Annotated in this window: 54 protein-coding genes, 1 tRNA gene and 3 pseudogenes (2 of these 58 cut by a window edge); 24 read left to right on the forward strand and 34 right to left on the reverse strand. The window is 56.9% G+C overall.

Annotation, left to right across the window (positions count from 1 at the left end):
* The 6 genes and pseudogenes from E5Q11_RS18170 to cobA all read left to right on the forward strand — a co-directional run.
* A pseudogene (locus E5Q11_RS18170) lies at positions 1-563 on the forward strand (DNA translocase FtsK 4TM domain-containing protein) (its annotated part extends 29 nt beyond the left edge of the window); the annotation flags it as partial.
* A 440-nt stretch (positions 564-1003) separates the two neighbouring features.
* Positions 1004-2548 (forward strand): annotated as a pseudogene (locus E5Q11_RS18175) (DNA translocase FtsK); the annotation flags it as partial.
* Positions 2549-2570: 22 nt separating this feature from the next.
* A complete protein-coding gene (gene lolA / locus E5Q11_RS03445; protein WP_135802420.1) occupies positions 2571-3224 on the forward strand; it encodes an outer membrane lipoprotein chaperone LolA in 654 nt (217 codons plus the stop codon).
* Positions 3224-4567 carry a replication-associated recombination protein A gene (locus tag E5Q11_RS03450; protein ID WP_135801984.1) on the forward strand — a complete coding sequence of 448 codons (1344 nt, stop codon included), beginning with the start codon at positions 3224-3226 and terminating at the stop codon, positions 4565-4567. Before lolA ends, E5Q11_RS03450 begins: the two co-directional genes overlap by 1 nt.
* Positions 4568-4695: 128 nt before the next feature.
* Positions 4696-5970: a serine--tRNA ligase gene (serS, locus tag E5Q11_RS03455; RefSeq protein ID WP_135801985.1), complete on the forward strand. Its 1275-nt coding sequence runs from the start codon at positions 4696-4698 to the stop codon at positions 5968-5970.
* Between the two features lie 101 nt (positions 5971-6071).
* Positions 6072-6830 (forward strand): annotated as a pseudogene (cobA, locus tag E5Q11_RS03460) (uroporphyrinogen-III C-methyltransferase); the annotation flags it as partial.
* Positions 6831-6860: 30 nt separating this feature from the next.
* On the opposite strand, the gene E5Q11_RS03465 reads toward cobA, so the two are convergent.
* Positions 6861-7940 carry a 3-deoxy-7-phosphoheptulonate synthase gene (locus tag E5Q11_RS03465; protein ID WP_135801987.1) on the reverse strand — a complete coding sequence of 360 codons (1080 nt, stop codon included), beginning with the start codon at positions 7938-7940 and terminating at the stop codon, positions 6861-6863.
* 195 nt (positions 7941-8135) lie between these two features.
* Here E5Q11_RS03465 and E5Q11_RS03470 point away from each other — a divergent pair, with 195 nt between their 5' ends.
* Both E5Q11_RS03470 and E5Q11_RS03475 read left to right on the forward strand, forming a co-directional pair.
* The gene (locus E5Q11_RS03470; RefSeq protein WP_135801988.1) at positions 8136-9947 is read left to right on the forward strand and encodes a DUF1631 family protein; all 1812 of its coding nucleotides are present in this window, start codon (positions 8136-8138) and stop codon (positions 9945-9947) included.
* Positions 9948-9973: 26 nt separating this feature from the next.
* On the forward strand, positions 9974-10384 hold the full coding sequence (locus E5Q11_RS03475) for a PilZ domain-containing protein (RefSeq protein WP_225314951.1): 411 nt from the start codon (positions 9974-9976) through the stop codon (positions 10382-10384).
* 27 nt (positions 10385-10411) lie between these two features.
* Here E5Q11_RS03475 and E5Q11_RS03480 read toward each other — a convergent pair whose 3' ends face one another.
* The 7 genes from E5Q11_RS03480 to gloB all read right to left on the reverse strand — a co-directional run bounded on the left by E5Q11_RS03480 (position 10412) and on the right by gloB (position 19602).
* Entirely contained in the window at positions 10412-11197 is a 786-nt protein-coding gene (locus E5Q11_RS03480) for an enoyl-ACP reductase FabI (RefSeq protein ID WP_135801990.1), read from the reverse strand.
* A 112-nt stretch (positions 11198-11309) separates the two neighbouring features.
* The gene (locus E5Q11_RS03485; RefSeq protein ID WP_135801991.1) at positions 11310-12896 is read right to left on the reverse strand and encodes an ABC transporter ATP-binding protein; all 1587 of its coding nucleotides are present in this window, start codon (positions 12894-12896) and stop codon (positions 11310-11312) included.
* A 1-nt stretch (position 12897) separates the two neighbouring features.
* A complete protein-coding gene (locus tag E5Q11_RS03490) occupies positions 12898-13917 on the reverse strand; it encodes an ABC transporter permease (RefSeq protein WP_135801992.1) in 1020 nt (339 codons plus the stop codon).
* Positions 13914-14996 (reverse strand): microcin C ABC transporter permease YejB, encoded by a 1083-nt coding sequence (locus E5Q11_RS03495; RefSeq protein ID WP_135801993.1) that lies wholly within the window; start codon positions 14994-14996, stop codon positions 13914-13916. The genes E5Q11_RS03490 and E5Q11_RS03495 overlap by 4 nt, the downstream gene beginning before the upstream one ends.
* 45 nt (positions 14997-15041) lie before the next feature.
* A complete protein-coding gene (locus E5Q11_RS03500) occupies positions 15042-16868 on the reverse strand; it encodes an extracellular solute-binding protein (RefSeq protein ID WP_404802763.1) in 1827 nt (608 codons plus the stop codon).
* Between the two features lie 28 nt (positions 16869-16896).
* Positions 16897-18663 (reverse strand): LysM peptidoglycan-binding domain-containing protein, encoded by a 1767-nt coding sequence (locus E5Q11_RS03505; protein ID WP_135801994.1) that lies wholly within the window; start codon positions 18661-18663, stop codon positions 16897-16899.
* A 144-nt stretch (positions 18664-18807) separates the two neighbouring features.
* Positions 18808-19602 (reverse strand): hydroxyacylglutathione hydrolase, encoded by a 795-nt coding sequence (gloB, locus tag E5Q11_RS03510; RefSeq protein WP_135801995.1) that lies wholly within the window; start codon positions 19600-19602, stop codon positions 18808-18810.
* Positions 19603-19724: 122 nt separating this feature from the next.
* Between gloB and E5Q11_RS03515 the strand changes: the two genes are divergently transcribed.
* From E5Q11_RS03515 to E5Q11_RS03530, 4 genes are all read left to right on the forward strand, one after another.
* The gene (locus E5Q11_RS03515; RefSeq protein WP_135801996.1) at positions 19725-20510 is read left to right on the forward strand and encodes a class I SAM-dependent methyltransferase; all 786 of its coding nucleotides are present in this window, start codon (positions 19725-19727) and stop codon (positions 20508-20510) included.
* Between the two features lie 65 nt (positions 20511-20575).
* Positions 20576-21019 carry a ribonuclease HI gene (rnhA, locus tag E5Q11_RS03520; RefSeq protein WP_135801997.1) on the forward strand — a complete coding sequence of 148 codons (444 nt, stop codon included), beginning with the start codon at positions 20576-20578 and terminating at the stop codon, positions 21017-21019.
* 36 nt (positions 21020-21055) lie between these two features.
* Positions 21056-21766: a DNA polymerase III subunit epsilon gene (gene dnaQ / locus E5Q11_RS03525; protein ID WP_135801998.1), complete on the forward strand. Its 711-nt coding sequence runs from the start codon at positions 21056-21058 to the stop codon at positions 21764-21766.
* A 119-nt stretch (positions 21767-21885) separates the two neighbouring features.
* Positions 21886-23592: a chemotaxis protein gene (locus tag E5Q11_RS03530; RefSeq protein ID WP_135801999.1), complete on the forward strand. Its 1707-nt coding sequence runs from the start codon at positions 21886-21888 to the stop codon at positions 23590-23592.
* A gap of 77 nt (positions 23593-23669) precedes the next feature.
* Here the strand turns inward: E5Q11_RS03530 and E5Q11_RS03535 are convergent, their stop codons facing one another.
* Positions 23670-23984, reverse strand: a complete 315-nt coding sequence (locus E5Q11_RS03535) for an SCP2 sterol-binding domain-containing protein (RefSeq protein WP_135802000.1) — start codon at positions 23982-23984, stop codon at positions 23670-23672.
* 178 nt (positions 23985-24162) lie between these two features.
* Between E5Q11_RS03535 and sohB the strand changes: the two genes are divergently transcribed.
* Both sohB and E5Q11_RS03545 read left to right on the forward strand, forming a co-directional pair.
* Positions 24163-25230, forward strand: coding sequence for a protease SohB (sohB, locus tag E5Q11_RS03540; RefSeq protein ID WP_135802001.1), 1068 nt, complete (start codon positions 24163-24165; stop codon positions 25228-25230).
* 23 nt (positions 25231-25253) lie between these two features.
* Positions 25254-26252 carry a YhdH/YhfP family quinone oxidoreductase gene (locus E5Q11_RS03545; protein WP_135802002.1) on the forward strand — a complete coding sequence of 333 codons (999 nt, stop codon included), beginning with the start codon at positions 25254-25256 and terminating at the stop codon, positions 26250-26252.
* 39 nt (positions 26253-26291) lie between these two features.
* Here the strand turns inward: E5Q11_RS03545 and E5Q11_RS03550 are convergent, their stop codons facing one another.
* The 4 genes from E5Q11_RS03550 to metH form a co-directional block, all read right to left on the reverse strand.
* The gene (locus E5Q11_RS03550; protein ID WP_135802003.1) at positions 26292-26795 is read right to left on the reverse strand and encodes a DUF934 domain-containing protein; all 504 of its coding nucleotides are present in this window, start codon (positions 26793-26795) and stop codon (positions 26292-26294) included.
* Positions 26788-28440 (reverse strand): nitrite/sulfite reductase, encoded by a 1653-nt coding sequence (locus E5Q11_RS03555; RefSeq protein WP_135802004.1) that lies wholly within the window; start codon positions 28438-28440, stop codon positions 26788-26790. Before E5Q11_RS03555 ends, E5Q11_RS03550 begins: the two co-directional genes overlap by 8 nt.
* A gap of 328 nt (positions 28441-28768) precedes the next feature.
* Positions 28769-28999, reverse strand: a complete 231-nt coding sequence (locus E5Q11_RS03560; protein ID WP_135802005.1) for a DUF2970 domain-containing protein — start codon at positions 28997-28999, stop codon at positions 28769-28771.
* A gap of 14 nt (positions 29000-29013) precedes the next feature.
* The gene (gene metH, locus E5Q11_RS03565; RefSeq protein ID WP_135802006.1) at positions 29014-32712 is read right to left on the reverse strand and encodes a methionine synthase; all 3699 of its coding nucleotides are present in this window, start codon (positions 32710-32712) and stop codon (positions 29014-29016) included.
* A 225-nt stretch (positions 32713-32937) separates the two neighbouring features.
* Between metH and nfuA the strand changes: the two genes are divergently transcribed.
* The 3 genes from nfuA to E5Q11_RS03580 all read left to right on the forward strand — a co-directional run bounded on the left by nfuA (position 32938) and on the right by E5Q11_RS03580 (position 35191).
* Complete coding sequence (nfuA, locus tag E5Q11_RS03570; protein WP_135802007.1) at positions 32938-33525, forward strand: Fe-S biogenesis protein NfuA; 588 nt, start codon at positions 32938-32940, stop codon at positions 33523-33525.
* A gap of 135 nt (positions 33526-33660) precedes the next feature.
* Entirely contained in the window at positions 33661-34854 is a 1194-nt protein-coding gene (locus E5Q11_RS03575; RefSeq protein ID WP_191964452.1) for a DUF445 family protein, read from the forward strand.
* A gap of 10 nt (positions 34855-34864) precedes the next feature.
* Positions 34865-35191, forward strand: coding sequence for a hypothetical protein (locus E5Q11_RS03580; protein WP_135802008.1), 327 nt, complete (start codon positions 34865-34867; stop codon positions 35189-35191).
* A gap of 16 nt (positions 35192-35207) precedes the next feature.
* Here the strand turns inward: E5Q11_RS03580 and E5Q11_RS03585 are convergent, their stop codons facing one another.
* The 5 genes from E5Q11_RS03585 to E5Q11_RS03605 are packed head-to-tail and all read right to left on the reverse strand — an operon-like array spanning position 35208 to position 37336.
* Positions 35208-35534 carry a TusE/DsrC/DsvC family sulfur relay protein gene (locus tag E5Q11_RS03585; protein ID WP_135802009.1) on the reverse strand — a complete coding sequence of 109 codons (327 nt, stop codon included), beginning with the start codon at positions 35532-35534 and terminating at the stop codon, positions 35208-35210.
* A 3-nt stretch (positions 35535-35537) separates the two neighbouring features.
* Positions 35538-35816 carry a sulfurtransferase complex subunit TusB gene (gene tusB, locus E5Q11_RS03590; protein WP_225314950.1) on the reverse strand — a complete coding sequence of 93 codons (279 nt, stop codon included), beginning with the start codon at positions 35814-35816 and terminating at the stop codon, positions 35538-35540.
* A gap of 14 nt (positions 35817-35830) precedes the next feature.
* Positions 35831-36181: a DsrE family protein gene (locus E5Q11_RS03595; protein ID WP_135802010.1), complete on the reverse strand. Its 351-nt coding sequence runs from the start codon at positions 36179-36181 to the stop codon at positions 35831-35833.
* A gap of 1 nt (position 36182) precedes the next feature.
* Positions 36183-36626: a sulfurtransferase complex subunit TusD gene (tusD, locus tag E5Q11_RS03600; RefSeq protein ID WP_135802011.1), complete on the reverse strand. Its 444-nt coding sequence runs from the start codon at positions 36624-36626 to the stop codon at positions 36183-36185.
* Positions 36623-37336, reverse strand: a complete 714-nt coding sequence (locus tag E5Q11_RS03605; protein WP_135802012.1) for a Bax inhibitor-1/YccA family protein — start codon at positions 37334-37336, stop codon at positions 36623-36625. The genes tusD and E5Q11_RS03605 overlap by 4 nt, the downstream gene beginning before the upstream one ends.
* A 288-nt stretch (positions 37337-37624) precedes the next feature.
* On the opposite strand from E5Q11_RS03605, the gene E5Q11_RS03610 reads away from it, so the two are divergent.
* Positions 37625-37715: transfer RNA gene (locus E5Q11_RS03610), tRNA-Ser, on the forward strand.
* Between the two features lie 45 nt (positions 37716-37760).
* Here E5Q11_RS03610 and E5Q11_RS03615 read toward each other — a convergent pair.
* The 5 genes from E5Q11_RS03615 to E5Q11_RS03635 all read right to left on the reverse strand — a co-directional run bounded on the left by E5Q11_RS03615 (position 37761) and on the right by E5Q11_RS03635 (position 41053).
* Positions 37761-38498 (reverse strand): 5-oxoprolinase subunit PxpA, encoded by a 738-nt coding sequence (locus E5Q11_RS03615; protein ID WP_135802013.1) that lies wholly within the window; start codon positions 38496-38498, stop codon positions 37761-37763.
* Positions 38498-39607, reverse strand: a complete 1110-nt coding sequence (gene hemH / locus E5Q11_RS03620) for a ferrochelatase (protein WP_135802014.1) — start codon at positions 39605-39607, stop codon at positions 38498-38500. The genes E5Q11_RS03615 and hemH overlap by 1 nt, the downstream gene beginning before the upstream one ends.
* Positions 39608-39651: 44 nt before the next feature.
* Complete coding sequence (locus tag E5Q11_RS03625) at positions 39652-40077, reverse strand: protein tyrosine phosphatase family protein (RefSeq protein ID WP_135802015.1); 426 nt, start codon at positions 40075-40077, stop codon at positions 39652-39654.
* A gap of 106 nt (positions 40078-40183) precedes the next feature.
* Entirely contained in the window at positions 40184-40609 is a 426-nt protein-coding gene (locus E5Q11_RS03630) for a DUF6691 family protein (RefSeq protein ID WP_135802016.1), read from the reverse strand.
* Positions 40610-40612: 3 nt separating this feature from the next.
* Entirely contained in the window at positions 40613-41053 is a 441-nt protein-coding gene (locus E5Q11_RS03635) for a YeeE/YedE family protein (RefSeq protein WP_135802017.1), read from the reverse strand.
* 385 nt (positions 41054-41438) lie between these two features.
* Between E5Q11_RS03635 and E5Q11_RS03640 the strand changes: the two genes are divergently transcribed.
* Entirely contained in the window at positions 41439-41858 is a 420-nt protein-coding gene (locus tag E5Q11_RS03640) for a phasin family protein (RefSeq protein ID WP_135802018.1), read from the forward strand.
* Here the strand turns inward: E5Q11_RS03640 and E5Q11_RS03645 are convergent, their stop codons facing one another.
* From E5Q11_RS03645 to E5Q11_RS03690, 10 genes are all read right to left on the reverse strand, one after another.
* Positions 41859-42491 carry a TetR/AcrR family transcriptional regulator gene (locus E5Q11_RS03645; protein ID WP_135802019.1) on the reverse strand — a complete coding sequence of 211 codons (633 nt, stop codon included), beginning with the start codon at positions 42489-42491 and terminating at the stop codon, positions 41859-41861.
* Positions 42492-42512: 21 nt separating this feature from the next.
* Positions 42513-43325 (reverse strand): exodeoxyribonuclease III, encoded by an 813-nt coding sequence (gene xthA, locus E5Q11_RS03650; RefSeq protein ID WP_135802020.1) that lies wholly within the window; start codon positions 43323-43325, stop codon positions 42513-42515.
* Positions 43326-43432: 107 nt separating this feature from the next.
* Entirely contained in the window at positions 43433-44167 is a 735-nt protein-coding gene (locus tag E5Q11_RS03655) for a hypothetical protein (RefSeq protein WP_135802021.1), read from the reverse strand.
* A complete protein-coding gene (locus tag E5Q11_RS03660) occupies positions 44164-44685 on the reverse strand; it encodes a DUF2878 domain-containing protein (protein ID WP_135802022.1) in 522 nt (173 codons plus the stop codon). The genes E5Q11_RS03655 and E5Q11_RS03660 overlap by 4 nt, the downstream gene beginning before the upstream one ends.
* On the reverse strand, positions 44682-45953 hold the full coding sequence (locus E5Q11_RS03665) for an SAM-dependent methyltransferase (RefSeq protein WP_135802023.1): 1272 nt from the start codon (positions 45951-45953) through the stop codon (positions 44682-44684). Before E5Q11_RS03665 ends, E5Q11_RS03660 begins: the two co-directional genes overlap by 4 nt.
* A complete protein-coding gene (locus tag E5Q11_RS03670; protein WP_135802024.1) occupies positions 45941-46888 on the reverse strand; it encodes a DUF1365 domain-containing protein in 948 nt (315 codons plus the stop codon). The genes E5Q11_RS03665 and E5Q11_RS03670 overlap by 13 nt, the downstream gene beginning before the upstream one ends.
* 2 nt (positions 46889-46890) lie before the next feature.
* The gene (locus E5Q11_RS03675; RefSeq protein WP_135802025.1) at positions 46891-48156 is read right to left on the reverse strand and encodes an NAD(P)/FAD-dependent oxidoreductase; all 1266 of its coding nucleotides are present in this window, start codon (positions 48154-48156) and stop codon (positions 46891-46893) included.
* 35 nt (positions 48157-48191) lie between these two features.
* Positions 48192-48971 carry an SDR family NAD(P)-dependent oxidoreductase gene (locus tag E5Q11_RS03680; RefSeq protein WP_135802026.1) on the reverse strand — a complete coding sequence of 260 codons (780 nt, stop codon included), beginning with the start codon at positions 48969-48971 and terminating at the stop codon, positions 48192-48194.
* Positions 48968-49435: a nuclear transport factor 2 family protein gene (locus tag E5Q11_RS03685; protein WP_135802027.1), complete on the reverse strand. Its 468-nt coding sequence runs from the start codon at positions 49433-49435 to the stop codon at positions 48968-48970. Before E5Q11_RS03685 ends, E5Q11_RS03680 begins: the two co-directional genes overlap by 4 nt.
* Positions 49432-50388: an acyl-CoA desaturase gene (locus tag E5Q11_RS03690; RefSeq protein ID WP_135802028.1), complete on the reverse strand. Its 957-nt coding sequence runs from the start codon at positions 50386-50388 to the stop codon at positions 49432-49434. Before E5Q11_RS03690 ends, E5Q11_RS03685 begins: the two co-directional genes overlap by 4 nt.
* Before the next feature lie 124 nt (positions 50389-50512).
* On the opposite strand from E5Q11_RS03690, the gene E5Q11_RS03695 reads away from it, so the two are divergent.
* On the forward strand, positions 50513-51559 hold the full coding sequence (locus E5Q11_RS03695; protein WP_135802029.1) for an NAD(P)/FAD-dependent oxidoreductase: 1047 nt from the start codon (positions 50513-50515) through the stop codon (positions 51557-51559).
* Between the two features lie 32 nt (positions 51560-51591).
* Here E5Q11_RS03695 and E5Q11_RS03700 read toward each other — a convergent pair whose 3' ends face one another.
* Positions 51592-53055, reverse strand: a complete 1464-nt coding sequence (locus E5Q11_RS03700; protein ID WP_135802030.1) for an HD domain-containing protein — start codon at positions 53053-53055, stop codon at positions 51592-51594.
* A 113-nt stretch (positions 53056-53168) separates the two neighbouring features.
* Between E5Q11_RS03700 and E5Q11_RS03705 the strand changes: the two genes are divergently transcribed.
* The 4 genes in view from E5Q11_RS03705 to E5Q11_RS03720 are tightly spaced (at most 40 nt apart) and all read left to right on the forward strand, a layout consistent with a single transcriptional unit that may run on beyond the window.
* Positions 53169-54377, forward strand: a complete 1209-nt coding sequence (locus tag E5Q11_RS03705; protein WP_135802031.1) for a PP2C family protein-serine/threonine phosphatase — start codon at positions 53169-53171, stop codon at positions 54375-54377.
* A 14-nt stretch (positions 54378-54391) separates the two neighbouring features.
* Positions 54392-54883 carry an STAS domain-containing protein gene (locus tag E5Q11_RS03710; RefSeq protein WP_135802032.1) on the forward strand — a complete coding sequence of 164 codons (492 nt, stop codon included), beginning with the start codon at positions 54392-54394 and terminating at the stop codon, positions 54881-54883.
* Between the two features lie 32 nt (positions 54884-54915).
* Positions 54916-55983 carry an NAD(P)H-dependent glycerol-3-phosphate dehydrogenase gene (locus tag E5Q11_RS03715; protein WP_135802033.1) on the forward strand — a complete coding sequence of 356 codons (1068 nt, stop codon included), beginning with the start codon at positions 54916-54918 and terminating at the stop codon, positions 55981-55983.
* 40 nt (positions 55984-56023) lie between these two features.
* Positions 56024-56086, forward strand: partial view of a SixA phosphatase family protein gene (locus tag E5Q11_RS03720; RefSeq protein ID WP_135802034.1) — the beginning only. 387 nt of this gene lie beyond the right edge of the window; the window shows 63 of its 450 coding nt (coding positions 1-63); its start codon is at positions 56024-56026; its stop codon lies off the right edge, out of view.

Here is a 56086-nt window from a genome sequence, read left to right on the forward strand (position 1 = left end):
TCAGGAGCTTTCACCCAAACAGGTAAAGTTCCGTCGGTTTGTCTCCCAGGGTGCGAGGGAAGGCGCCGTGATTGCGCTGATTGCGCTGTGTATCTATCTGGGCATGGCGCTGGTGACCTTCAGCCCGGCTGATCCGGGTTGGGCGTCCATTGGCCACGAAACCGCGGTGCAGAATCATGCCGGCCGCACCGGCGCCTGGCTGGCCAGCCTGCTGCGTGACTTTTTTGGCGATGTCGCTTTCCTTTTCCCGGTCATGGTGGCCGGCTACGCGCTGATGCTTATACGGCTTCGCAACAAGCCGATTGACCCCCATATACCGCTCTTTATGGTCCGTTTCGGCGGCTTTCTGTTGATCCTGCTGTCTGCCACCAGCCTGCTGTCGCTCTATTCCGTATTTGGTTTGGGCGAGTCCTCTGGTGGTGTGCTGGGGGCCGCCGCATCGGAATCCATGGTCCGTTTCTTCAACCTACCAGCAACCACACTGCTGTTGATCGCAATATTCCTGTTTGCACTGACGGTCAGCACCGGGCTGTCATGGTTCTGGCTGATGGACCGCATTGGAGCGGCCACAATCAGGCTCGGTAACAGCATCGCAACGCTCTTCAGTCGGTCAGCAAAAACCAGGTCCACTGACAAGAAAACGCCTGAACACAGGCCTGCCCCCAAGACACCGGCAAAGCCGGAGCCCCCGTTGGTGAATGACGAAGTAACCCGCTACCCGGCGGCACGGAAAACACCCTGGTGGAAGAGGCTGATTCCCGGTTGGGGCAAGCGGGCAAAGGCCAAACCGGCTCCCAGAGAGCGGGTGGAGCCTGCCTTTGATGGTATGCCGGTTGCAGATGGAGGGGATGACCAGCCACGGCTGGAAAGTTTCAGCTCCCGGGATGCCAGTTCCGCACCCAGGCAGGATGCCGGGGCTGGCGCCGTCAATGCCGGCAAACCCTCAAAATCACTGAAAATCTCGCCTTTCAAGCGTGATGAGCAGCCAAAGGGCAAAAAGGGCTCTGAAAAGCAGGGGTCTCTGCTGGAAGATATTGAGAGTCCGATTCCGCCAATATCTCTTCTGGACCCGCCCGAGGAGCGTAAGGAGCGGGGCTATTCGGAAGAGTCGCTGGAGCATATGTCCCGCCTGCTGGAAGAGAAACTGGCGGATTTTGGCGTTACCGTGGAAGTGGTTGAGGTTAACCCGGGCCCGGTGATCACCCGTTTCGAAATCAAACCCGCCGCAGGGGTCAAGGTCAGCAAGATCTCCAACCTGGCCAAGGATCTGGCCCGGTCACTGGCGGTTCTGAGTGTCCGCGTGGTGGAAGTGATTCCCGGCAAGTCCGTGGTTGGCATCGAGATACCCAATGAAGAGCGGGAAATGGTCCGGCTCAGCGAAGTGCTGACCTCAAAGGTGTTCCAGGAATCTTCGTCGGCGCTGACGCTGGCCCTGGGCAATGACATCGGTGGCAATCCGATGGTGGCCAACCTGTCCAAGATGCCACACTTGCTGGTCGCTGGTACCACAGGTTCCGGTAAGTCGGTGGGTGTGAACGCGATGATTCTGAGTGTGTTGCTCAAGGCGACGCCGGAGGAGGTCCGTTTCATCATGGTGGACCCGAAAATGCTCGAGCTGAGCATTTACGATGGCATACCGCATCTGCTGGCGCCGGTGGTGACAGACATGAAAGATGCCGCTAACGCCCTGCGCTGGTGTGTTGCCGAGATGGAACGGCGTTACCGTCTGCTGGCCAGCCTGGGTGTGCGTAACCTGGCCGGTTATAACCGCAAGATCAGGGATGCTGCAGCGGCGGGCGAACCGATTCTGGACCCTTTGTGGAAACCTGATGAATATCTGGCCAATGATGAGCAGGAGCGCCCGGAACTGGAAACCCTGCCGTTCATTGTGGTGGTGATTGATGAGTTCGCCGACATGATGATGATCGTCGGCAAGAAGGTTGAAGAACTGATTGCGCGTATTGCCCAGAAAGCCCGCGCCGCTGGTATTCACCTGATTCTGGCCACCCAGCGCCCGTCTGTGGACGTGATTACCGGCCTGATCAAGGCCAATATTCCGACCCGGATGTCGTTCCAGGTGTCATCCAAGATTGACTCGCGCACGGTCCTGGATCAGGGCGGGGCAGAGCAGCTGCTGGGCCATGGTGACATGCTCTACCTGCCACCGGGCTCTGGCCTTCCCGTCAGGGTTCACGGTGCCTTTGTGGACGACGACGAGGTGCATCGCGTGGTTAAAGCGTGGAAAGCTCGTGGCGAGCCGGTCTACGTGGATGACGTCCTCAACGGTGCCGAAGGTGAAAACCTGCCGGGCGTGCCGACATTAAGTGAGGGCGGCGGTGACAGTGAGGGCGATGCCCTGTTTGATGAAGCAGTGGCCTTTGTCACCGAGGGCCGGCGGGTATCGATTTCATCGGTGCAGCGTAAATTCAAGATCGGTTACAACCGGGCTGCCAACCTGGTAGATGCCATGGAGGCTTCCGGTGTTGTCAGCGCCGCTGGCAACAATGGCGCCCGCGAAGTACTCGCGCCGCCGCCACCAAGAGACTAGGAGACTGTTTGTGATAAAGCTTATGCAAGGCTTGCGCCCGCTGTCCGCAATGATCGTTCTCGCGTTTTCCGCGGTTCCGGTCGGTGGCGTCAATGCGGAAGAGACCATAGACAATCCGGCAGCGGAAGTTGCCAGCCTGCTCGAAGGCTACAGAAGCTACGAGGCATCATTCATTCAGATTGTGGTTAACGAGAACGGTAACGAGGTTCAGGAATCCCGCGGTGAGCTGAAAGCCAAACGCCCGGGGCTGTTCTACTGGGAGACAACCTCGCCTCATTCCCAGTTTATCGCCAGCAATGGCGAGACTGTCGAGGTCTATGACCCGGACCTTGAACAGGTTACCGTGCACTCCCTGGATGAGCGGGTTGCCACTACGCCGGCGCTGCTGTTGAGTGGCGAGGTCGATAACCTGGACGAAAGCTACAAGGTCACCGGTCGGAAGCTGGGTGAAAATACCCGTGAGTTTACTCTGGAGCCCCGTGACCAGGACTCGCTGTTTGTATCACTTCGCCTGACATTCTCCGGTGACGAGCTACAGGAAATGCGGATGCGGGATTCCCTGTCCCAGTTAAGCGTGCTCAGCTTCAACAACATCCGGGTGAACGGTGCCATCGAAGAGAAAGCCTTTACCCTGGACTACCCTGACTCGGTGGATGTGATCCGGGACGGGGCCTGATGCAGGACAGCCTGTTCGAAACCGCCTCTGGTTTTCAGCCGCTGGCGGCGCGGATGCGCCCGAACAGTCTTGATGAGTATGTTGGCCAGGGTCATCTGGTAGGGCCCGGCAAACCACTTCGCCGGGCAGTGGAGCAGCGCCAGCTGCATTCAATGATTCTCTGGGGCCCGCCGGGGGTCGGTAAGACCACCTTCGCCCGGTTGTTGGCAAACCTCAGTGAACTGAGTTTTGAAACACTCTCTGCCGTTCTGAGCGGCGTCAAGGATATTCGCGCGGTGGTTGACCGGGCGAAAGACCGAAAGAACGCAGAGGGCAGGGACACCCTGCTGTTCGTCGATGAAGTACACCGGTTCAACAAAAGCCAGCAGGACGCCTTCCTGCCGCACATTGAAGACGGAACCTTCATTTTTGTTGGTGCCACCACCGAGAACCCTTCGTTTGAACTTAACAGCGCCCTGTTGTCCCGGACCCGGGTGTATGTGCTTAAAAACCTGGCGGATTCCGAGCTGCTTGAACTCCTCAAGCGGGCGCTATCGTCGGATCAGGGCCTGAAGGGCGAGATCCGGGTGGATCAGGCCGTCCTGGATATGGTAGCGGCCGCCGCCGGTGGCGATGCACGGCGGGCTCTCAATATTCTTGAGGTAGCCACAGACCTTGCCGAGCTGGATGCCGATGGCCACTCCAGGATATCCGAGGACCATCTGGAGCAGGTGCTTCAAACCAGCCTCCGGCGTTTCGACAAAGGCGGTGACGTTTTCTACGACCAGATTTCGGCACTGCACAAATCGGTTCGTGGCTCAGACCCTGACGGTTCGCTTTACTGGCTCTGCCGGATGCTGGATGGCGGCTGCGACCCGCTTTATGTGGCCCGGAGGCTGGTGCGCATTGCCAGCGAGGACATTGGCAATGCCGACCCAAGGGCGCTGCAGCTGTCCATGGACGCCTGGGAAGCCCAGGAACGCCTGGGATCCCCAGAGGGCGAGCTGGCCCTGGCACAGGCGGTGACCTATCTGGCCATGTGCCCCAAGAGCAATGCCGTATACAAGGCCTTCAATCAGTGTATGGCGGATATCAGAAGCGATCCGGATTACGAAGTGCCGGTACACCTCAGAAACGCCCCCACAAAACTACTGAAAAGCATGGGCCACGGTAACGAATACCGCTATGCCCATGACGAACCCGAGGGTTTTGCCGCCGGCGAATCCTATTTGCCCGAGGCCATACATCAACGCCGGTATTACCAGCCACTGGCCCGGGGGCTGGAAATCAAGCTTGCTGAAAAGCGTGACCGACTGCACGAAAAAAACCGCACCAGCCCGCAGAAACGCTATCCACAGGGCTGAAATCCGCCCGGTTCAGGGCGCCGGGATTCCGCCCGGGTAGTCACAAGCCGCTTCAAAGGTATAATGCGCAGTTATCAAATGCGTCATCAGACCCAATTCTCATCAGATACGACCAATTCAGGATAATCATGCTCGATCCCAAACTTGTTCGCTCACAGACTGAAGAAATCGCCCGTCGGTTGAAGGTCAAACACTTTGATTTTGACCGGGCTACCTTTGATCAGCTGGAAGAGCGCCGCCGAGCGCTTCAGGTAAAGACAGAAAACCTGCAGAGCGAACAGAACCGTCGATCCAAATCCATTGGTAAGGCCAAGGCGGCAGGGGAAGACATTCAGCCGCTGCTGGATGAAGTCGAGCAGTTGAAAACCGACCGCTCAGCGGCGGAAGACGAGCTGAGAGTCCTGCAGGAGGAGCTGAACGGGTTCCTGGCCGCGATTCCCAATGTGCCGGACGAGGCCGTGCAGCCAGGTGACAGTGAAGACGACAACGTGGAGATCCGCAAGTGGGGTGAGCCCCGGTCGTTCAGCTTTGAACCCAGGGATCATGTGGCTCTGGGCGAACAGCTCGGCGGCCTGGATTTCGAAACCGCAACCCGCCTCGCCCATTCCCGTTTTGCGGTTATGCGCGGGCCAGTCGCACGTCTGCACCGTGCCCTGGCGCAGTTCATGATCAACCTGCACACCGATGAACATGGCTACACCGAAGCCTATCTGCCTTACCTGGTTAACGCCGATACGCTCTATGGCACGGGCCAGTTGCCGAAATTCGAAGCCGATCTGTTCAAGATGGAAGGCGAAAATCCGCTTTATCTGATTCCGACGGCGGAGGTTCCGGCAACAAACCTGGTCAGCGACTCCATTCTGGCAGACGACGAGCTGCCGTTGAAACTGGTCTGCCATACCCCCTGTTTTCGCAGTGAGGCCGGGTCCTACGGTCGTGACACACGCGGGATGATCCGTCAGCACCAGTTTGACAAGGTTGAACTGATCCACATTGTGCGCCCGGAAGAATCAGACGCCGCCCTTGACGCTCTTACCGGGCATGCGGAGAAGGTATTGCAGCTTCTGGAATTGCCGTATCGCGTTATGGACCTGTGTGGTGGCGATATTGGTTTTGCTGCCGCCCGCACCTTTGACCTTGAAGTCTGGTTGCCGGGGCAGGGCAAGTACCGGGAGATCTCTTCGTGCTCCAACACCCGTGATTTTCAGGCACGGCGCATGCATGCAAGGTGGCGTAATCCGGAAACCAAAAAGCCGGAGTCCGTGCACACGCTGAATGGCTCCGGCCTGGCGGTGGGCAGGGCGTTGATTGCCGTGCTTGAGAACTACCAGCAGGAAGACGGCAGCGTTCTGGTTCCTGAGGTTCTGAGGCCCTATATGGGAGGTTTGGAAAAGATCCAATGAGTGATAGAACAGGTGATGCACCATGGAAGTGCGTAACAGCCAAGCCGGCCCCGGTTCGGTACAGGAAAAACCCGGTCACCGATAATCCGAACAGCTCCGAAGGCGAGGTCGCGCTGGTGGGTGCCGGCCCGGGTGACCCCGAGCTGCTGACGCTCAAGGCCTGGCGGCTGATCCAGTCAGCCGAGGTTGTGCTGTACGACCGGCTGGTGTCGCCGGAAATCATGGCGCTGATTCCAGAGGCAGCCGAGAAAATCCACGTCGGAAAACAACGGGCGAATCACACGCTGCCCCAGGATCAGATCAATCACCGGCTGGTAGAGCTGGCCCGCGAGGGACGTAAAGTAGTGCGCCTGAAAGGCGGTGACCCCTTCATTTTTGGCCGGGGCGGGGAAGAGATCGAAACCCTGGCCGCAGCCGGTGTCCGGTTTCAGGTGGTGCCAGGTATCACAGCGGCGTCTGGTTGCGCGGCCTATGCGGGTATCCCGTTGACCCATCGTGATCACGCCCAGTCCGTCCGTTTCGTGACGGGTCACCTCAAGAACGATACCTGCGACCTGCCGTGGAAGGATTTTGTCCAGAATAATCAGACACTGGTGTTCTACATGGGCCTGGTGGGCCTGCCGATCATCTGCCAACAGCTGATTGCCCATGGCATGTCGGAAGAGATGCCGGTCGCGTTAGTGTCTCGGGGAACAACCCCCGAGCAGAAGGTGGTGGTTGGAAATCTCTCAACGATTGTGGCGCGGGTCGACAGCGAGACCATCTCGCCACCGACGCTGGTGATCATCGGGCAGGTTGTTGCTCTGCGAGAGAGCCTGGACTGGGTTGCAAGTGTTCCCATGCAACCCGGCCAGGACTGAGCAGAGCCCCCGGAGGAATAAAAGGTGGGATCAGCCCTGGGCTTTGCGCCCGGGCAGTACGTCTTTCAGCTTGTCGCGCATATCCCGCAGTGCTTTTTCCGTGGTGTCCCAGTCGATGCAGGCATCGGTGATGGACACGCCGTACTTCAGATCCTTCAGGTTTTCAGGAATCGACTGATTGCCCCAGTTCAGGTGGCTTTCCACCATCAGGCCCTGAATGGACTGGTTACCCTCGAGAATCTGATGGGTAATGTCCTGGATCACCAGCGGCTGGATTGCCGGATCCTTGCTGGAATTGGCATGGCTGCAATCCACCATGATGGATTTTCTCAGCTTCGCCTTCTCAAGCGCCTGCTCGCACAGGGCGACGCTCACTGAATCGTAGTTGGGCTTGCCGCCACCGCCGCGCAGAACCACGTGACCGTAATTGTTGCCCCGTGTTCGGATGATGGACACCTGACCCTGCTGGTTGATACCCAGGAAGCTGTGGGGATGGGACACAGAGTTCATGGCGTTCACTGCCACATCAAGACTGCCGTCTGTGCCATTCTTGAAGCCGATCGCCATGGACAGGCCGCTACTCATCTCGCGGTGAGTCTGGGATTCGGTGGTGCGGGCACCGATCGCGGACCAGGAAATGGTGTCCTGCAGGTACTGCGGGGAAATCGGGTCAAGTGCCTCGGTTGCCGTGGGCAGGCCAAGTTCGGAGATATCAATCAGCAGGCGACGACCAATGTGCAGGCCCTGTTCGATGTCAAAGGTATCGTTCAGGTGCGGATCATTGATCAGGCCTTTCCAGCCAACCGTTGTGCGCGGTTTTTCGAAATACACGCGCATGACAATCAGCAGTGTGTCGCTGAGCTCGTCGGCCAGGGTTTTCAGTTTCTGCGCGTACTCACGGGCGGCATCGACGTCGTGGATGGAGCAGGGGCCAACCACCACAAACAGCCGGTGGTCCTTGCCATCCATAATGTCGTAAATCGCCTGGCGGCCCTTTTCGACGGTATCGGCTGCTTTCTCAGACAGCGGTAATTCCTGTTTGAGCGCTTCAGGGGTGATTAACTGCTCCTGACTCGCCACATTCAGATTCTCTATTTTGGTGCCCGACATGCTTTTGTTATCCCTGATTCTGACCGTTGCCATCGGGGATAGTGTATAACTGGGTGTAGTACCCCGAGGCAGAAAACATCGTGTGAACGTCACTTAAAATGGCTACGCGGGGCACGATTGCAGTAAACCCCTGCGAGGTGGTTATACTGCGTCATTTAACACACCTTTTCAACGCTTCTGACGCGCGGAGAATGGATGCAGCAAGGCAGGCAATTACTGTCACTGGAACAGGCCAAAAAACGGATTGGCGACGTGCTTTCCGGTATCCGGGTTCCCGATCTTCCTTACCCGGTGGGCAAACCGGAAAAAGAGTCCGTCAGCGACTGGACACCGCTTTTGATGTCCTGCTGGACGGAGCAGCGGGATGAGCCCGTCAGCCATGTCATTCGCTCGGTCTCGCTGACCTGGTCGGTGCGACAGATCAACGCGGCTTATGTCTCTGACCGCATCATGGACGTTTTCCTCAAATCCAGCGGGTTGCACCCGGAGCTGGCAGGACGCCTTGCCCGTCTTCGCTTTTTCCTCGCCTGGCGAATGAACCTTGAAGGTGGTGGCCTGTTCAATGACGCCCTGATGAACTGGCTCGACAGCTTTCAGGACCATCGGGGCTGGAGCGCTAACAGTGGCCGGTCTTCAAGGCTGCTGCTTGACCAGCTTGACGCCCTGACCATTGAAGTCGCCGGCTGTTTTGAAAGCGGTGACACCACGGCCGTCATGGCGTTTTGCCAGCAATGGATTGCCGACGCCGAAAAACGGGAGCAGCAGACCGAGCGCCTGCGCGAGCGGCTGTTGAAAACCGAGCAGGGCGCTGCCCGGCAACGTCGGGCAGAACACACAGCCCGGGCGCTGATCGGGCGCGCCATGAAAGGCCGCCAACTGCCTGAGCCTATTGTTCAGTTCGTGATGGAGACCTGGTTTCCGCTGCTCAAGCAGATTATCTGGGAAGAGGGTCTGGACGGCGATAACTGGCGGCATGCCAGTAAGCTGCTGGAGTGGCTGGTCTGGATTGGCGACCCCAAGCTTTCCGATAAGGACAAGAACCGGCTTTATACCGTAGGCGAGCAGATTGGGGACCGCATTAATGATGTGTGGAGCCGGCTGAACAAAAAGCCTCTTCCAGAGGCGTCTCTTGCGGGCATTCAGTCAGTGATGGTCCAGCGCCTCAGAGGCGAGGTTCCTGAACTTGTGCCTGCGTTGCCGCCGGCCGACCGTTTTTCCTGGGACTCATCCTGGCTGGCGCTGGAGCCGGTACCAGAGTCTGACTACCGGGAAATGGCTCAGAAGTGGTATGTGGAAGGTGAAGGCGCTAAAGAGCAGCGCCGGTTCTTCCTGACCTTGCTGGAGGACACCCAGGAAGTACTCTGGACCAATGGCGCTGGCGTCAGACTGGGGTTTTCGCCCTGGTCGGTATTCAGATCCGATTTTGATCAGGGTGTACTGAGGCCGTTGGCGCCGATCAGACCCTTCGGCGAGGTTCTCGCTGAAACGGTGACGGCCCTGTCCAATGTGTTGCAGCGCCAGATGCAGCAACGCAAACAGGCGGCGGAAGACGCCCAGAAAAAGGCGGCCGCCTTGCGCAAGGAAAAAGAGCAGGCCGAAAAGGTTCGTGCGGCGCAGCAGGCAGCGGAGGCTGCAGAGAAGGAGCGTCTGCGCCTGGAGGCCGAGGCTCAGCGACAGGCCGATCAAGACGCGGAAGCGGCAAGATTGCGGCAGGAAAAAGAAGTGGCAGCCCGGATTCTGGTTGAAGGCATCAAGCTCGGCGGGTGGATTGTGGTTGAAAATCGTGATTCCCCTGGGGAACCTCGACGTCTCAAACTGGCCGTGCGCATCAACGCGTCCCGTAAACTGGTGTTTGTGGACCGGCTGGGCCTGAACCGTCGGGAGTACATTGAGGACGCCCTGATTGAGGACGTGGTTGAGGGAAATGTGCGGGTGCTGGGTGTTTCGGCGGAGTTTGACGATACGCTCTCGAGAGTGGTCGGGCGGATCCGGGTTGGAAAGCAATAACGGCCTTTTCTGGTTGGGTGATGGCTATGAGTGATATCGACTACAGTTTCGGCAACGAAGATGATCCATCCGGGTCTGCGGATAACCGCTCCGAATACCGGCTGGCCGGAAGCGCCCAGGTGACTCTGGAGCTGGAATCCAGGGATCCTGAAAGTACCGATGAAACGCCAGCCAGGAACCTGAGTTTGAAGACCCGGGACCTGTCTGCCCAGGGTTTCTCGGTCATTACCCGCGAACCCTTGCTGGAACACGCCCTGTTGAGGGCGTGGATAAAGCTTGAAGGGGAAGCGGAACCGTTTCAGCTGACCGTGGATGTGGTCTGGTGTCGCCCAGGCGCCGGCGGCGAGTGGCTGGTCGGCCTGCGAATACTGGAGTCAGATGACACCGCCTATCTGGAATGGGCAGAAGCGGTGGCCCGGGCGATGTCCGAGGATTGATCTTTCAACCCCCGGCAATCAGGGCTGTTACTCTTCGAGTTCGCCCATTCCGGTGATGTTGAAACCACCGTCAACGTACATGATTTCCCCGGTAATGCCGCTGGCCATGTCGGAGCACAGGAATGCGGCGGCATTGCCCACTTCTTCGGTGGTCACGTTCCGGCGCAGGGGTGCCCGCCTGGCGTTCTCTGCAAGCATTTTACGAAAGCTCCTGATGCCGGACGCCGCCAGCGTTTTGATCGGCCCGGCAGAAATCGCATTGACACGAATGCCGTCACGCCCAAGGCTGCCGGCCATGTAGCGGACGCTGGATTCCAGCGAGGCTTTGGCCAGACCCATCACGTTGTAGTTCTGAAGCACTTTTTCGGCGCCCAGATAGCTCAGGGTGAGCAGGGAGCTGTTCTCATGCATCATTTTCTTGCCGGCTTTGGCCAGGGCTACGAAACTGTAAGCGCTGATATCGTGGGCGATCCGGAAGCCTTCCCGGGTGGTGACGTCCACAAAGTTGCCGTCAAGCTGGTCTCCCGGCGCAAAGCCGACGGAGTGAACGATGATGTCGATCTTGTCCCAGTGCTTGTTCAGCTCGGTAAATACGTTTTCAATTTCTTCGTCGCTGGCCACATCGCAAGGGAAAATCAGGTCGCTGCCCCATTCTTCGGCAAATTTTGCAACCCGGGGTTTCAGCTTTTCATTCTGGTATGTGAGCGCCAGTTCGGCGCCTTGCTGATGGAATGCTTCGGCAATGCCATGGGCAATGGAAAGTTTGCTGGCAACCCCAACAATCAAGGCGCGCTTGCCGCTGAGTAAACCCATAATGATTCTCCCTTTAAATGCTGTTCAGCGCATTATCACTGAACCGGCTTCTGCCAAGTAACACTCAATTGGTCGTAGTAACGCTCAATTGGTCGTGGATTGAAAACCGCGCTCAGCTATAAAACAGCGAAGCGCTCAGTAATTCCCGGGTGTAATTGTGCTGCGGGTTGTGGAAGATGTCGGCGGCGTCACCGTATTCGACGATTTTTCCATTTTTCAGAACCAGTAGTTTATGGCTGAGGGCCCGCACAACCGCAAGGTCATGGCTGATGAATACATAGCTTAGACCATATTTTTCCTGAAGGTCTCTCAGCAGATGAATGACCTGTTTCTGAACCGTGCGATCGAGAGCCGACGTTGGTTCATCCAGAATGATCAGCTCGGGCTGGAGCACCAGGGCGCGGGCAATGGCGATACGCTGGCGCTGGCCGCCGGAAAATTCATGGGGGTAACGATGGCGGGCTTCCGGATCGAGGCCTACATCGGTCAGGGCCTGAACCACCCGCTGATCCTGTTCCTGCGCCGAGGCCGGGGTATGGATTTCCAGCCCTTCGCGGACAATTTCTGCCACTGACATCCGTGGGCTCAGGCTGCCAAACGGGTCCTGAAACACGATCTGGATCTGGCGGCGATAGGGCCGGAACTGTTTCTGGGTCAGGGGCCCGAGCTCGGTTCCGGCCAGGCGGATGGACCCGGTACACGCAGTCAGCTTCAGCAAAGCATGGCCAATGGTGGTTTTGCCACTGCCGCTTTCACCAACGATACCCAGGGTTTCCCCACGATTGAGGGAAAAGCTGTTCTGGTCGACTGCCTGGAACCAGTCTCTGGGCTTGCCGAACAGCGAGCGCCGGGTGGTGAAGCGAACGTCAAGCCCTGACACCTCCAGCAGAGGCTGGTCCTGAATCGCGATGGCCGGTGGCGAAGCCGGTGGTTCTGCGTCGAGCAGTTTGCGGGTGTAAGGGTGTTGCGGGCTTTCGAACAGCGTTTCGGTGGCGGCTGACTCCACAACCTTGCCCTGTTCCATCACCACCACCTGATCTGCGTAGCGGCGAACAATCGACAGGTCGTGGGTGATCAGCAGAATGGCCATGCCGAGTTTGTGCTGCAGGTCCCGAAGCAATTCCAGCACCTGCTTCTGAACGGTAACGTCCAGTGCAGTGGTGGGTTCGTCGGCAATCAACAGGTCCGGCTCATTGGCAAGGGCCATGGCAATCATGACCCGTTGTTTCTGGCCGCCGGAGAGTTGATGTGGGTAGCTGGAAAGCCGTTCTTCTGCCCGGGGTATACCGACCAGTTCCAGCAACTCGATACATCGCGCCCGAGCCTGCTTGTCGCGCAGGCCACGGTGAAGGGCCAGGGTCTCACTGATCTGCTTTTCAACCGTATGCAGCGGATTCAGTGAGGTCATGGGTTCCTGGAAAATCATGCTGATTTTGCGGCCACGAATCTGTCGCAGGCGCTTTTCGATGACGGCCAGCATGTTTTCACCCTGGAACTGGATACTGCCCGACGGGTAACTGGCGTGGCGCTCGTCCAGCAGGCGCAGAATCGACAGCGCAGAAACCGATTTGCCGGAACCGCTCTCGCCGACCAGGGCCAGGGTCTGGCCCTCGCTGATCGACAGCGACAGGTTGTCCACGGCCCTGATGGTGCCGTCGAAGCTGATGGACAGGTTGTTGATTTCCAGCAATGGCGACATGTCAGTTCTTTCTCGGGTCAAAGGCATCGCGGACCGCTTCGCCCACAAATACCAGCAGCGTCAGCATGATCGACAGCGACACGAATGCGGAAATGCCGAGCCAGGGAGCGTGCAGGTTGGCCTTGCCCTGGGCAATCAGTTCACCCAGTGACGGCGAGCCCGAGGGCAGGCCGAAGCCAAGGAAGTCCAGCGAGGTCAGCCCGGTAATAGCGCCGGTCAGGATAAACGGCAGAAACGTCAATGTGGCCACCATGGCATTAGGCAGAATATGCCGGAACATGATCTTGCGGTTACCCAGGCCAAGGGCCCGGGCGGCTTTGACGTATTCGAAATTCCGGGCCCGCAGGAATTCAGCGCGCACCACATCCACCAGCCCCATCCAGCTGAACAGAAGCATGATGCCAAGTAGCCACCAGAAGTTGGGCTGGACAATGCTGGAGAGAATGATCAGGAGGTAGAGCACCGGCAGGCCGGACCAGATTTCGATGAATCGCTGGCCGATCAGATCTACCTTGCCGCCGTAGAATCCCTGAATGGCGCCCACGGCCACACCCACAATGCAGCTCAGGATCGTAAGGATAAGCCCGAACAGGACGGATATCCGGAACCCATAAATGACTCGGGCGGCGACATCGCGGCCCTGGTCGTCAGTGCCAATCCAGTTCTCGGCGCTGGGTGGCGCCGGTGAGGGCACTTCCAGGTTGTAATTGGTGGTGTTGTAGCTAAAACGGATGGGCGGCCATACCATCCAGCCGTCTGCTTCAATGGCATCGGATATGAACGAATCCCGGTAGTCAGCTTCGGTGGGCAGAAAACCCCCGAAGGTTTCTTCCGGAACGCTTTCGACCACCGGGAAATAGAGCTCGCCCTGATAGGACACGATCAGGGGTTTGTCATTGGCAATCAGCTCAGCGCACAACGATAGGCCAAACAGTGCCAGGAAAATCCACAGCGACCAGAAGCCACGCCGGTTGTTGCGGAAATTACGCAGCCGTCGCTGCTGTATCGGGGTCAGGGTCATGCGCCCTCCCGACTTTCGAAGTCAATTCGCGGGTCCACCAGTACGTAGGTGATGTCGCTGATCAGCTTCAGTACCAACCCCATCAGGGTGAAGATGTACAGGGTGCCGAACACCACCGGGTAGTCGCGGTTCAGCGCCGCTTCGAAGCCCAGTAGTCCCAGTCCGTCCAGCGAGAAAATCACCTCGATTAGCAGTGAACCGGTGAAAAACAGCGCCACCAGAACGCCGGGCAGGCTGGCAATCACGATCAGCATGGCGTTACGGAAAACATGGCCGTAAAGCACCTGTTTTTCTTCCAGGCCTTTGGCGCGGGCGGTTACCACATACTGCTTGCTGATCTCATCCAGAAAAGAATTCTTGGTCAGTAACGTCAGGGTGGCAAAACCGCCAATCACATTGGCCGTCACCGGCAGCGCAAGGTGCCAGAAATAGTCGCCCACCTGCTGGTACCAGGTCATCTGGTCGAAATTCGAGGACGTCAGCCCGCGCAAGGGGAACCAGTCAAGATAGCTGCCGCCGGCAAACAGCACAATCAACAGGATGGCAAACAGGAAGCCTGGTATGGCGTAGCCGATGACGATGGCGGAACTGGTCCACACATCGAACCGTGAACCATCCGAAACCGCTTTGCGCACCCCCAGGGGGATCGATATCAGGTAGATAATCAGCGTTGACCAGAGACCAAGAGAGATGGAAACCGGCATCTTGTCGATAATCAGTTCCATCACCGTGCGCTGGCGATAGAAAGATTCACCGAAATCGAAGGTGGCGTAATCTCCGAGCATTTTCAGAAAGCGTTCATGGGCGGGCTTGTCGAAGCCGTACATGACCTCGATTTCTTTCAACAGTTCGGGGGGAAGGCCACGTGAACTGCGACTGTCGCCGCCCGATGAAATCTCGCCTCCTGAACCACCGCCGCTGGCCCGGTCCAGGGTATTGCCTCCGAAGCCTTCCACCTGGGCAATCATCTGCTCTACAGGCCCGCCGGGTGCGGCCTGCACGATGATGAAATTCAGCAGCATGATCCCGACCAGGGTCGGTATGATCAGCGCCAGCCGTCTCAGTATATAGCTGCCCATCTAGAGATGCTCCGCGGGGGTTCGGTCAGGCCAGGGCAGCATGGATTAGCGTTCGACCCACCAGTTGTTCACATCGGCGCCGTTTTTCGGAACCGATTCAGGGCGTTTCAGGAAAGACCAGTAAGCAATGCGGTCGCTGGCCAGGAACCAGTTGGGAATCACGTAGTGGCCGTGCAGCAGCACCCGATCCAGAGCGCGGGTTCGTTGAACCAGTTCGTCCCTGTTTGGCGCGCCGATTAGATATTCCACCAGTTCATCCACCACAGGGTCGCTGACGCCTGCCAGATTGCGAGTGGCATCCTGTTTCGCGGAGGATGAATGCCAGTAGCCTCGCTGTTCATTGCCGGGGGAGTCCGACTGTGGGAAAACGCCTACCGTCATATCGAAATCACGAGTGCGCCAGCGCTCTGCATACTGATTGGAATCCACCAGTCTGACCGCTACGTCGATGCCCAGTTTTTCAAGGTTGTTCTTGAAGGGCAGAATGACCCGTTCAAACGTCTTCTGGAACAGCATTACTTCAAAGGCAAGTGGCTCGCCCGTTGCTTTCTTGATCATGGTGCCATCTTCGATGGCGTAGCCGGCGGCACGCAACTGGGTCAGTGCGTCCCGAAGGTTGTCCCGCATGGTACGGCCGTCCCCCGTTGAGGGTGGTGCGTACTCGGTTGTGAATACCGCTTCCGGAAGCTGATCGCGATAGGGCTCGAGGATTTCCAGTTCCCGACCCGCTGGTAGACCGGACGACGCCAGCTCACTGTTTTCAAAATAGCTTTTGGTGCGCGTGTACTGACCGAAAAACAGATTCTGGTTGGCCCACTGAAAATCGAAGCCATAAGCCAGGGCCTTTCGAACCGCGGGGTCCTTGAAAACCTCCCGTCGGGTATTGAAGACGAACGCCTGCATGCCGGCGGGCCGGCTGTGTTCGATGGCTTCCGTGGTGATTTTACCTGTGTCGAAGGCATCGCCGGTATAGGCTGTAGCCCAGTTTTTGGCCTGTGACTCTACACGGAAGTCATAGTTGCCGGCACGGAAGGATTCAAGCGCCACCGTATCATCGGTGTAGTACTCGTAGGTGACGGTGTCGAAATTGAAGCGGCCTTTGCGAACGCCAAGGTCTTGTGCCCAATAGTCCTCGACCCGCTGATAGCTGACCGAACGGCCAGCCTCGAACCTGCCAATTTGGTAAGGGCCGCTGCCTACCGGCTTGTCAAGGCCGTTTTCGCCGAAGGTGCGTTCTGCCCAGTAATGGCTTGGCAGAATAGGCAACTGGCCGATGATCAGGGGAAGTTCACGGTTAACGGTGCTGGAAAAATCAAACCGCACACGCTGCGGCCCTTCAACGGTGACCTTGCTGATGTCCTGATAGTAGCTTCGATAGCGGGGGTGTCCTTCCGTTGTTAACAGCTCAAAGGAGAACTTCACGTCTTCGGCGGTAATGGCCTCGCCATCGTGAAATCTGGCCCCGTCACGGAGGTTGTAGATAACGTAGCTGCGATCTTCCGGTGTCTCGATGGATTCAGCAATCAGGCCATAGACCGAAAAAGGCTCGTCGTCTGATGAGGCCAGCAGAGTGTCATACAGGTAGGTTTCAACACCGGCCGCAGAAATGCCCCTGGCGACGAAGGGGTTGAAGGAATCGTAGCCATTGGCCACCACGGCCATGCGCAGTTCCCCGCCTTTGGGGGCGTCGGGATTGACGTAGTCAAAATGGCTGAAGCCTTCCGGGTATTTGACCTCGCCGTGCATGGCCAGGCCGTGTGTCGGCTCAGTTGACGCCTGACCCGGCATCGAAAGTGTCGCCAACGCCGCCAGGGCAAGGCCTGTGAGAACTCGCTTACTGTTGGATGTCGGGGCAGTGCGTTTCGTTGTCATAGAACTCGCGCGTTCAGGTTAAGGGGGCTCAGGGGCTGTTTCTGATATCGACGTAGAGTACCAGACTTTGCCCGGGCTGCAGATAACGGGACGTGTTCAGGTTGTTCCAGCTTGCGATGTCGCTCACATTGACGGCAAACCGGTTGGCAATTCGGGACAGTGAATCGCCTTTACGCACCCGGTAGCCCACTCTTCTGACCATGCCGTCATCGCCTCGAAGATTAGCCTGGGACGCTTTGGCCATCTGGGTTGCCCGCGGGGATTTTGACCAGATGACCAGGTCCTGACCAGGCATCAGTGGGTCGCCGGGCGCCATGCCATTCCAGGACGAAAGCTCCCGAACGCTGACTTTATGTTCACGGGCGATATCCCAGAAGGTGTCGCCGGAGCGGACCGTGTAATCCACCCGTTTGCCCCCGGCGCTGCGGCCGGCGTTGTCCTGCTTGCGACTCAGGCGTTCAGCTGCACTGAGGCTGTAGGTGTCCGCGTCCTGGCTGGCAGAGGGGATCATGAGGCGCTGGCCGATGCGGATAATGTGGCTGTTGAGCTTGTTGACCTGCTGGATCACCGATGGGGTGGTGCCATAGCTTTGGGCAATGGAGCCGAGGGTGTCACCGGATTCCACTTCATAGCTGTGCCAGGAAACCCGTTCGGCTGGCCCCACGTCAGCAAGGGCCGTACGGAACGTATCGGCGTTCTGCACCGGTATCAAAAGACGGTGGGGCCCATCCGGTGAGGTCGCCCAGCGATTGAAAGACGGGTTCAGCAGATATATTTCTTCTATGTCAACCTGCGCCAGCCTGGCCGCCTGTGCCAGGTCAATCTGGGAGCCGGTATCAACAATCTCGAAATAAGGCTCGTCTTTTAGAGCTGGTAGCTCGATGTTGTATTTCGCGGGGTCTGCGAAGATCTTGGCCAGGGCAATCAGCTTGGGTGCGTAGGCCCGGGTTTCCCGGGGCAGGTCCAGTGACCAGAAATCAGTCGGCTTGTTTTGGTTACGGTTCCGGCGCATCGCGCTATTAACGGTACCGCCACCGCTGTTATAGGCGGCAAGAGCCAGCATGTAATCGCCATCGAAACGCTTTGCCAGGCGCTCCAGGTAATTGAAAGCGGCATCGGTTGCTGCAACCACATCCCTGCGCTCGTCATGCCACCAGCTCTGGGTCAGGCCGAAATATTTACCGGTAGACGGTATGAACTGCCATAGCCCGGCGGCGCGGCCGTGGGAATAGGCAAATGGATCAAACGCACTTTCGACAATGGGCAGCAGCACCAGTTCTGTCGGCAGGCCGCGTTTTTCCGCTTCATTGAGAATGTAATAGAGGTAGCGACTGCCGCGCTCGGACACGCGGTCGATGTAGCGGGGATGGGATTTGTACCAGTTCAGCTGTGAGCGCACTCTTTGCTGATCGACATCGTGGTTCAGTGCAAACCCTTTGCGCAATCGCTCCCAAAGGTCGGGTTCCGGAACATTCGCGGGTTCCACCGCTTTATCTGTCTCAGCCGTCGGCCCGGACGGCTCGTCCAGTTTCTCCCGCGCGTCCTCTGCCGTTGCTTTCATAGAAGGCTCAATGGCGTCGTCAAGCTTTGTGCGAGTGGCCTTGACAGCGCGCGCCTGCTCGGCCTCGTCGCCGCTTTCAACCGCTTCTTTCAGACCTTCGTCGCCGGCGGCAACACTCAGTTTTTCGGAATCCAGAACATCGTCCGATGAGCTCTGCTGGCTGGAAGGCAGCATCTGACATCCGCTGGTCAGGGCGCCTATAAAAAGCAGTGTCGGCAGGTGGTAAAGACTCATAATAAAATATCCGGATGGCTGGGAATGGCCGGGCCACACAGTGCCCGGCCGGGCAGATCAGTGTAGATGCGAGTCTATGGGAAGCCTTTCTGGGCGGTCAACATGGCTCGCGTTACGTCACTGACAGAATTTGTTAAAAACCGGTCAGAAATTGTCTTTTCCATGGCGTGTGGCCGCAAACACGTCATCATCGGTGGCACAAGCCAGGCCTCTCTGGCTGGCATATTCCCTGGCTGACTCGACCAGGTTGCGGTCATCCCAGCGCAGGAACGGATTCAGTTTTTTCTCAGCGCCGATGGTCGACGGTACAGTGGGCTGGCCGCGGTCTCGCAGGTCCTGGCAATGAGCCTCAAATGCTTTCAGTTCAGAATCCGCCGGCAGCCAGTGGCGGGCAAATCGGAGGTTGGCGAGGGTGTATTCGTGGGCGCAATAGACGGCTGTGGCGTCTGGCAGTTGCCTCAGTGCATCCAGCGATTTCCGCATCTGGGCAGGGGAACCTTCAAACAGCCGGCCACAGCCACAGACAAACAAAGTGTCGCCACTAAACAACACCGGGCGCCCGGCCACAGGGCCTTCGGAATAGAACGCGATGTGGTCGAGTGTGTGCCCGGGAACATGAAACACCCTGAACGAGAGATTCTGCCAGGTCACAAGATCCTGCGCCTGGACCGGCTCTGTCACGCCTTTAAAGGGAGAATCTGCGGGCCCGACAATTCGGCAGTCGGGGTAGAGCGATGCAAGCCTGGCGATGCCGCCAGTATGGTCCGGATGATGATGGGTAACCAGAATGGTGTCCAGTACCAGACCTTCAGCCTCCAGGTGTTTGACGACCGGGTCGGCCTGGCCAGGGTCAACAATCAGGGCCCGGTGATTTTCATGATCGGCAAGGCACCAGATGTAATTATCGCTGAACGCGTGAATCGGGTTTATGGTCAGCATAGCTTTACCCATGTGCAGTCAGAATGTGGCTGTTATGATAGAGCAATAATTTTTTTCCTGCTCCCAGCTTTACGTGGGGCAATCATTTACGGACCGTTTGCTCGGATCCAGGGGGAGCAGCCATGGGCCAGGCCGCAGAAATCGATTACACCGCGCGCCACCAAAGCTTTGAAGACTGGTTCCAGACCCCGTTAGGGCGCTCTTTACTGGCTGATCAGCGGGCACAGGTAGACCGCCTGGCAGGGAAGCTTACAGGGGCAAGGCAGTTGCATGTTGCGCTGAGTCATCGGTTGCCCCTGGCGACCGGAACGGACTTTTCCCAACGCATACTGACCACGCCGACCTGGCAGGACGACATGCCGGACGGCGTTGCGGTCAGCGACGCAGACGAACTGCCATTCCCCGGGGATTCAATGGATCTGGTGATACTTCATCACACCGCGGATTTTTCACCTTACCCGCACCAGGCGTTGAGGGAAGCTTCCCGTGTTTTGAGAGGGGAAGGCTCTATTCTGTTGATCGGCTTCAATCCCGTCGGTCTCTGGGGGCTAAGGCGGTTGGTCTCGCGCCATGGTGCCGGTCCGTGGGGTGGCCGCTTCCTGCTGAAGTCGAGGATGGAAGACTGGCTTCGATTGCTGGACTTTACTATCGAGTCTACTGATTCGTGCTTCTTCAGAACGCCGTTACAGTCGGCGGCTTTCAATGAAAGCCGGGGCCTGGTTGAGCGTTTTTGTGCAAACCGACTCCTGCCCCTGGGAGCCTATTACTGTATCCTTGCCAAAAAAAGGGTCTACTCGAGGTTACCGCGAAAGCCGGCCTGGCGTAGCCAGAAGGTAATTCCGATCCCGGCGCGCGGCGCTGTTGGGGCCTCCAGAGGCTATTCCGGCAAGGGTTACCCGGAAGACTGAACTCCTGGGTGCGCCGGCATCTGTGCTTTGGGCGAGTTACAAAGAATCATTCAGGCGGAGGCAAAATGCCGGACACAGTGGTCATATACACAGACGGTGCCTGCAAGGGTAATCCTGGCCCCGGAGGCTGGGGCGCGGTGCTTTTCTATGGTAATGCCCGCAAATTGCTGCATGGCGGCGAAGCCGGTACAACCAATAACCGTATGGAGCTGATGGCTGCCATTCAGGGGCTGAAAGCGCTCAGGCGATCCTGTCGGGTAGAGCTCTATACGGATTCGCAATACGTTCGCAAAGGCATTACCGAGTGGATGCAGGGCTGGAAAAAAAACGGTTGGAAGACAGCTGCAAAAAAGCCGGTCAAGAACGAAGACCTTTGGCGCCAGCTAGACGAGGAGTTCGCCAGGCACAAGGTCAACTGGCACTGGGTTAAAGGGCACTCGGGCGACCCGGGCAATGAATTGGCGGATGAACTGGCCAACAAGGGCGTTGAGGAGCTGATGAACGCCTGATTCACCTGAGCCACCAAGCATTGAGAGACAAACTGTATGAGACAGATCGTACTGGACACCGAAACCACCGGCATCGACCCTGCAGAAGGGCACCGGATTATCGAAATCGGTTGCGTGGAAATGATTGAACGGCAGCTCACAGGTCGTCATTACCACGTGTATATCAATCCGGAGCGCGAGGTAGAAGCCGAAGCCATCACCATCCACGGGATAACCAACGAGTTTCTTGCGGACAAACCGATATTCTCGGACGTTGCCGACGAGTTCTTCGAGTTTATCAAGGGTGCCGAGCTGGTGATCCATAACGCCGCCTTCGACATTGGCTTTATGGATGCGGAATTCGCCCGCCTGAAATCGAAAAGAAAAACCACCGAGCACTGCAGCGTCGTCGATTCCCTGGCCATCGCCCGTAAAAAGCACCCGGGGCAGAAAAACAACCTGGATGCCCTGTGCAAACGTTATGGCGTGGATAACAGCAGTCGCGACCTGCACGGGGCGCTTCTGGATGCGGAGATTCTGGCTGATGTTTACCTGCTGCTGACCGGCGGCCAGACTGCCTTGTCGCTGGATGCCAACAGTGATAATGCCGGAGGTGTTCAGGCGATTCGTCGGGTTGATGCAAGCCGTCAGCCGCTGCCGGTCATCAGTGCCAGCGATGAGGAAGAAGAGGCTCACCGGGAGTTCATGGCGGCACTCGCTGCCAGGGCCGGGGATACCGTCTGGGATCGGCTTAAAACGTCAAATTAAGTCACGTATTGTTACATTTCCGCTTTCTTGAGCTACTTGAGTTTTGTGTTATAAGTAATGGTAAGTTCGCGAGTTTTAAGGACGCGGTGGTTTACGCAGAAAAATAACAGGAAGCGTTTATGGTTCAATCGTCTCTGGCGACGAAATCACAGTCCTTTGATCTGGTCAAAAGCGAGATTGAGCAGACCATAAAGAACGCTGAATCCAGCCTGGAGCGCTTTCAGGAAAACCGCGACAGCGGTGAGGACCTGCAGAACTGTGTCGATTACCTCAATCAGCTGAGAGGTATTTTCCTGCTGGTGGAACTGCGTGCCGGAACCCTTCTTTGCCAGGAAGCCGTTACCATGGCGAACGACGTACCCGTCGGCGCTAATGATGACAAGAATATCCTGCTGACCACCCTGAATAGCGCACTTTTCATTCTTCGGCGGTATGTCGAGTACTACCAGCAGCAACGTGCCGACCACCCGGAACTTCTGCTGCCGGTCATCAATGATCTGAGGGAAGCCCGCCGGGAAAAGCCTTATCCGGAATCCTGTTTTTTCGAGATTGACGTCAAGGAACGGCCGGATTTCTGCAGCAAAATGAGCGTCGAGCCATTTGAAGGCAATGAAGCCGAGTATGAAATCCTGGCTCGCCGGATGCGTCTGACCTTCCAGGTAGCCCTGTTGGGCGTTCTGCGCGAAAAGAATGACATTGTGAGCAAGAAGCTTTTCAGCCGATCGGCGCGGGGATTCGTCAGGTTGTGCCAGGGCCAACCCATGGGGCAGATGTGGTGTCTGGTGTCCATGGTTGCTGATGCGATGCTGGATCGCAACATGGGCTTCAGCAAAGCGCGTAAACGCCTGCTGATGCGTATCGAGAAATACTCACGGGAAGTGGTCTATGTGGGTAAGGTGGCGACCGCCAAGGATGCCCCGGATTCATTGATCCGCGACCTCGTCTACCTGCTGTATCGCAGTGGTTCCGCCAACCCGGAAGTGATGTCAACGCTCTCGGCTTTCGGACTGGCACCCACAGAATTCCCCGACAGCATGTTCGATGCCCACGCCCGTCGGCTTTATGGCCCGGGAACAGACGTTCTGCAATCCCTGTCGACGGCCCTGCAGGACGAGCTGAATCAGTTGAAAGACAAGCTTGATATTGTTGAGCGAGGTATCGAGCCCGACCTGGCCGAGCTCAGTTCCATTGCGGATCTGCTAGAACGGCTGGCCAATACGCTGATCATGCTGGACCTTAATCAGCTTGCCGCCATGGCGCGGGCGGAGGCGACCAAGCTTCGCAAATGGGAAGAGGAAAGCCGTCTGCCCGCGGAAACCGAACTCTACCTGCTGGCGGACTCGGTGCTGGGCATCGAAGATGCGGTGATGCAGATTGTCACACGTGGCATTACCTCGGAAACCGACGCCCTGGCTGGCGGGCAGCGCACACGGGAAGAGTCGCTCTATCTTCGCGAGGCAACGTTTGTTGTCGCTGATGAGGCGAAAAGCGCACTGACTCTGGCAAAACGGGCCATTACGGCATTTATTGAATCCGATTACGATAAGCTGCACCTGGCAAATCTGCCCGGAACTCTCCACAGCATCTGGGGAGGGCTCGAAATGCTGGATGACAGGGAAGCCGCCAAAGTTCTGGCCCGGGTTGCCGAGTCGATTCAGCACCGGCTTCTGGATGCCCGCGAACCGCCAGCGGCGCAGGTGCTGGAGGCCCTCGCAGATGGCCTGACGTCGCTCGAGTATTACATTGAAAGTTTGGGCCGCAGGGAAGAGCGCAACCTCGATCTTCTCAAACTGGCAGAGTCGTCACTGGAAGACGTCGGGCTTTAACGGCCCCAGCCCGTTTCTTCGGCCATAAAAAAACCCTGCCTTGGCAGGGTTTTCTGGTTCTGCGAGAGCGGGCGACTTCAGCCCATATCAAACAGTTCACCCAGTTTGGTCGCGAGCATCATATCGCCTTCAGCGCGCAGCTGGCCGGCCATGAACGCCTGCATGCCATCGGTCTCGCCGGAAACAATACCCTGAAGTGTCTCTGAATTCATGATTAGGGTGACGGAAGGGTCGTCGTGCGGGCCCTCGGCCTTGGTGCAGGTTCCGTCCTTGATCACCAGGTGATAGGTTTTATCGTCTTCAATGTCGAACTGGAATACCAGGTCCAGGCCCTGAGCTGCGTCAGCATTGAAATTCTGTTCCAGTTTGTCAAATACCTGAGCTACGGACATTTTTTTACCCTTTTATATGTTTGATCTTGGCGTTTGCTAAGCCGTTTCGAGTTCGACTTTAGGGGCACATAAATCCAGTGTCAAGCTTGATCGAACGCTTGTTTTAATTTCCCGGCTTGTACCCCTCAACACCTCGGTTACAATCGGGAACGCTAAAGACTCACTCTGGAGAAACAACTTGGAATTTCTGACGGATTTTGGACTGTTCATCGCCAAAACGGCCACTCTGGTGGTGGCCCTTATAGTCGTGGTATCGGTCATCGCCTCGGCTGCGCAAAAAGACAAGGGTGACGCCAGTGAGGACGGTGAATTGAAAGTTCGCAAGCTGAACGATAAGTACCGCAAGCTTCGCGAGCATCTGCAGTCAAAGCTTCGTTCGGAAGGCGAGCGAAAACGCTGGGAAAAACTGCAGAAAAAGGAAGACAAGGCAAAACGTAAAGAAGAAAAAGCCAGACAGAAGCAGTCTGGCGATGAACAGTCCGAGCAGGCGGCGCGGGTGTTCGTGCTTGATTTCGATGGGGATATCAAGGCCAGCGATACGGATCCGTTAAGGCGTTCGATTACCGCCGTTCTGAGCATAGCCGACCCCGAAAAAGACGAAGTGGTTGTACGCCTGGAGAGTGGCGGTGGCATGGTTCATTCATATGGCCTGGCGGCAGCTCAGCTTGATCGGATTCGGGCCAAGGGTATTTCCCTGACCGCCTGCGTGGACAAGGTCGCTGCCAGTGGCGGCTACATGATGGCCTGCGTGGCAGACCGTATTGTGGCCTCGCCCTTTGCCATTCTTGGGTCCATTGGTGTAGTGGCGCAACTGCCGAACTTCCACCGGTTGCTCAAGAAAAACGACGTGGATTTTGAGGTGCTCACTGCTGGTGAGCACAAACGCACCCTGACCATTTTTGGCGAAAACACCGAAAAGGGCAGAGCAAAGTTTCTGGAAGACCTGGAAGACACCCACGTACTGTTCAAGGACTACGTCAGCGAGCGCCGACCAGGGCTGGACATTTCCGCCGTGGCAACCGGCGAGATCTGGTTTGGTCGCCGCGCCCTGGAAGTCAATCTGATTGATGAGATCAAAACGTCCGACGAATATCTCATTGAAGCCTGCGACCGGGCAGACGTAATCTCGGTAACCTACCAGCGTAAGCGGACGCTGCCGGAAAAACTTGGGCTTGCCACCAGTGCAGCACTCGAGCACACCGTATGGCGTATCATCGGTGCCTTCCGTAATCAGAAAATCCAGTAAAGCCAACGTAAACGGGGAATATGATGACAGACACAACCGAATTCAGAGCGTGGCGGGTGGAGGAATCCAACGGCGATTATGTCGGCTCGGAAAAGACTCTTCGGGTGGCGGACCTCCCGGAAAACGAAGTGTTGATCAAGGTCTCTCATTCTTCCCTGAACTATAAGGATGCGCTGTCTGCATCCGGCAACAAGGGGGTAACTCGTGAATTCCCCCATACGCCGGGCATCGACGCGGCAGGCGAGGTTGTTGAAGCGTCAGCCGGGCCACTGTCCGCCGGCGACAAAGTGCTGGTGACCGGTTACGATCTGGGCATGAATACGGACGGCGGTTTTGGTGAATACATCCGTGTGCCGGCCGCCTGGTGTGTTCCCATGCCTGCCGGTTGGGACGCGCGAAGGGCAATGGTTTATGGTACCGCCGGCCTCACTGCTGGCCTTTGCGTCAAGAAGTTGCTGGCCATGGGCGCGGCTCCTGAGCAGGGCAGGGTTGTGGTCAGTGGAGCGAGCGGCGCTGTCGGCAGTGTCGCCGTTGAAATTCTGGCCCGGCTTGGCTTTGATGTGGTGGCTATCAGTGGCAAGGCGGAGCACGCCGAGAACCTGAAAAAGCTGGGCGCCGGCGAAGTGCTGGGCAGAGATGCACTGGACCCGACCAAAAAACCCATGCTCAAGCCGGTTTTCGCCAATGGCATTGATACGGTTGGCGGCTCACCTCTGGCAGAAATGCTGAAACAGATTCTGCCGGGTGGTTCGGTAGCCTGTTGCGGACTGGTGGCCGGGCCTGCGCTGGAAACCACCGTGCTGCCGTTCATTCTGCGGGGTAACAACCTTCTTGGGGTGGATTCGGTAGAGATTCCACTGGCAGAGAAACAGCTGGTCTGGAGTCGTCTTGCCGGCGAGTGGGCCTGCCCGGAAACGGAAGCATCGGCTCGGGATATTGGCCGTGGCGAGCTGGACAGCGCTCTGAGTGCGTTTCTTAAAGGTATGTCGTCTGGGAAAATTGTTCTCGACCACAGCCGCTGATCCCTCAGGGGATCAACGGCAGATTCTGGTCGAAGCTTCTCAGGATGCGCGGCGGCGGAACAGGGGAACCTCCGTATCCGTCGCGGCCTGGTAGCCCTGGCTGAAGAAGTTCAGGCACCGGGCCGCTTCTTCGGCGTTTTTGTCTGCGCGAAGAACAAAGCGGTCAAAGCCGCAGCGCTTCATGAATTGCAGTTGGTCAAGCAGCACGTCGCCAATGGCCCGCAGTTCATTGCGGTAGCCAAGGCGCTCGCGCAGCAGGCGGGCAATGCTGTAGCCGCGACCATCGGCAAATTTGGGAAAGTTCACCGCAATTACATCCAGCTCGTTAACCAGGCCTGCCAGTATCTCTGGCTCCTGGTGGCTGTCGAACCAGACACCCACGTTTTTCCGCCCAATGTAATGCTCTTTGCCAGCGAGCCAGAGATCCGCAGGAATCAGGGCAGGCTGGTCGGGCAGGTTCAGTGATTCTCCATCCGCCGGGCGCTCGACAACAACCCAGTCATCCTGAAAAATGCTGCCGTCTTGTTTGATGACCTTAGGCATAGACGCGCTCCTTGAAAGGATCTATCCCGATACGGCGATAAGTGTCCAGAAAGGCTTCTTCCTGGGTACGGTTGTCGACGTAGACGTCGATGATGCTCTTGATCACATCGGGCATGTCATCCCGGGCGAAGGATGGCCCAAGAATCTTGCCAATGGCTGCATCGTGGTGGGACGAGCCGCCCAGACTGATCTGGTAGAACTCCTGACCTTTCTTGTCGACACCCAGCACACCGATGTTGCCAACGTGGTGGTGGCCACAGGCATTCATGCAGCCTGAGATATTCAGGTCCAGATCGCCGATGTCGTAGAGATAGTCCAGGTCTTCGAATTTGCGCTGGATTGCTTCAGCGACGGGAATCGATTTGGCGTTGGCCAGGGCGCAGTAGTCACCGCCGGGGCAGCAGATCACGTCGGTAAGCTTGTTCAGGTTGGCGGTGGCGAAACCCATAGGCCGGATCGCCTGCCAGAGCTCGAACAGCCGATCCTGGCGTACGTCAGCCAGGACCGCGTTCTGCTGATGGGTCACCCGGGCTTCGCCGAAGCTGTATTCATCCGCCAGATCGGCAATCTGCTCCAGTTGGCGGTCGCTGACATCACCGGGGGGCGTGCCGGTTTTCTTCATGGTCAGGGTAACAATGGCGTAGCCCGGCTTTTTATGAACATCCACATTGTGGGCCATCCACTGGTCAAACGTGCGGTCTTCAAAACGCCGGGTTGCCAGATCATCAGATACGTCCGGCACCTGCTCGTAGGCGGGCTCGGTAAAGTAGGTCTGGAACTTTTCAATCGCTTCCCGGGTGAGCTGGGTTGGCGAATCCTTGATGTGGGCCCATTCGGCCTCCACTTTTTCCGCAAAGCCTTCCGGTGTCAGTGCTTTAACAAGGATCTTGATCCGCGCCTTGAACTTGTTGTCCCGGCGGCCATAGCGGTTGTACACCCGCAGAACGGCTTCAAGGTAGGTCAGCAGGTCCTTCTCGGGCAGGTATTCGCGAATGACCGGGCCGACCATTGGGGTCCGGCCAAGGCCACCGCCAACGTGAACCCGGAAGCCCAGCTCGCCGCTTGCGTTACGTACCAGCTGCAGGCCGATGTCGTGAACCTGAATTGCGGCACGGTCACTGTGCTCGGAAGCGTTGACCGCAACCTTGAACTTGCGGGGCAGAAACGCAAATTCCGGATGAAAAGTGGACCACTGCCGAATGATTTCACAGTAAGGACGGGGATCGGCGATCTCATCCGCCTGGACGCCGGAAAACTGGTCAGTGGTGGTATTGCGGATGCAGTTTCCACTGGTCTGGTTGGCGTGCATCTCAACTTCAGCCAGTTCAGCGAGAATATTGGGCACGTCTTCTACGGCGGGCCAGTTCAGTTGCACGTTCTGACGGGTGGTGAAATGAGCATAGCCCTTGTCGTAGTCACGGGAGATGCGGGCCAGCCTGCGAAGCTGGGCCGAACGCAACATGCCGTAGGGTACGGCGATCCGCAACATGGGGGCCAGGCGTTGAACGTAGAGACCGTTCTGGAGACGTAAAGGAAGAAACTCGTCTTCTGCCAGCTCGCCGGCCAGGGCGCGGCGGGTCTGATCACGGAATTGCTCAACGCGCTCGGCGGCCATTTGCCGGTCGTGCTTGTCGTAAACGTACATAATGGGGTGTCCTGCTGAAGAACTGATAACCTGGAGCTGTCACCTGATGGGCGGCAGAATATCACCGGGTCATTATTCTTAAAATGATTATTTTCAAATATGTTAATCGATTTTGGCGATAAGGCTTCCACCGTCGGGGGGTAGACTCTTTGTCGGTAAACGCATAAATTATGCGGGTTGTGTCCGAACAAAACAGAAAACAAGCACCAACAGGGAGAAAACCATGAAGAAGTCATCGACAACCGACAGCCAGGCAGATGCCATTGCCGCGGTTTTTCTGGTCATTCTGGCAGTTGCAGCGGCGGTCATCTGGGTTGCTGGCCAATAGTCACTGGTTTGCCAGCACCAGCTTTACCACCACCACCAGAGTGACAACAAAGCCCGCGGTAAACAGTATTCCGGCAATGATGTAAGGCCACGGGCTATGGCTTGAGAAATCTTCTTCCCGGCGTTTATCGGATTGCACACCGAGGGCGCCGGCCAGAACACTCTGCAGTACCTTCAGCACGCCAGGCCCTTTGCGCCGTTCCGCCGGTTGCTTATCGCTGTTTTCGCTCATCGCTTGAGTCCTGTCTATTCTGCTGGGTCGTACGCCAGGCTCGGTGCCAGCCAGCGTTCAGCGTCTGCTTTGGAAATTCCCTTGCGTTCAGCGTAGTCCTCTACCTGGTCTGCGCCAATCTTGCCCACGGCAAAATACTTTGATTCCGGATGAGAGAAGTACCAGCCGGATACCGCAGCGGTCGGGTACATGGCAAAGCTTTCCGTCAGCTCGATGCCGGCGTTCTCTGTCGCGTTCAGCAGCTCGAAAAGGGTGGCTTTTTCAGTGTGATCGGGGCAGGCAGGGTAGCCTGGTGCCGGTCGAATGCCCCGGTACCGTTCACGGATCAGGTCGTCATTTCTGAGCTTCTCATCCGTTGCGTAGCCCCAGAATTCCTTGCGTACCCGCTCGTGCATGCACTCGGCAAACGCCTCGGCCAGCCGGTCGGCCAGCGCCTTGACCATAATCGCGTTGTAGTCGTCGTTCCTGTCCTTGAACTCGAGGGAAAATTCTTCCGCGCCAATCCCGGTGGTCACCGCAAAACCGCCAACGTAATCAACCGGGCCTTCACCCTCCGGTGCCACAAAGTCTGACAGGGCGACCATCGGCTTGCCCTTGGACTTTTCGTCCTGCTGTCGCAGGTGGTGCAGGATGGTCAGTTCTTCAGTGCGGGTTTCATCCGCGTACAGCACGATGTCGTCACCACGGCGGTTTGCCGGCCAGAACCCGATGACGGCTTTGGCAGACACGCGTTTACCGTCAATCATCTGGCGCAGAATCTGTTGACCGTCTTCGAACAGGCTTTTGGCAGCGGCGCCGCGTTTGGGATCGTCGAATACAGTTGGGTATTTGCCGGCGATATCCCAGGAAATAAAGAAGGGCGACCAGTCGATGTACGGTTCAAGGGCTGCGAGATCATAGGTTTCGAAGGTGCGAACACCGGTAAATGCGGGCTTCGGCGGCGTGTAACCTTCAAACGAAATCTCAGGGGCGCGGCCTCGGGCTTCTTTCAGGGAAACCAGCTTGGTTCGTTCGCCCCGATTCTTGCGGCGTTCGCGAATCTCTTCGTACTCGGTGCGGGTGTTCTCGACAAGCTTTGATTTGCCCGTCTTGCTAAGCAACTGGGAGGCCACATTGACGCAGCGTGAGGCATCCGACACATAAAGAGACAAATCGTTTTTATACTGGGGCTCAATCTTGACCGCCGTGTGTGCCTTGGAGGTGGTGGCGCCACCGATCATCAACGGAATATTGAAGTTCAGCCGCTGCATTTCCCGGGCGACGTGGACCATTTCATCCAGAGACGGCGTGATCAGGCCGCTGAGGCCGATGATGTCGACATTTTCCTTGATCGCCGTGTCCAGAATCTTGTCACAGGGGACCATGACACCCATGTCAATCACTTCGTAGTTATTGCACTGCAGCACCACGCCGACAATGTTCTTGCCAATGTCGTGTACATCACCCTTCACCGTGGCCATCAGAATCTTGCCCTTGGCCTGCTGGCCTTCGGATTTCTCCGCTTCGATGTAGGGGATCAGATGGGCCACCGCCTGTTTCATCACGCGGGCACTCTTGACCACCTGGGGCAGAAACATCTTGCCATCGCCGAACAGGTCGCCGACGACGTTCATGCCGTCCATCAATGGGCCTTCGATCACCTCAATGGGGTGTTCGGCGCGCAGGCGACAGGCTTCAGTGTCATCAATGATGTAGCTGGTAATCCCTTTAACCAGCGCATGTTCCAGACGTTTTTCAACCGGCCACTCCCGCCAGGCCAGATCCTCTTCCTGGGTTTTGCCACCCTTGCCGCGATAGCGCTCGGCAATTTCCAGCAGGCGGTCAGTGGCGTCGTCCCGGCGGTTGAGCACAACGTCTTCCACCAGTTCTTTCAACTCCGGGTCAATCTCGTCGTAAATCACCAACTGGCCGGGATTGACAATACCCATGTTCATACCCGCTTTGATGGCGTGGTACAGGAACACCGAGTGGATGGCCTCGCGCACTGCGTCGTTGCCCCGGAAGGAGAAGGACACATTGCTGACGCCGCCGGAAATGGACGTGTGAGGCAGGTTTTCACGGATCCAGCGGGTAGCGTTGATGAAATCCACCGCATAATTGTTGTGCTCTTCGATACCGGTGGCGATGGCAAAAATGTTGGGGTCAAAAATAATGTCTGCCGGGTTAAAGCCAATACCGGTGAGCACGTCATAAGAGCGCTTGCAGATCTCGGTCTTGCGCTCATAGGTATCAGCCTGGCCGTCTTCATCAAAGGCCATGACGACCACCGCTGCGCCGTAGCGCATGCAGTCCCGGGCGCGTTTGATGAACTCTTCCTCGCCTTCTTTCAGGCTGATGGAGTTGACCACCGCCTTGCCCTGAACACAGCGCAGACCGGCCTCGATGACGTCCCATTTTGACGAGTCAATCATCAGGGGCACCCGGGAAATATCCGGCTCCGAGGCCACCAGCTTCAGGAAGATCTCCATGACCTCCTTCGAATCCAGCATGCCCTCGTCCATGTTGATATCGATGATCTGGGCGCCGTTTTCTACCTGGTCCCGGGCAACGCTCAGGGCTTCCTCGTACTGTTCTTCCTTGATCAGGCGCAGGAAGCGTTTGGAGCCGGTCACGTTGGTGCGCTCACCCACGTTGATGAACAGGGTGTTTTCGTCCGCGGTGTAGGGCTCAAGGCCGGATAGCCGCAGCGCAGGCTTGGGTGACGGAATCTTGCGCGGTGGATACTTGGCAACCGCGTTGGCGACGGCCTCGATGTGGTCTGGACGCGAACCACAGCAGCCGCCAATGATATTCAGGAAGCCGTCCCGGGCGAAGCCCTCGATGATATCCGCCATTTCTTCCGGCGTCTGATCGTATTCGCCAAATTCGTTAGGCAGCCCGGCATTGGGGTGGGCGCTGACGTAGGTGTCTGCTCTGGCAGACAGTTCCTCGACGTAGGGTCGCAGGGCGTCGGCCCCCAATGCACAGTTCAGGCCCACGGAAATGGGTTTTGCGTGGGCAATGGAATTCCAGAATGCCTCGGTGGTCTGGCCCGAGAGAGTACGGCCGGAGGCGTCAGTGATGGTGCCGGATATCATGATCGGCAGCGTGATTCCACTGTCCTCGAAATATTGCTGGGTGCCGTAAATGGCGGCCTTTGCGTTCAGCGTGTCGAAGATGGTTTCGATCAGGATCAGGTCACAACCGCCTTCCACCAGGCCGGCTACTGCTTCGTAGTAGTTGTCGACCAGGGTCTGGAAATCAACGTTGCGGTAACCGGGGTTGTTTACGTCCGGTGAAATGGATGCTGTGCGCGACGTAGGACCGACGGCTCCAGCCACAAACCGCGGTTTGTCGGGATTCCGCGCGGTGAATTCATCCGCAACTTTGCGCGCCAGTTCAGCCGCAGCAACGTTGAGCTCTTTGGCAATGGACTCGAGGCCATAGTCAGCCTGGGACAGCCGGGTCGAGTTAAACGTGTTGGTTTCGATAATATCCGCGCCGGCTTCCAGGTAATCCGCATGGATATTGCGGAGCAGGGCAGGCTGGGTCAGGTTCAGCAGGTCATTGTTGCCCTGTACTTCGCGGTCGTAGTCCGCAAATCGATCACCCCGGAATGCCGCTTCGTCCAGCTTGAGGTTCTGAATCATGGTGCCCATGCCGCCATCCAGCACCACAATTCGGTCTTTGAGGGCTTGAGACAGTTGCTCCAGGCGGGTTCTACGATCGGTCATAACGTTAATTCCGGGTTTCATGTTTGATTCAGATTTGATTCAGGTTTGACTCAAAGCCGCGGGATGATAGCAAAAATGCATCGCATCGTCCTGTTGCCAGGCGGGAAAGCCTGACTATTTTACTTGGTCTTTCATGTTGGCGCGAACTCACTTAAAATGGTGGACAGTGTAAAACGGAACTCTCAAACGGAACTCTCGAACCTCATTCTTGAACAGGTTGTTATTATGGCTCTGGTGACTGTGACCGATCCCGCACGGGATTATCTCGCTCAACTTATCGAAAAACAGGACGTTGAAGGCATGGGTGTCCGGATTTTCGTGACCCAGCCGGGCACCAAGAACGCTGAAACCTGCCTGGCGTACTGCCCGCCCAACGAAGTGGTTCCGACCGACGAACAGGTCGATCTGGAAAAGTTCACTCTCTACCTGGACCACAACTCGGTTCCGTTTCTGGAAGAGGCCTTCGTTGACTACTCCAAGGACCAGATGGGCGGTCAGCTGACCATCAAGGCGCCCAATGCCAAGGTGCCCAAGGTTGATGACGATGCCCCGCTGCCTGACCGAATCCAGTACGTGCTGGCCTCAGAAATCAACCCGAACCTGGCCGCCCACGGCGGCGAGGTGTCGCTGGTGGAAATTGCCGATGAATCAGTGGCTGTGCTACGTTTTGGCGGCGGTTGCCAGGGCTGCAGCGCGGTTAGCCTGACCCTCAAGCAGGGCGTTGAGACCACCCTGCGCGAGCGGGTACCGGAAATTACGGCGGTGAGGGACGTAACAGATCATAGTTACACCGAAAACGCCTACTATCAGTAAGAGGCGGCGTTGACAGTCTGTGATCAAGCCGGCGAATGCCGGCTTTTTTGTGTCTGCTCGGCCAATGCTTTTGGTAGTGGGTTTGGCTCATGATCGGAAGCACATGCGCACCTATTTACCTGACTGGGGCACCACTTGGTTGATCTAGCGCTTATCTCAGTGCCATTGGTGGCAGCCGTCGTAGGCTGGTTCACCAACTGGCTGGCAATCCAGATGTCGTTTTACCCGGTCCAGTTCCTTGGGGTTGGCCCTATCGGCTGGCAAGGAGTGATACCGCGCAAGGCCGAAAAAATGGCCCACATCTGCATTGACCGGACACTCCAGCAATTTGGCGACCTGAACGCCGTATACCGCAAACTGGAACCGGAAAAGATCGTCGAGCAGGTGGTGTCCCAGGTGGGGCCGCGCATGGACGAGTACATTGATGAGGTCATGTATGAGCTCCAGCCCGTGCTCTGGGATAATCTGCCGCTGTTCGTGCGCAATCGCATCTACCGCTGGGGTCGGGAGCAACTGCCCAAACGGATTGAATCTCTGGTCGAAGACTTTGGCGATGACCTGAATGATCTCGTCGATCTCAAGGCCCTGCTCAGCCGCGAGCTGGCAAAGCATCCGGACCTGATGAACCGCATTTTTCAGCAGGCGGGGTCGGCGGAACTGAAATCGGTAATAAACAGAGGCGCCATAATTGGCGGGCTGCTGGGCGCGATACTGGCGCCGATCTGGTCAGCCTATCCGGCGCCATGGCTTCTGCCGGTGGGCGGTTTCGTGGTTGGTTTTCTGACCAACTGGATTGCCATCAATCTGATTTTCAGGCCGCTGCGGCCCAGGCGAATCCTGTTCTGGAAGCTTCAGGGGCTGTTCCTGAAGCGCCAACCGGAAATCAGTGATGTTTGGGCAACACTGGTCGCTGAAGAACTGATTACCGTGGAAAAGGTCGCGGATGCCATGATCAACGGTCGCCGCGGCGACCGAACCCGGGCGATTATCCAGAAACATCTGCGACCGCTGCTGGACAACTCGGTGGTGATGAAGTTGACGGCCCAGGTCACCGTCGGAATGACCGGCTACACCGACCTGAAGAAAGCCATGAATCAGAAAGCGGTACTGGCCACTCACGATGTGTTCAGCGACCCGGCCTTCAATCGCGACCGGGCCCCGGTAGTTGCCAGCGCCCTTGCCGAACAGATGAAAGCGCTGGGCCCGGAGGAATTTCAGGACATCCTGCGCCCGGCGTTTCGTGAGGAGGAAGTCCAGCTGATGCTGGTTGGTGGCGTGCTCGGCCTGCTGGCCGGCGCAATTCAGTTTCTGATTCTCAACAGTCTATAGGAGTCGCCTGATGACAATTGAATGGATGTTTGCGGCGGTTGTTGCGGCGTCTGCGATAACGGTGCTTCTCGTTCTTCTCGGCTTCTGGGTGTTTGTTATAAGGCCTTATCTGGACGCCAGGGCAAAGGAGATCATCGCAGCGGCGGAACGAATCGAACCGGCTGTGAAACGGGGTGTCCGGGAAGGGATGGAAGAGACACTGATGGAATTGCCCGAAACCACTCTGAAGGAATCCGGCCGTCAGGTCAGGCGGTTCGGCACCGGGCTTTTCGAAAATGGCCTGAGCAGCCTTCTGGGCGACGCGCCGAACTCATCCCGCAAGAAATCTGATAGCTGATCTGCGCAACGCAGCACTACAGGCAATTGGTTGGCCGCGGCAGACCGGCGATGCGACAGGCGGTTTTCGCCGGTGTGCCAGGGAACAGCTGCATCAGGTAAATGCTGTTCCCCTTGTCCTCCCCGAACCGCTCCCTGACCGCTTTGACGAACAGTCGATTTGAGGGGGGCGACACTTGATAATCCCGGTAAAAATCACGGAGGAACTTTATGATTTCCCAGTGATTTTCCGAAAGCGAAATGCCGTCTTCGCGGGCAATGAACTCCGCTATCTCCGGGTACCAGTGTTCCGGCTTCTCAAGGAATCCTTCACTGTTACGTTCTGGCATTGGGCCGTCAGTCATGCTTCACCAGCTAATAACCTTTCCGGCGGTGGCTGTCAGTTCAACCATGTCGTCAAACGAGATCACCCGGTCCTCACCGATCTGGCCAATAAGCCCTCTTGCCTCAAGGTCGGGAGCAAGGGCATACCAGCGGTCAGGTGCTGATGTCGGCAGTTGGACCACTGCCAGAACGCCATTCTCAATAAATACCAGGCCGTCTTCTGGGCCAATGGCCTCGAGGCACAGATGGTGGCGATAGTGTTCCGGTGGCTTGTTCAGAATGTGCAGGGTTCTATCTGGCATCATCACTCTCGTTTCTAGCCTGCAAAAGTGACATGGTCATAGCGGCTGGTCAGTTCCGGGCCTACGGCAGTTACCGTCACACCGTCAAGCAGGTCGGTTTGCGTCAGCCCGTAGCGGTTGCATGCCTCGGTGCATGCCAGTAAGGCTTCAACACCAAAGATCGGCGCCGCCGCGAGATTCCGTTCAACAGATTTCTGGCCGACTTTACCGGCATTCTGCCCTTTGCGCAGCCAGTTAACACCAGCTCCGCAGAACATCAAGGTAACCGGTTGATCGAATGCTGCCAGTGAAAACGCCATGTCCAGTGCTTCCCGGCCTTCCCAGGAGCCATAGGGCGGCTGGTCAATGATGATCAGCGTACTCATGTTAGCTTCCCCTGTGAAAGTACAGGATGCGGGAATCCGACGCCACACTGTCTACCCATTCGCCAAGACCGGCTATTTCAAAGGGTTCGCGGAGATTGGCGGCAGGAAGCTGGTATCGTTTGCTTTCCGCTTCGTTAACCAGCCCCCGACGCAAGGCAGACGCAATACAGGCGACCGCCGGAATCTGGTTTGCCAGAAGAAACTCGGACCAGCTCCGGGCCAGATCCGTCTCGTCGGATGGCGGCGCAGCCAGGCTTGAGGCCAGGTGAACGCCGTCGCCGTAGAGAAACACCCGATCAATCTTCTTGCCTGCGGCGACTGCCGCGCTGGCAAAATGGAGCGCAGTCTGCGGCGCCTGGGAGGAGTAGGGCGCGCCTGTGATCACCAACGTAAAAACCCCGGCACGTGCCGGGGTTTCTGTCTGCTCGATCAAGCGATTGATCATTCGCTGGAGAACGCGCCAATCAGGTGCAGCAGGCTGACGAACAGGTTGTAGATGTTGAGATACAGACCGGTGGTCGCCAGAATGTAGTTGGTTTCGCCGCCGTTAACGATGCGGCTGGTGTCATACAGGATGAAACCAGACATCAGGAAGACGATAGCTGCACTCAATGCAAGACTGAATACGGTGACGTCAACACCAAACATGGCGGCGACGAAAGTGCCCAGCATGGCCACAATGACCACCATCAGGCCCGCGACCAGCATGCCGCGCATGAAGCTGAAGTCCTTCTTGGTGGTCAGTACATAGCCTGAAAGGCCGAAGAAGACCACGGCGGTGCCGCCCAGTGCCTGCATGACAATCTGGCCGCCATTGGACATGGCCAGATAGTAGGAAAGAATCGGTCCGAGTGACAGGCCAAGCAGGCCAGTGAAGCCAAAGACTACACCGATACCGGCAGAGCTGTTAGCCGTTCTGGGCAGGACAAACCAGATCAGCAGCAGTGCGCCGATGCTGCACATCAAACCAACCATGTGGCTGAGGCCCATGGCCATGGAAACGCCAGCCGTTGCCGCACTGAACAGCAGCGTCATGGCGAGGAGGGTATAGGTATTGCGCAGTACCTTTTTCGCGTCTGCGCCAATTGCAGCAGTCGCAGAACCGCGGTTGACCACGCTTCCCTGATTCTGAACGCTATACTGTCTGTTTTCCATTCTGACTTATCTCCGGTTTTTACAACTTAAAGGTTCAGGCAGTGAGTTCTGCCCGTTCCAGCTGTGTTGTCTCCATAATAATGGCGAATCCTGAACTTTCAATCGTTTCTGACCGTTAAGCCGTCTAAAGATTCCCTTAAATACGTTTAACCTTGCGCCACAGACTTTTATTCAGTGTTCTGTCTGTAAATCAACGTATTTTTACCTACGGATTTTTGCAGGGCGTTGACAGAACAGGCTATTACGGTATCATGCTTCCCGCTGTCGCAATGACGGCTGTGGAAAAATGGTGGGCTGGCAGAGTGGCTTAATGCAGCGGTCTTGAAAACCGCCGTACGTTAGTAGCGTACCCGGGGTTCGAATCCCTGGCCCACCGCCACTTTTCCGAGAAAATCAATAGCTTGAGATGTTTTTCCGACCTAATTTAAGCTGACTTTTCTAACGCTTCCCTGATCCGGCGTATTGCGGCGAGAGCCCCGTCAGTGTCTCCGTGCACGCACAGACTGTCTGCGGGCAAGTTCAGCCATTGCCCCGAGGTGCTGTGAATGCCGCCCTTGGTGGCGAAGCAGACAGCCTGATCAACGATCTGTTCTACTGAGTGATGTACTGCGCCGGGTAATCTGCGCGATACAAGCTGGCCCTCATCGTCGTAGGCCCGGTCGGCGAACGCTTCCAGCAGAATCGGGATGCCAACATAAGCCGCCAGTTTCCGGTGGCGTTCATGGTGTACGGTCACTGGCAACATCAAGGGCAGGGTGCTGTCGTATTTGCGGACGGCCGTCATGACCGCCTCAAGGGTTGTCATGTCACGCATCATGTCATTGTTCAGGGCGCCGTGAGGCTTTACGTAGGCAAGGCCAACCCCCTCTGCCCGGCAGAGCCCATCCAGCGCTCCGAGCTGATACAGCATCAGCGCTTCGATTTCTTCCGGCGAGTGGGGGATGGATCGTCGGCCAAAACCCTGGATATCCTGGTAGGACGGGTGCGCGCCAATGTCCACGCCGTGCCGGGCAGCAAGCGCGACCGTTTTCTGCATGACCGTGGTATCCCCTGCGTGAAAGCCGCAGGCGACGTTCGCCATGTCGATCAGGGGCATCACCCTGTCGTCCTGGCCCATCTGCCAGGCACCGTAGCTTTCGCCCAGGTCGCAGTTCAGTCTCATTACAGGCCCCGTCCGGGATACTGCGCCTGTTTCTGTGCTTCGGCGCGCTCCAGCGTGGCCGCCAGGTCTTCAGGACGGTTGGCCGGCACCTGCCAGCCCTGCAGGTTCTCTTCGATCAGCTGGGTCAGGGCGCTGATGTGGCCATGGGTGGCATTCAGTGCGGGAATGTAGCTGAAGCCGTCGCCGCCGCCTTCCATGAAGTACTCCCGGTTTTCCTCGTCGATTTCCTCAACGGTTTCCAGGCAATCCGATGAAAAACCCGGGCAGAACACATCAATCGACTCGATGCCTTTGCCTGCCAGGGATTTGAGTGTCTCATCGGTATAGGGCTGAAGCCATTCCTCGCGACCAAAGCGGGATTGGAAGGTGGTCATGTATTCGTCTTTGCCAAGACCCAGCTTTTCGGCAAGCAGGCGGGAGGTTTTATGACATTCGCAGTGGTAGGGGTCGCCCTTGGTCAGGTACTTCAGCGGAACGCCGTGATAGGACAGCACCAGCTTCTGGTTGCGGCCGTGTTTTTCCCAGTGGGCCTTGATGTGCTCTGCCATGGCTTCGATATAGGGCGGGTAATCCGGGTAATGGGATACAAACCTCAGATCCGGCAGCCAGCGCCGGCGGGTAAAGTCGTGGGCAATGGCATCGAAGGTAGAGGCTGAGGTCGACGCGGAATACTGCGGATACAGCGGCAGTACCAGCAGCTTTCGCACGCCCTGAGCCTGTAATTCATTGAGAACGTGGCCGATGCCCGGGTTGCCATAACGCATGGCGAATGCAACCACCAGGTTGTTTCCGTATTTTGTCTGTAGCTCCTTGCGGATCCCTTCGGCCTGTTTGGCCGTGTGCAGCAGCAGCGGTGAGCCCTCGGGGGTCCAGACGCCTGAGTAAGCTTTGGCAGAGCGCTTCGGGCGTATTCTCAGAATGATCCCGTGCAGAATGAGCCACCAGATGGGTCGAGGCACCTCGACGACCCTCGGGTCCCACAGGAATTCCGCCAGGTATCGACGCAGGGCTGAGCTGGTGGGGGCGTCCGGGGTGCCCAGATTGGTGACCAGCACACCGATTTTTTCTGGATGATCATGGCTGAAGTTAGCGGTACCCTTGTACTGCATGATGTAGCGTCCTGATGGAGGTGCGAATCTGAAAGATGATTGGCCTATTTACCGGACTGCTGCGCCATTCGCGGGGTCAGACCGCTGACATCGTAGCCCGCATTACGGGCCTTACTGACCACATCATCTACCGATGCGTGGCGGGCGGAGCTAAGTGCCCAAAGCACTGTGCAGCGGGTTCCGGTTCGGCAGAAGGCAATTACGGGGGCTTCGGCCTCGCGGATCATGTCATCGAAGCGGTCTACGTCAGAATCCAGGATATTGCCGGACTGGACAGGCTGATAGATCCACGTCAGCCCATGTTCCTTTGCGGCTGCTTCTAATTCAGCCATTGATGGCTGACCGGGCTCTTCGCCGTCCGGGCGGTTGGCTACCAGTGTCTTAAAGCCGAGCCGGGCCAGTTCGGCAATATCGCCCGGGTTGATCTGTGGGGATACGGAGATTCGGTCGTCAATCGGTCTGATATCCATGGTGTCTCCTGAGGGGTAGAGAGTGACAAAGCCAGATTAGGCAGAGGCCATTGGCAAGCATGATGCCACAGGCGCTGGTGTGTGTCAGAGCCCCGTGCGAAAAGTATCAGTTGGCAACGCGCCGCTTTTCCAGAAGCTCGAACAGGGCCATGCCTGCCAGCATTGCCACCACGAAGACCACAGCCTTCTGCTCGCCCGCGCCCATGGCGACCAGAGCGGGGCCAGGGCAGAAGCCTGCAAGCCCCCAACCGGCTCCAAACACCACACTGCCGACGACCAGGCGTTTGTCGATGTCGGTCTTCGTTGGAAGGCGGAATTCCAGGCCCAGAAGCGTCAACCGGCGTAATCCGGCTATCCGGAAGGCAATGACGCCCACTGCAATGGCACCAACCATTACCAGCGCCAGTGAGGGGTCCCAGAGGCCAGCAAGATCCAGGAAACCCAGTACTTTCTCCGGATTGGCCATGCCACTGATCAACAGACCCAGACCGAAAACCAGCCCGGCCAGGAACGAAACAAGTGTGAATCCCATGGTTCAGAAGCCTCCGAGCTGGTGTTTGACGACGTATACGGTCACAAAGCCCGCTGCCATAAACGTTGCTGTGGCCACCAGCGATCGTGGCGAGAACCGTGAAATACCGCAAACACCGTGACCGCTGGTGCACCCGGAGCCGTAACGGGTGCCAATGCCAACTAACAGGCCGGCGATGATGATGACAGGATAGCCTGCTTCAATCTCGATAGGCGGCAGATCGGAAAGCATCAACCAACCCAGCGGCGCGACCAGTAGACCGATGATAAAAGCCGCACGCCATGGCATGTCTCCCGGACTGGCAGTCAGCATGCCACCCAGAATTCCACTGATGCCGGCAATACGGCCGTTGAACAGAAGTAGCAGCGCGGCCGCAACACCGATCAGCGCGCCACCTGCCAGTGCAGTCCAGGGAGTGAACTGGGCCCACGCGACGTCTATCATGGAATTTTCCTCACATTAAGCTTTGGTTATAACCATACCATATAAGTATATAACAAAAAATTGGGAAGAAAAAAGCCCGGCACTGAAGGCCGGGCAGAGGCGTGCGAGTAGTATCCATGAAAGACTTCCAGACAACCGATGTCAGCGGGGACACCGGTTCCTTGAAGTATTGTACAAAATCTGTTCAATACAAGCGGAGGGCGTCTTGCTTTGATCACATTTTTTCATAATCACAGCCTGTTTATATCGGCCCGCTCAGTAGCGTCACCCCAGGGGCACAACGCCTGCCTCGAAAGTGGTTGTTTTGCCACTTTGCACTGAAATCGAATCCTGCGTGTAATACAATCGGGCTAACGATCCCGTGAATGTTTTCTGAGGTTTTTGCATGTCTGATGAGAATGATAACAAGCCGGAAACGGACGACCAGCTTGCCGGTAGAATCAAAGGGTCCGCGCGGCAGATCTGGTTAGCGGGGCTTGGCGCCTACACCAAAGCCGAGGACGATGCAGGTCGCTTCTTTGAGCGGCTGGTGCAGGAAGGGGAACAACTGGAAACTAAAACCCGTGGCGTTGTCGAAAAGCAGATCCGCTCGGTGGAGGATCGGGTAGGAGATGTGCGGCAGAAGGCGACCGGCACCTGGGACAGGCTCGAAACCATGTTCGATGAACGGGTTTCAGGGGCGTTGCGCAGGCTTGGTATTCATCGCCGTGAAGAGATTGAAGCCATGGAGCGCCGGATCCAGGCGCTGGAAGCGGAGCTGCAGAGACTGAGGGATCAGGACGAGGACCGCTCCGAGGAAGAGTAATCAGCCAATGTAATCCTGACTCATCATGGCAATCTGGTCCTGCCCGTCTTCGGCGAAATAGGGCAGCATCAGATACATCATCTGATAGACCCCCCGCCCGGGATCCACTGAATTCCGGTCATCCAGGTGCGACAGCGTGTCAAAACTGCTCCAATAACAGGCCGTCAGGGTTAACTGCTGGCAAAGCGCCTGTAGTTCATCGTCATTGATTGTCATCAGCTGCTGGCGTCTAAAGCTTTCACACAGGGTTCGGAAGCCGTCCGTTTTCTTGTTCAGAATCCGGCGGAAGCGGGTCTGAAGCTGGTCATAGCGGGACAGGACGTTCACCAGGTCTTGATACAGGAAACGGTACCTTGCAACCGTCTCGAACAGCAGGTGCAAGAAAAAGCTGAACTGGTCCAGGGAAATGTCGGCATCACCGGGCACGTCGAGCAGGTCCGCCATTTCACGCTCATAGCTGTCGAACAGCTCCTCAACTATGTCGCCTTTGCTCTTGAAATGGTAATAGAGGTTACCCGGGCTGATATCCAGTTCGTCAGAAATCAGCAGTGTGGTTACATTGGGCTCGCCGGTGCTGTTAAAAAGCGACAGACTGGCGTTGAGAATACGATCTCGGGTTTTGACTTTCTTCATCTCGCCCGCCGGGTCTGACAATTAAAGGTCAAAGCGAGCCCAGACCGGACAATGGTCCGACGGCCGCTCCATGGCTCGAATATCATAGCTGACTCCGGCGGCTCTGGCGCGCCCGGCCAATTCATCTGTGGCCATGATCAGGTCAATTCGCAGGCCGCGTTTCGGTTCACGCTCAAACCCTTTACTGCGGTAGTCGAACCAGCTGAAGGTGTCTGCTTCATCTGGGTGTAACTGGCGGAAAACATCCGTTAATCCGCGGCTCTGAACCTGGGCCAACCACTCCCGCTCTTCTGGCAGGAAGCTGCATTTACCATCCCGGAGCCAGCGCTTCATGTTATCGGCGCCAATGCCGATGTCCTGGTCCGTGGGGGAGATATTTATGTCGCCCATCACCAGCAGGTCATCGGTATGCGACCGGGTTTCGTCGATGTATCGCATCAGATCCGCGTAAAAACGTTCTTTTGCAGGAAATTTGGTCGGGTGATGGCGGTTTTCGCCCTGGGGGAAATAGCCGTTTATCACGGTCAGAACTCGGCCGTTGACTGTGAACCGACCGGTAATCAGCCGGCGTTGAGCGTCCTCCGAGTCCCAGGGGTAGCCTTTCTGGACTGAATCCGGGCTCTGTTTCGACAGCAGAGCAACACCGTAATGGGTCTTTTGTCCATGGAAGTGCACCTGGTAACCAAGATCGCGGATGGCCTGTTCGGGGAACTCATCATCCCGGACTTTGGTTTCCTGGAGTCCGATTACATCAGGATTCAGGCGTTCAATAACCGCCTCTAGCTGGTGAAGCCGGGTGCGGATACTGTTGACGTTGAAAGACACGAACATCATTGGAATTCAGGCCCCTGCAAGTGGTCATGTGAAATCAAGCCGAGGGTCGAATCCTACCACATCAGGGGCTTAGGGTATCAGGTCGGGGCGGGCCGACCTTGTAGAATTCAGGGGGTCAGTTCACATTCCGGCATTGCTTCAATGTCGTACCGGATATGGGCTGTGAAGTTGGCGTCTTCATTTTCCCGGATATTGGTGAGGCCGAGGTAATCCGTCAGCAGCCCGTCGCTGTTGTAGCCCAGCACAATGGGGTCGACCAGAAACCCCAGCAACCGGCTTGTGGTGCGAATCCGGACCACATGGTCCGCGTCGATCCGGTCATCGCTGGCAGGCTCAAGTGTGAACCCGTAATAGTCTCCCCGGGTTGGGGCGACCATCTCGAACTCCACCGATTCGCCATTCTCGACAACGGTTTTCCAGTTCTGGCGCACAAAGTTGTCGAAACCCGCATCGGCAACCAGTGAGGAACTCACGTTTAGCGTTGCTTCTTCGGTAGATCCGGAGGGAGCCTGCCAGATGATCTCGAGGGTTTCGTCATCACGATTGTTGATATCCAGGGTTTCAGAAAATCCCGGCTGCCTGAAATCAACGGTCGGTCGCAGGGCAGATTCTGTATAGGAGAGATCTTTGGTGGCAAACGCACCCTCATTCGAGCGGGTGTACTCCACTGAATGGCTTTCCGGGTTGAACTGCCCCTGTTGGCAGCTGCCAGTAACCACATGGCTTTCCTGGTAAAGGGCGTCGCCACCGTCGATAGGCGTTGCAGTGCCGACAAAGCGGATTTCAGAGCCAAGAGCACTGGCCGGTAGTGCCAGCGCAGCCATGCACACGAAGGTCTTCATTGTACAAGCTCCGGATATAGCGTTTTACGGATGAACAGCAACAGTGGAAACACCACCAGCCAACCTACGGCAAGCGCTGCCAGCGACAGTGTCAGGTCCGGAAGTTCTACAGCACCCATTTTACTGGCAGACCAGTAAGCGAAGGGCCCAGCGACCGGAGCACAGACGAACGGCAGCCAGGGTTTGGCACTGATCCACGACAGCGAGTGGGACAGAGTGGTGCTGAACGCCGCCCACAGGCCGAGAATCCAGATCGGCGTGAGCTGGAAGCCTTCAACGCCGTTATCCATCACGCCCACATTGAACCAGAGGCCGTCCAGAAGCCCACCAATCACCACGCCAGCGCCGATGAACTGGAGTTCGGCCATACGTGCCTGACTGATGAACGCAAGATGAAAAGCGACGATCAGAACCACCAGCCCCACTGCGCCCAGACCGGGGTAGAGCACACAGGCAAACCAGCCCACCTGGAACAGCACGAAATTGATGACGTTGCGGGCAGTATCGGACTGGATCATAAGCCTGGCACGCCTGCGGTTTTGTTGTTCGGCTTGGCAAACACAATCTGGGAAACGCCAATGGCCCGCTCACTGAAGCCGGCCTCGCAATAGGCGAAGTAGAAATGCCAGAGGCGTCGGAAGGACTGGTCATATCCGGCCTTGGCCAGAATTTCCCGGTTTGCCATGAACCGCTCACACCAGTCGCGGAGCGTTCGGGCGTAATGGAAGCCGATGTCCTCGGAGTGGGTCATTACCATGTCCGAGCCGGTTCTGACTGAGCCAAGGATGGCGCCAAAAGAGGGAATGAAACTGCCGGGGAAGATAAATCGCTGGATAAAATCCACGTTCTTCAGAGCCCGCTCGTAGCGCTGCTCAGGCATGGTAATCGCCTGTACCAGTGCGAGCCCGGTGGGCTTGAGCAGGCGGCTGATCTGCGAGAAATAGCTGTCCAGAAACTGCGGACCCACGGCTTCAATCATTTCGATGGACACCAGCTTGTCGAACTGGCCTTCAAGATCCCGGTAGTCGTCAAACAGCAGGGTAATGCGGTCTTCCAGGCCTTCGGCTTTAACCCGATCACGGGCAAGGTCCAGCTGTTCCTGGGAGATGGTGGTTGTGGTTACCCGGCAGCCATGGTGTTTTGCCGCATGAATGGCAAAGCCACCCCAGCCGGTGCCGATTTCCATCACCTCATCGCCTGGTTTCAGGTCAAGCTTGCGGCAGATGGAGTCCAGCTTGTGAACGGCTGCCTCGTCCAGTGATGAGTCATGGCTGGGGTAAATCGCCGAGGAATACATCATGGTGGGGTCGAGAAAGGTTTCGAACAGGTCATTGCCCAGATCGTAGTGGGCACTGATGTTTTTCCTGGAACCTTCTTTGGTGTTCCGGTTAAGCCAGTGCAGGCCCTTCAGGGCTGGCTTGGTGATCCAGCTGAAGCGGTCTTCAAACTGGTTCATCAGGTCAATGTTACGGGTGAAAAACCGGAGCAGGGCAACTAGGTCCGGCGTGGACCAGTCACCGGCTACATAGGATTCGGCAGCGCCGACACTGCCACCGGTCAACAGATCCTTCCAGGTGCTCTGATCGTGAATAACGAGCTCTGCGGCCGGGTAGCGGGTGTCCTCGTCGCCAAAGGTGAGAACCGAGTTTTCTCCCTCACGAATCTTGAGGACACCCTGTTTAAGTTTTGACAACTGCTGACACACCAGAGATCTGGCGGCACGGCTGGTGAGCGATCCACGGACGCTGCCTTCAGCGGTTTCATACTGATTATTCAGATTCTCCATGAGCTTACCTTTCCAGTCGTTCCGGTTGTTTCTGTTGGTTTTGCGTCAGCGTCTAGGGGCGACACTGTCTGACCTGAGTCTTCGGTACCCCGTCGAAAATCCGGGCTGTCTTCCGGCAGTTTGTCGGGGTGGGTAAAGAACTGAGCGCCTTTCACTTTCAGCTTCAGGGCGTGCCAGTAGATACCGGCAGTCACCTTGAAGGCCTCAAGCGGGAATTGCCTCAGGCTTTTATGAAGTGTTTTACGATCCAGTGGCGTGCGGTGGACCACCAGGGTGGCATCGAACTGCTTCTCGTCATCCTGGAGCACGTTCATATGAACCCGAAGCTCTGGCCCACGAAAGCTGAAGGTCCAGCGGTAGTGCTGGTTCATCGGGTTGAACGGCGACACGTGAAACCGCTTGCTGAATTCGAACCGCTCGCTGCGCCAGCCGGTGTCTTTTGAATCGTCAGGCTGCCGGCGGGTTTCCAGGCAATAGGTGTGGGTTTCTTTCCAGGGTGTGTTGGTAATCTGGGCCAGGATAACCCTGGGTACGGCGCCCTGGTCCGGAATATCGCCCAGGTCATAGCAGAAGTAGAAGCTGACCGGGTTGAAGACGTATCCAAAATACCGGGGGTGGGTAATCAGTTGGACGGCGCCGTCAGGGCTCCAGCCGGTAGCCTTTTCGACCTGATTGGAAACAGCCTCCAGAAGGGTGCCATTTGCCGGTTCCAGGTAGTCCTCGCGGTGCAGGGAGAGCCAGTTGAAACGTTCCAGCGAAAACAGGGGGCTGATGCCGGTAATCGAGTCCCATTCCCGCAGGTCCAGCGCCAGCATGCCTGTATGGTAGGAAAACTCATGGTTGATCGGCGCCTTGCGACGATGACGGATACTGCCTTCCAGCCACTGACTCTGAAGGCCGGAAACGACGATGTGCCGGTTCCATGCGGCCGTCATGGTTAAAGCTCCACTCCGAAAGCTTTTGCCACCCGCAAGGCACTGACGACACCGTCTTCATGAAAGCCGTTAAACCAGTAGGCGCCGCAGAAGTGACTGCGATTGTGGCCGCCGATTTCGTTGTATCGGCCTTGAGCGGCAACTCCGTCCATGCTGAACACCGGGTGGGAATACTCAAACCGCTTGATGATTCGCGCCGGGTCAATATCCCGCGACCGGTTCAGGGTAACGCAGAAGGTTTCCGGTGCGGTGTGGAAATTCTGCAGAATGTTCATGTTGTAGGTTACTGAGACCGGCTCGGTGCTGTGGCTGGGTATGAAATAGTTCCAGGCCGCCCAGGCCCGACGGTTGGACGGCAGCACCGAGCTGTCGGTGTGCAGCACGACATCGTTATTCTGGAAGGGAATGGCGCCGAGGATCTCTTTTTCGGCGTCGGTCGGTTCCCGGATCATGCTTAAAGCCTGATCGCTGTGACAGGCAAACACCACCTGATCGAAACGCTGCTGCTCGCCGCCAACCTCAACGGTGACCCCCTCGGAATCGCGGGTGACTGACGTGACCGGGCTGTTGAGATGAGTCCGATCGCCCAGGCGCTCCATCATCGCTGATACGTAGGTCGCGGAACCTCCTGAAATGACACGCCATGTGGGTCGGTCATCCACTGACAGCATGCCGTGATTATTGAAAAACTGCAGGAAGAAGCGGATCGGAAACTGCTCCAGCACGATCTCTGGCGCTGACCAGATGGCCGCGCCCATCGGCACAATGTAGTAGTTGCGGAAGTAGCGGGAGTAGCCGTTACGGTTCAGGTATTCGCCGAGGGTCTCCCGGTCAGTGATTGCGCCGGAGGCCAGATCTTCCCGAGATTCCTTGTTGAACCGCAGGATTTCCCGAATCATTTGCAGAAACGGCAGGTTCAGCACATTGGACCGCTGGGCAAACAGTGTATTCAGACTGGTGCCGTTGTACTGCAGACCTGAAGAATGGCAGTCGACGCTGAAGCTCATGTCGCTCTTTTCTGATGCGACGCCAAGGCGGTCCATCAACTTGATGAAGTTTGGGTAGGTCCAGTCATTAAATACAATAAACCCGGTGTTTACCGGCCAGTCCTTGCCGCCAAGAGGCACCATTTCAGTGTTTGTATGGCCGCCGGCGTAGTTGCCTGCCTCGAACAGCTGAACGTCATGATGCTCAGCCAGCAGCCAGGCAGAGGTCAGGCCGGATACGCCTGCACCAATGACTGCGATGCGCTGGCGGGGGTTGGTCATGCTTTATTCCTTCGGGTTCGTTGATAAGTGCGCAATCAGCTATTCTGGCGGCTCATGCTGGCTGACATTCGGTCAATCAGGCCCTGGGGAAGGGCGCCCAGGAGTTTCAGGCTCCAGGTGAAGCGTTTCGGGAAAGCGATTTCCCGCTTGCCCTTTTTAAGCCCTTTCACGATGCGGTCTGCGGCGTCTTCCGCTGACACCAGAAACGGCATTGGAAAATCGTTCTGATCGGTCAGCGGAGTTTTCACAAAGCCTGGTGAGACAACAACCACATCGATGCCTTCGGCTGCGAGATCTGCGCGCAGCGCGTGGGCGAAGTAGGTCAGTGCGGCCTTGGAAGCGCCATAGCCTTCGGCCCTGCCAAACGGAAACCACCAGGCAGATGAGCTGACAATCACCAGGGTGGCCTGCTTTCCTTTCCTGACCGTTCGACGAAGCGCGGGCAGGGCAATGTCCAGACTTCTCGCGGTACCGACAACGTTCGTTGTCAGATTGTTTTCGATCACATCACTGCTGTATTCGCTAATGTCCAGATATTCGCAGGTACCCGCGTTCAGCACGGCCATATCAAGATCGCCCCGGGCTTCCAGATCGCTGGCAATGGCAGCAAGCTCATCTTTACTGGTGGTGTCTGCCCGGGCGGTGGTCACCTTATCGCCGGCACCAGAGGCGAGCGCATCGAGCGCTTCCTGCCTCCGCCCGGTAACGATCAGGTGATGGCCCTGTTCAATCAGGGCTTTACTCAGTGCTTCACCGATGCCGGAACTGGCCCCGGTAATCCAGATATTCGAGGGTGTTTCAAGGCGCTGGCTCATCCGGCCTTACTCCTTATCCAGCGAATGGCCTTGCCGAGAAATGGCAGGTTTTCATACAGAAGCTGCCCTACGTCGAAGTAATCGCGATGACCGGTTACCCGACCGCCATGAATGGTCAGTTGGCTGATGCCGTCTACATTGACCTGATGGCCATTGCGGATTCGCTTGTGTCTGAGCCGCATGATCCAGGGAATACAGACATGACGGCCATTAATGACCGGGTCCCCAAAATCGAACTGGCAGGAGATAACATTCTCATAGGCGCCGGTGAAGTATTCGGTGAGCTCGCCAATGCCCTCAACCTTGCAGAAGGGATCCTGGAAGGTCACGTCATCACTGTAAACGTCCGCTATATCGCGGATATTTGCAGAGGACAGATTGTTGAACAGCCTGGTGAACCGTGTGAGAGTTTCGGTAACGGAGGCACTTCCTTTGCCCATATCAATAACTGAGGCAGTACTCATGATTCTGTCCTCCTCATTTTGTCCAGTTGACGGGTTTCTTCCTTGATGTGTTCGGGAATTGGATTCATGTCCCAAATCAGCCCGAGCCTGGAGAGAATCCAGAGCCCGTACCAGGTCATGTCTATCTCGTACCATCGAAAACCCTGGCGCACGGACTGGGGCCAGCGGTGATGATTGTTGTGCCAGCCTTCGCCAAGGGTGATCAGTGCCAGCCATCCGTTATTCCGGCTGTCGTCATCGGTTTCAAACCGGCGCTTCCCCCAGACGTGTGAAAGCGAGTTGATCGATACCGTGGCATGGAACAGCACCACAGTCGATATGAAGAAACCCCACACCAGCAGCTGTAAGCCGTTTGTACCCAGCTGTGGCGCCGTTGCTGCAAGTAATTCACCCAGGCCGTAAATGCTGACGGCGGCTGCGGCAGGCACCAGCGAATCGAACCGGTTCAGGAATTTGAGCTCGGGAAACTTCATCCAGTCTTTCACTCGCCGCTCATCCATGGCAAAGCCGGCATCACAGGTAAACCAACCAAGATGGGACCACCAGAAGCCACCCTGACGCGGCGAGTGCAAGTCCTTTTCAGTGTCCGAATGCTGGTGATGGTGACGGTGATGCGCCGCCCACCAGAGCGGACCGCGCTGCGCAGCGCTGGCTCCGAGAAGGCCAAACATGAACTGGGTAATTCTTCCGGTTTTAAACGTTTTATGGGCAAAATACCGATGATAGAAACCTGTGATCGCAAACATTCGGGCCAGGAAAAAGACCGCGGCAAACACCACCGCAAAAGCGCTGGTGCCGGTCACCAATACCAGAAGGCAAGCCAGATGAAGCGAAATGAATGGAAGCACACGAATAACGTTGAACGATCGGGAATCGGTGTTCAGCTGATCCGAACCTGCCTCCGAGTCGAACCATCTCAGGATGTTTGTCAGCCAGTTTTGCACTCGGGTCATACCCTGCTTGCCTTCTAATTCACAATTTGATTCATAGTTTAGACCGGATCGCCTGGCTGTTTTCACTGGCTCAGGCGACACACACTATACGTCCCATCAACCGAATCTGGATGCATCTTTGAAAATGATTAACGAAATCCAATCCGCCCCCCGTGAAGAACAGTCTAATGGTAGAGATCTACGCTCTGTAGCGGTCATCGGTTCAGGCCTGGCGGGGCTTACTGCCGCGATTCTTCTCCAGCAACGGGGTTGCCGCGTCACCGTTTTCGAGAAAAGCCGCGGCCCCGGCGGAAGACTTGCAGCTAAAAGGGTTGAGGGCGGTTCCGCGGACATCGGAGCACAGTATTTCACCATTCGGAATCCTGAATTTCATCAATTTCTTAAACACTACGCCGGGAAGCAGCATTTTGCGCCCTGGAAAGCCCGTTTCGGCTATCAGAGGTCTCCTGGCCAGTGGGAAGCCTTCCCCGATGAGAAACGCTATGTGGGCGTGCCCCGAATGACGGCCGTCAGCCGGGCTCTTTCTGATCATGTATCGCTGGTTGCCGAAACCAGGGTCCAGAAACTGAGCCGGGACCCGTCGGGTTGGCAACTGGTTTCCACAGAAGGCCATGAGTTCGGGCCCTACCACGCAGTGATTGTTACCGCGCCGCCGGCCCAGGCCCGCGAACTTCTTGCAGGCAGCAATCTCCCGCACCTTGCCGGGCACCTTGATCAGCCGGTGAATCACGTTCAGCCCTGCTGGGCCGTTGCCGCTCATTTTGCTGAAACGCCGTTCGACCGGTATGACGGCATGCGGGTACACAGCGAAATCCTGAGCTGGGTTGGCAATAATTCCAGCAAGCCCGACCGGAATGACAGGGGTCAATGGTGGGTGCTTCACGCCAGGTCCGAATGGTCACGGGCCAATACCGATACCCCAGCAGAGCAGGTTGCTGGTGAAATGGTGCGGGAGTTCCTGGCAATCGCCGGCGCAGCCGTTCAACCGGACGATCTGGTAACCCATAGATGGCTGTACGCCAAATCTACTGACACCGATACCCCGGGGCACCTCTGGTTCCCGGACGAGCAGATTGGTCTTGCGGGCGACTGGTTGAGCGGGGGCCGGGTTGAGGGCGCGTTTAACAGCGCCAGCGCCCTGGTCAACGAGCTGTCTGCTACGGATGCCTGATCCCGCTTGTAAATCAAGGACGGTATTCATACTCAGCAGAGGGTTGTGGCCGGAGGCGTGTAGAAGTGCGTAATGGTGCCGTCCTTGAACTTGCTGAAGAACGCACTGACTTCGGTGATTTTTTTCAGGGACCGTGACCGGTCGATGGGGTCCTTGACCAGCACCTTGATGCCGTTGAAGTTGTCCTGAATGTTGGAAAAGCGGGCCCGCATGGAACAGGTGACGACTTTAGCCGGATCTAGCTTCAGTTCCGCCGCCAACCACCGGGCATGGGCTTCGATACCTGCGTTGCTCAGATCTTCGCGGGTGTCCAGGTGGTTGAGCTTGGCCCGGTCGACGATGCATCGTGAATAGCTGGCGGGGTTGTTGCGAGCTACTTTCCGGAAGGCTTCCCAGAAAAAGCTATCGGTGAGATCCGCGAAGTACCGCATATCGCTGAGGCAGGTGTCTACCCAGGCAAACACGTCTGCGTCATCGAGCACTTCATTGATGGCCTCACGCAGGAGCCAGTCGAACCCCAATGCCGTCTTGTGGGCGTAAACCTTTCGGTACATCTGGTGCCGGCTGTACACAAAGTCTTCCAGAGCACCCAGGCCTTTCTGGGTAATGGCAAGGCCAAGCCAGGGTTCCTGCACGTCCCAGCCAAAGCGAAGGTTGCTGAGAAGATGGTCAAGATTGAAACCACCGATGGTTACCGAGGAATGAAAGCCGTCCCGGAGCATGTAATCCGCCCGGTCTGCGTCAATCTCGCCGGATACGATGGATGAGAGCAGGTCCATGACCAGCCTGGGAGTGTCAGCTTCACTCAGCAAGCCGGACTCCGCATCCTGACCGGCGATGAAGTTCCAGAATGTGCGGGCGTGAATGCAGAAAGTCTCGCTGGGTTGCACATCCGTGGTTTCCATTATGCCGATCACGTCCCGGGCATCCAGGCCGGCGTCTTCCATATCCACTGCACAAAGCACCTCGTGAGCCACGCGAACGGAATAATGCTCGTGTTCCAGTTCCCGGGGTTTTTCGCTGTGGTACAGGGTGTAGTCGGCGTCTTTCCACAGATCTTCAAAACGGTTGGGCCGTGACATAAGGTCGTGAATGCGCTGCGCCTGGGTGAACTGATGGGAAAAACTGGAGTGGCCGCTGTCATGCAACAGGCAGCCCAGGCGGATGATCTTTGCCAGATAGTCGATGGCGTCCAGTTGGTTCATGCTCAGGTCGGCCCGGTCGCTGAGCTTGCGCTCCCGGAGATAAGCGTCGATCATCGAGCGGAACATCCTCGTACCCACGTGCATAACGCCGATGCTGTGTAGAAAGCGGGAGTGGGTGGCACCCGGGAAAACGAGGCTGAGAATGTCGTTCTGGCAGATATTTCGCAGGCGCTGAAACAGAGGGTGGTCAATAACCTGGATTTCATGCCGATAAAGGGGAATGCCGCCGTGAACCGGGTCCATGATCAGCTTGTCATAAGCACCAAGCAGGTCGTTGACTGCGCTTCGCATTGCTCTGTTACTCCCGATTTCGGTAAAGATGCCTTGTTATATCACAAGGGGATGCCAGAATAGGTAACGGACGGGCGTAATTCCTTTTACCGCTGGAAGCTTAGGGCAAAGACATGACTTCGCGCACCGAGCGCATTCTGATCATCGATTCAGACGAGAACGCCCGTTCAGAGCTTGGCCGCTATCTGAGTGCCAGGGGGTTCTATGTGACCGGTTACCCGGATACTGGCTCCGCGCGCTCACTGTTTGATAATGAAACCCCGGACATCATTTTCGCCGACCTGACCCCCACGGCCATTGGCGAACTGGCAGGGCGGCTGGATGATGCCGAGATCTTCGCGCCGATCGTCGCAATATACAACACCACCAAAGCCACCGATATTGTAGAAGCCATGCGGGCTGGCGCTGCCGACGTTGTGCTCAAGCCCTGTGCCGAGGACAAGGGCGCGCTCGACGATGTCATTGGCAAGCTTTTTGACAGGGTCAGGGTCAACCGCCTGAACCATCTTTATCGTCAGGAGCTTGAAGAGGCCAACCGTGACCTGCGCGATGGTATAGCCGAGCTGCGGGCAGACCAGAACGCCGGCCGCAAGGTCCAGCTCAAGATGCTTCCGGACCGCGAACAGGTGATGACCGGTCTGACCATCGATTACCTGATCAAGCCGTCGCTCTACCTGAGCGGAGATTTTCTGGATTATTTTCCGCTGTCTGATGACAAGGTTCTGGTCTACATCGCCGACGTTTCCGGCCATGGCGCCAGTTCTGCATTCGTGACGGTTCTGCTGAAAAATCTCACCAACCGGCTACAACGGAATCTGCGGCGCGGATCCAGTAGCGATATTTTGCACCCAAACCAGTTTCTTGAACGTATTAATACCGAGTTGCTGGATACGGGGCTGGGAAAGCACGTAACGGTATTTGTCGGCATTATCTCGATTTCCGAGCGGCTACTGCGCTATTCGGTGGGCGCTCACTTTCCGCTGCCGATCCTGTCCTTTGATAATGGTGAAACCGGTTTTCTGGAGGGCAGCGGCTTGCCGGTGGGGCTGTTCGAGGAGCCGGAGTGGGATGTTTACGAAGTCCCATTACACCAACCGTTCCATCTGATCCTGTTTTCAGACGGAATTCTTGAGGTGATCCCGGAGAAAGGCCTGGATGAAAAGGAACGGAGACTACTTGAAGTCGTATCTGGAGGTCGTCACACTATTGGGGCTTTAAGCGATGCTCTGAATCTGGAAGGGATCACAGAGTTACCTGACGATATTGCTATTGTATCCGTGACGGACACGAAAGCCGTCATCAATGAGCCGACGTCGACATAGTGGCAGTGAACCCAATGGCTGGTTATAAAATCCTGCAAGCGGAACAACAGGGCATTTATGTCCTCAAGTTTATTGGAGAAATCCGGCTAAACCTCTGTTCTACACTGGATAATCTGGTTGAGTCCATCACTCAGGACCCGAACTTCAAGACCGTCGTGGTTGATCTTACCGAGACCGACATCATCGACAGCACCACTCTGGGCCTGCTTGCAAAGATCGCCATGGCCGCTCACAAACGCAGCCAGTTCCTACCCACGCTCATTTCCACTAATCCGGACATTACCCGCATTGCGACCTCAATGGGTTTCAACAAGATCTTCATCATTGTCAAAGAGCCCGCCTCGCGCATTGAAGAGCTTGAGGAAATTCCCGTGCTGAAGGCCAGTGAGCAGGAAGTCCGCGACAAGGTACTGGAAGCCCATCGGGTACTGATGGGCATGAACAGTCGTAACCGGGAAGAATTCAAGAACCTGGTGCGGGCCCTGGAATGTGAAGAACCCGGCTGAAACCGGGCCCAACCCCATTGAAGGGAAAGACTATGCCTCAGAACAACGAAGCTCAGCCGCCAGCGCCCGGGGCCAGCGGACAGCATGTCGCTGTGCTCGGCGGCGGCAGTTTCGGCACCGCAATGACCAAAGTGCTTGCCGAGAACGGCCACACGGTTCACTTCTGGATGCGAGATGAACATCAGGCGGATGAAATTCGCCAGACCGGCTGTAACACCCGCTACATGCCAGATGTAAAACTGAATGGCGATATCCGGCCAACAACAAAGCTCGAAGAAGCCGTGGCCAATGCCGGTACGGTCCTTGTTGCCATTCCGAGTAAAGCCTTCCGGGCCGTTATCAGAGAACATAGCCAAGCCTTCCGCGACGGCCAGATCGTGGTCAGCCTGACCAAAGGTATTGAGGAACATGGCTTCAAGCTGATGAGCGAGATACTGGTAGAGGAAATCCCGCGCTGCCGTATTGGCGTGCTCGGAGGGCCCAATCTGGCCAGCGAAATTGTCAGCCGGGACCTGACCGCAACCACCATTGCCGCCAAGGACCCTGACGTCCGCCGTGAACTCCAGGAACTGCTTGGCTGTGAATACTTCAGAGTCTACGCCAACGTTGATGTATACGGGGTAGAGCTGGCTGGCGCCCTGAAAAACATCTACGCGATTATCGCGGGGCTGGCATCAGCGCGTGACCTGGGTGAAAACGCCAAAGCAATGCTGATTACCCGCGGCCTGGCGGAAATGAGCCGGTTTGCCGTCAGCCTCGGTGCAAACCCGATGACCTTTATGGGCCTGGCCGGGGTGGGGGACCTGATCGTGACCTGCACATCCTCGAAAAGCCGAAATTTCCGCATTGGTTACGCCATCGGTAAAGGTAAGGAGCTGGATGACGCCGTTGCAGAACTGGGCCAGGTTGCCGAGGGTATCTACACGCTTAAACTGGTCAAAGAGAAGTCCGAGGCAATCGGGATCTATATGCCGCTGGTGCGCGGGCTCTACGAGATCATGTATGAAGGCGCATCCATCAGCGCTGTCATTAACAGCCTGATGATGTCGGTTCAGAACTCCGACGTGGAGTTTATTCTGCCCCGAACCATTTCCCAGTGAGCGCTGACCTGACGCGCCAGTCTGTTTCAAGGAGGCTCCTGTGCAGCTGATTATCATGCGCCATGGCGAGGCTGGTTATCACACCCTGGACGGTCAGCGCGAG

The sequence above is a fragment of the Marinobacter confluentis genome (assembly GCF_004785685.1).
GTDB lineage: Bacteria > Pseudomonadota > Gammaproteobacteria > Pseudomonadales > Oleiphilaceae > Marinobacter > Marinobacter confluentis.

Excerpts from the sequence above, each read along its gene's own strand:
- E5Q11_RS03685 (WP_135802027.1), bottom strand. The coding sequence starts at position 49,435 with ATGAGTACTGCCTCAGTTATTGATATGGGCAAAGGAAGTGCCTCCGTT.
- lolA (WP_135802420.1), top strand. The coding sequence starts at position 2,571 with ATGCAAGGCTTGCGCCCGCTGTCCGCAATGATCGTTCTCGCGTTTTCC.
- E5Q11_RS03555 (WP_135802004.1), bottom strand. The coding sequence starts at position 28,440 with ATGTACGTTTACGACAAGCACGACCGGCAAATGGCCGCCGAGCGCGTT.
- E5Q11_RS03580 (WP_135802008.1), top strand. The coding sequence starts at position 34,865 with ATGACAATTGAATGGATGTTTGCGGCGGTTGTTGCGGCGTCTGCGATA.
- E5Q11_RS03475 (WP_225314951.1), top strand. The coding sequence starts at position 9,974 with ATGAGTGATATCGACTACAGTTTCGGCAACGAAGATGATCCATCCGGG.
- E5Q11_RS03535 (WP_135802000.1), bottom strand. The coding sequence starts at position 23,984 with ATGTCCGTAGCTCAGGTATTTGACAAACTGGAACAGAATTTCAATGCT.
- xthA (WP_135802020.1), bottom strand. The coding sequence starts at position 43,325 with ATGATGTTCGTGTCTTTCAACGTCAACAGTATCCGCACCCGGCTTCAC.
- E5Q11_RS03690 (WP_135802028.1), bottom strand. The coding sequence starts at position 50,388 with ATGACCCGAGTGCAAAACTGGCTGACAAACATCCTGAGATGGTTCGAC.
- E5Q11_RS03670 (WP_135802024.1), bottom strand. The coding sequence starts at position 46,888 with ATGACGGCCGCATGGAACCGGCACATCGTCGTTTCCGGCCTTCAGAGT.
- rnhA (WP_135801997.1), top strand. The coding sequence starts at position 20,576 with ATGCCGGACACAGTGGTCATATACACAGACGGTGCCTGCAAGGGTAAT.
- E5Q11_RS03630 (WP_135802016.1), bottom strand. The coding sequence starts at position 40,609 with ATGGGATTCACACTTGTTTCGTTCCTGGCCGGGCTGGTTTTCGGTCTG.
- E5Q11_RS03635 (WP_135802017.1), bottom strand. The coding sequence starts at position 41,053 with ATGATAGACGTCGCGTGGGCCCAGTTCACTCCCTGGACTGCACTGGCA.
- E5Q11_RS03545 (WP_135802002.1), top strand. The coding sequence starts at position 25,254 with ATGACAGACACAACCGAATTCAGAGCGTGGCGGGTGGAGGAATCCAAC.
- E5Q11_RS03605 (WP_135802012.1), bottom strand. The coding sequence starts at position 37,336 with ATGGAAAACAGACAGTATAGCGTTCAGAATCAGGGAAGCGTGGTCAAC.
- E5Q11_RS03585 (WP_135802009.1), bottom strand. The coding sequence starts at position 35,534 with ATGACTGACGGCCCAATGCCAGAACGTAACAGTGAAGGATTCCTTGAG.
- nfuA (WP_135802007.1), top strand. The coding sequence starts at position 32,938 with ATGGCTCTGGTGACTGTGACCGATCCCGCACGGGATTATCTCGCTCAA.
- E5Q11_RS03485 (WP_135801991.1), bottom strand. The coding sequence starts at position 12,896 with ATGTCGCCATTGCTGGAAATCAACAACCTGTCCATCAGCTTCGACGGC.
- E5Q11_RS03490 (WP_135801992.1), bottom strand. The coding sequence starts at position 13,917 with ATGACCCTGACCCCGATACAGCAGCGACGGCTGCGTAATTTCCGCAAC.
- E5Q11_RS03695 (WP_135802029.1), top strand. The coding sequence starts at position 50,513 with ATGATTAACGAAATCCAATCCGCCCCCCGTGAAGAACAGTCTAATGGT.
- E5Q11_RS03615 (WP_135802013.1), bottom strand. The coding sequence starts at position 38,498 with ATGAGACTGAACTGCGACCTGGGCGAAAGCTACGGTGCCTGGCAGATG.
- E5Q11_RS03705 (WP_135802031.1), top strand. The coding sequence starts at position 53,169 with ATGACTTCGCGCACCGAGCGCATTCTGATCATCGATTCAGACGAGAAC.
- E5Q11_RS03710 (WP_135802032.1), top strand. The coding sequence starts at position 54,392 with ATGGCTGGTTATAAAATCCTGCAAGCGGAACAACAGGGCATTTATGTC.
- E5Q11_RS03715 (WP_135802033.1), top strand. The coding sequence starts at position 54,916 with ATGCCTCAGAACAACGAAGCTCAGCCGCCAGCGCCCGGGGCCAGCGGA.
- gloB (WP_135801995.1), bottom strand. The coding sequence starts at position 19,602 with ATGCTGACCATAAACCCGATTCACGCGTTCAGCGATAATTACATCTGG.
- E5Q11_RS03680 (WP_135802026.1), bottom strand. The coding sequence starts at position 48,971 with ATGAGCCAGCGCCTTGAAACACCCTCGAATATCTGGATTACCGGGGCC.
- tusD (WP_135802011.1), bottom strand. The coding sequence starts at position 36,626 with ATGATCAATCGCTTGATCGAGCAGACAGAAACCCCGGCACGTGCCGGG.
- E5Q11_RS03645 (WP_135802019.1), bottom strand. The coding sequence starts at position 42,491 with ATGAAGAAAGTCAAAACCCGAGATCGTATTCTCAACGCCAGTCTGTCG.
- E5Q11_RS03480 (WP_135801990.1), bottom strand. The coding sequence starts at position 11,197 with ATGGGTTTACTCAGCGGCAAGCGCGCCTTGATTGTTGGGGTTGCCAGC.
- tusB (WP_225314950.1), bottom strand. The coding sequence starts at position 35,816 with ATGCCAGATAGAACCCTGCACATTCTGAACAAGCCACCGGAACACTAT.
- E5Q11_RS03640 (WP_135802018.1), top strand. The coding sequence starts at position 41,439 with ATGTCTGATGAGAATGATAACAAGCCGGAAACGGACGACCAGCTTGCC.
- E5Q11_RS03470 (WP_135801988.1), top strand. The coding sequence starts at position 8,136 with ATGCAGCAAGGCAGGCAATTACTGTCACTGGAACAGGCCAAAAAACGG.
- E5Q11_RS03655 (WP_135802021.1), bottom strand. The coding sequence starts at position 44,167 with ATGAAGACCTTCGTGTGCATGGCTGCGCTGGCACTACCGGCCAGTGCT.
- E5Q11_RS03500 (WP_404802763.1), bottom strand. The coding sequence starts at position 16,868 with ATGACAACGAAACGCACTGCCCCGACATCCAACAGTAAGCGAGTTCTC.
- E5Q11_RS03560 (WP_135802005.1), bottom strand. The coding sequence starts at position 28,999 with ATGAGCGAAAACAGCGATAAGCAACCGGCGGAACGGCGCAAAGGGCCT.
- E5Q11_RS03660 (WP_135802022.1), bottom strand. The coding sequence starts at position 44,685 with ATGATCCAGTCCGATACTGCCCGCAACGTCATCAATTTCGTGCTGTTC.
- E5Q11_RS03515 (WP_135801996.1), top strand. The coding sequence starts at position 19,725 with ATGGGCCAGGCCGCAGAAATCGATTACACCGCGCGCCACCAAAGCTTT.
- E5Q11_RS03450 (WP_135801984.1), top strand. The coding sequence starts at position 3,224 with ATGCAGGACAGCCTGTTCGAAACCGCCTCTGGTTTTCAGCCGCTGGCG.
- E5Q11_RS03665 (WP_135802023.1), bottom strand. The coding sequence starts at position 45,953 with ATGGAGAATCTGAATAATCAGTATGAAACCGCTGAAGGCAGCGTCCGT.
- hemH (WP_135802014.1), bottom strand. The coding sequence starts at position 39,607 with ATGCAGTACAAGGGTACCGCTAACTTCAGCCATGATCATCCAGAAAAA.
- E5Q11_RS03530 (WP_135801999.1), top strand. The coding sequence starts at position 21,886 with ATGGTTCAATCGTCTCTGGCGACGAAATCACAGTCCTTTGATCTGGTC.
- E5Q11_RS03550 (WP_135802003.1), bottom strand. The coding sequence starts at position 26,795 with ATGCCTAAGGTCATCAAACAAGACGGCAGCATTTTTCAGGATGACTGG.
- E5Q11_RS03465 (WP_135801987.1), bottom strand. The coding sequence starts at position 7,940 with ATGTCGGGCACCAAAATAGAGAATCTGAATGTGGCGAGTCAGGAGCAG.
- E5Q11_RS03675 (WP_135802025.1), bottom strand. The coding sequence starts at position 48,156 with ATGACCAACCCCCGCCAGCGCATCGCAGTCATTGGTGCAGGCGTATCC.
- E5Q11_RS03495 (WP_135801993.1), bottom strand. The coding sequence starts at position 14,996 with ATGGGCAGCTATATACTGAGACGGCTGGCGCTGATCATACCGACCCTG.
- dnaQ (WP_135801998.1), top strand. The coding sequence starts at position 21,056 with ATGAGACAGATCGTACTGGACACCGAAACCACCGGCATCGACCCTGCA.
- E5Q11_RS03505 (WP_135801994.1), bottom strand. The coding sequence starts at position 18,663 with ATGAGTCTTTACCACCTGCCGACACTGCTTTTTATAGGCGCCCTGACC.
- E5Q11_RS03595 (WP_135802010.1), bottom strand. The coding sequence starts at position 36,181 with ATGAGTACGCTGATCATCATTGACCAGCCGCCCTATGGCTCCTGGGAA.
- E5Q11_RS03700 (WP_135802030.1), bottom strand. The coding sequence starts at position 53,055 with ATGCGAAGCGCAGTCAACGACCTGCTTGGTGCTTATGACAAGCTGATC.
- serS (WP_135801985.1), top strand. The coding sequence starts at position 4,696 with ATGCTCGATCCCAAACTTGTTCGCTCACAGACTGAAGAAATCGCCCGT.
- metH (WP_135802006.1), bottom strand. The coding sequence starts at position 32,712 with ATGACCGATCGTAGAACCCGCCTGGAGCAACTGTCTCAAGCCCTCAAA.
- E5Q11_RS03625 (WP_135802015.1), bottom strand. The coding sequence starts at position 40,077 with ATGGATATCAGACCGATTGACGACCGAATCTCCGTATCCCCACAGATC.